The 55,058-nt window shown below is 69.9% G+C and carries 40 protein-coding genes, 1 tRNA gene and 1 pseudogene; 20 read left to right on the top strand and 22 right to left on the bottom strand.

What is annotated here, in order from left to right; genetic code table 11:
- Positions 1-503: SpvB/TcaC N-terminal domain-containing protein (locus tag ACXJLU_RS17210; RefSeq protein ID WP_457332989.1), on the bottom strand; the 503-nt coding region annotated here is incomplete at its 3' end.
- 178 nt (positions 504-681) lie between these two features.
- Complete coding sequence (locus tag ACXJLU_RS17205) at positions 682-2,946, bottom strand: Orn/Lys/Arg family decarboxylase (protein WP_457332988.1); 2,265 nt, start codon at positions 2,944-2,946, stop codon at positions 682-684.
- Positions 2,947-3,094: 148 nt separating this feature from the next.
- Between ACXJLU_RS17205 and ACXJLU_RS17200 the strand changes: the two genes are divergently transcribed.
- The 4 genes and pseudogenes from ACXJLU_RS17200 to ACXJLU_RS17185 form a co-directional block, all read left to right on the top strand.
- Positions 3,095-3,529 carry an NfeD family protein gene (locus ACXJLU_RS17200; RefSeq protein ID WP_457332986.1) on the top strand — a complete coding sequence of 145 codons (435 nt, stop codon included), beginning with the start codon at positions 3,095-3,097 and terminating at the stop codon, positions 3,527-3,529.
- A gap of 65 nt (positions 3,530-3,594) precedes the next feature.
- A complete protein-coding gene (locus ACXJLU_RS17195; RefSeq protein WP_457332984.1) occupies positions 3,595-4,512 on the top strand; it encodes an SPFH domain-containing protein in 918 nt (305 codons plus the stop codon).
- A gap of 61 nt (positions 4,513-4,573) precedes the next feature.
- Positions 4,574-4,664 (top strand) — tRNA-Ser (locus ACXJLU_RS17190).
- Between the two features lie 155 nt (positions 4,665-4,819).
- Positions 4,820-5,086 (top strand): annotated as a pseudogene (locus tag ACXJLU_RS17185) (Arm DNA-binding domain-containing protein); the annotation flags it as partial.
- Between the two features lie 215 nt (positions 5,087-5,301).
- Here the strand turns inward: ACXJLU_RS17185 and ACXJLU_RS17180 are convergent.
- Positions 5,302-5,919: a hypothetical protein gene (locus ACXJLU_RS17180; protein WP_457332982.1), complete on the bottom strand. Its 618-nt coding sequence runs from the start codon at positions 5,917-5,919 to the stop codon at positions 5,302-5,304.
- Between the two features lie 37 nt (positions 5,920-5,956).
- On the opposite strand from ACXJLU_RS17180, the gene ACXJLU_RS17175 reads away from it, so the two are divergent.
- The gene (locus ACXJLU_RS17175; protein ID WP_457332980.1) at positions 5,957-6,211 is read left to right on the top strand and encodes a hypothetical protein; all 255 of its coding nucleotides are present in this window, start codon (positions 5,957-5,959) and stop codon (positions 6,209-6,211) included.
- Between the two features lie 3 nt (positions 6,212-6,214).
- On the opposite strand, the gene ACXJLU_RS17170 is transcribed toward ACXJLU_RS17175, so the two are convergent.
- The 4 genes from ACXJLU_RS17170 to ACXJLU_RS17155 all read right to left on the bottom strand — a co-directional run bounded on the left by ACXJLU_RS17170 (position 6,215) and on the right by ACXJLU_RS17155 (position 10,343).
- Positions 6,215-7,141 carry a hypothetical protein gene (locus ACXJLU_RS17170; protein WP_457332978.1) on the bottom strand — a complete coding sequence of 309 codons (927 nt, stop codon included), beginning with the start codon at positions 7,139-7,141 and terminating at the stop codon, positions 6,215-6,217.
- A 177-nt stretch (positions 7,142-7,318) separates the two neighbouring features.
- A complete protein-coding gene (locus ACXJLU_RS17165) occupies positions 7,319-7,888 on the bottom strand; it encodes an NYN domain-containing protein (protein WP_457332976.1) in 570 nt (189 codons plus the stop codon).
- A gap of 404 nt (positions 7,889-8,292) precedes the next feature.
- Complete coding sequence (locus ACXJLU_RS17160) at positions 8,293-9,666, bottom strand: ATP-binding protein (protein ID WP_457332974.1); 1,374 nt, start codon at positions 9,664-9,666, stop codon at positions 8,293-8,295.
- Positions 9,663-10,343 (bottom strand): response regulator, encoded by a 681-nt coding sequence (locus ACXJLU_RS17155; RefSeq protein WP_457332972.1) that lies wholly within the window; start codon positions 10,341-10,343, stop codon positions 9,663-9,665. Before ACXJLU_RS17155 ends, ACXJLU_RS17160 begins: the two co-directional genes overlap by 4 nt.
- Before the next feature lie 197 nt (positions 10,344-10,540).
- Between ACXJLU_RS17155 and ACXJLU_RS17150 the strand changes: the two genes are divergently transcribed.
- Complete coding sequence (locus tag ACXJLU_RS17150; protein WP_457332970.1) at positions 10,541-11,362, top strand: MipA/OmpV family protein; 822 nt, start codon at positions 10,541-10,543, stop codon at positions 11,360-11,362.
- A 64-nt stretch (positions 11,363-11,426) separates the two neighbouring features.
- On the opposite strand, the gene ACXJLU_RS17145 is transcribed toward ACXJLU_RS17150, so the two are convergent.
- Positions 11,427-11,735 carry a hypothetical protein gene (locus ACXJLU_RS17145; RefSeq protein WP_457332968.1) on the bottom strand — a complete coding sequence of 103 codons (309 nt, stop codon included), beginning with the start codon at positions 11,733-11,735 and terminating at the stop codon, positions 11,427-11,429.
- Between the two features lie 644 nt (positions 11,736-12,379).
- Between ACXJLU_RS17145 and ACXJLU_RS17140 the strand changes: the two genes are divergently transcribed.
- From ACXJLU_RS17140 to ACXJLU_RS17130, 3 genes are all read left to right on the top strand, one after another.
- Positions 12,380-13,894, top strand: coding sequence for a methyl-accepting chemotaxis protein (locus ACXJLU_RS17140; RefSeq protein WP_457332966.1), 1,515 nt, complete (start codon positions 12,380-12,382; stop codon positions 13,892-13,894).
- Positions 13,895-13,993: 99 nt separating this feature from the next.
- Positions 13,994-15,040, top strand: coding sequence for a hypothetical protein (locus ACXJLU_RS17135; RefSeq protein WP_457332964.1), 1,047 nt, complete (start codon positions 13,994-13,996; stop codon positions 15,038-15,040).
- 85 nt (positions 15,041-15,125) lie between these two features.
- Positions 15,126-17,735 (top strand): serine/threonine-protein kinase, encoded by a 2,610-nt coding sequence (locus tag ACXJLU_RS17130; protein ID WP_457332962.1) that lies wholly within the window; start codon positions 15,126-15,128, stop codon positions 17,733-17,735.
- A gap of 12 nt (positions 17,736-17,747) precedes the next feature.
- Here the strand turns inward: ACXJLU_RS17130 and ACXJLU_RS17125 are convergent, their stop codons facing one another.
- Both ACXJLU_RS17125 and ACXJLU_RS17120 read right to left on the bottom strand, forming a co-directional pair.
- Positions 17,748-18,347 carry a M15 family metallopeptidase gene (locus tag ACXJLU_RS17125; protein WP_457332960.1) on the bottom strand — a complete coding sequence of 200 codons (600 nt, stop codon included), beginning with the start codon at positions 18,345-18,347 and terminating at the stop codon, positions 17,748-17,750.
- A gap of 5 nt (positions 18,348-18,352) precedes the next feature.
- A complete protein-coding gene (locus ACXJLU_RS17120) occupies positions 18,353-18,823 on the bottom strand; it encodes an MgtC/SapB family protein (protein WP_457332958.1) in 471 nt (156 codons plus the stop codon).
- A 198-nt stretch (positions 18,824-19,021) separates the two neighbouring features.
- Between ACXJLU_RS17120 and ACXJLU_RS17115 the strand changes: the two genes are divergently transcribed.
- Together ACXJLU_RS17115 and ACXJLU_RS17110 are read left to right on the top strand one after the other, a co-directional pair.
- The gene (locus tag ACXJLU_RS17115) at positions 19,022-20,212 is read left to right on the top strand and encodes a hypothetical protein (protein ID WP_457332956.1); all 1,191 of its coding nucleotides are present in this window, start codon (positions 19,022-19,024) and stop codon (positions 20,210-20,212) included.
- Positions 20,209-21,495 carry a PEP-CTERM sorting domain-containing protein gene (locus ACXJLU_RS17110; RefSeq protein WP_457332955.1) on the top strand — a complete coding sequence of 429 codons (1,287 nt, stop codon included), beginning with the start codon at positions 20,209-20,211 and terminating at the stop codon, positions 21,493-21,495. Before ACXJLU_RS17115 ends, ACXJLU_RS17110 begins: the two co-directional genes overlap by 4 nt.
- On the opposite strand, the gene ACXJLU_RS17105 is transcribed toward ACXJLU_RS17110, so the two are convergent.
- On the bottom strand, positions 21,416-22,054 hold the full coding sequence (locus ACXJLU_RS17105; RefSeq protein WP_457332953.1) for a LysE/ArgO family amino acid transporter: 639 nt from the start codon (positions 22,052-22,054) through the stop codon (positions 21,416-21,418). The genes ACXJLU_RS17110 and ACXJLU_RS17105 overlap by 80 nt on opposite strands.
- 37 nt (positions 22,055-22,091) lie before the next feature.
- Positions 22,092-24,092 (bottom strand): putative bifunctional diguanylate cyclase/phosphodiesterase, encoded by a 2,001-nt coding sequence (locus ACXJLU_RS17100; protein WP_457332951.1) that lies wholly within the window; start codon positions 24,090-24,092, stop codon positions 22,092-22,094.
- Between the two features lie 227 nt (positions 24,093-24,319).
- Between ACXJLU_RS17100 and ACXJLU_RS17095 the strand changes: the two genes are divergently transcribed.
- The 3 genes from ACXJLU_RS17095 to ACXJLU_RS17085 all read left to right on the top strand — a co-directional run bounded on the left by ACXJLU_RS17095 (position 24,320) and on the right by ACXJLU_RS17085 (position 26,994).
- The gene (locus tag ACXJLU_RS17095) at positions 24,320-25,468 is read left to right on the top strand and encodes a GGDEF domain-containing protein (protein WP_457332949.1); all 1,149 of its coding nucleotides are present in this window, start codon (positions 24,320-24,322) and stop codon (positions 25,466-25,468) included.
- 110 nt (positions 25,469-25,578) lie between these two features.
- Entirely contained in the window at positions 25,579-26,580 is a 1,002-nt protein-coding gene (locus ACXJLU_RS17090; protein ID WP_457332947.1) for a S1C family serine protease, read from the top strand.
- 66 nt (positions 26,581-26,646) lie between these two features.
- Positions 26,647-26,994, top strand: coding sequence for a CU044_2847 family protein (locus tag ACXJLU_RS17085; RefSeq protein WP_457332945.1), 348 nt, complete (start codon positions 26,647-26,649; stop codon positions 26,992-26,994).
- On the opposite strand, the gene ACXJLU_RS17080 is transcribed toward ACXJLU_RS17085, so the two are convergent.
- Together ACXJLU_RS17080 and ACXJLU_RS17075 are read right to left on the bottom strand one after the other, a co-directional pair.
- Complete coding sequence (locus tag ACXJLU_RS17080; protein WP_457332943.1) at positions 26,960-31,576, bottom strand: NACHT and WD repeat domain-containing protein; 4,617 nt, start codon at positions 31,574-31,576, stop codon at positions 26,960-26,962. The genes ACXJLU_RS17085 and ACXJLU_RS17080 overlap by 35 nt on opposite strands.
- Before the next feature lie 17 nt (positions 31,577-31,593).
- Positions 31,594-33,621: a CHAT domain-containing protein gene (locus tag ACXJLU_RS17075; protein ID WP_457332941.1), complete on the bottom strand. Its 2,028-nt coding sequence runs from the start codon at positions 33,619-33,621 to the stop codon at positions 31,594-31,596.
- Positions 33,622-33,837: 216 nt separating this feature from the next.
- Here ACXJLU_RS17075 and ACXJLU_RS17070 point away from each other — a divergent pair, with 216 nt between their 5' ends.
- The 5 genes from ACXJLU_RS17070 to ACXJLU_RS17050 are packed head-to-tail and all read left to right on the top strand — an operon-like array spanning position 33,838 to position 43,031.
- Entirely contained in the window at positions 33,838-36,267 is a 2,430-nt protein-coding gene (locus tag ACXJLU_RS17070; protein ID WP_457332939.1) for a hypothetical protein, read from the top strand.
- Complete coding sequence (locus tag ACXJLU_RS17065; protein ID WP_457332938.1) at positions 36,260-37,534, top strand: hypothetical protein; 1,275 nt, start codon at positions 36,260-36,262, stop codon at positions 37,532-37,534. Before ACXJLU_RS17070 ends, ACXJLU_RS17065 begins: the two co-directional genes overlap by 8 nt.
- A gap of 50 nt (positions 37,535-37,584) precedes the next feature.
- A complete protein-coding gene (locus ACXJLU_RS17060) occupies positions 37,585-37,896 on the top strand; it encodes a hypothetical protein (RefSeq protein WP_457332936.1) in 312 nt (103 codons plus the stop codon).
- Between the two features lie 32 nt (positions 37,897-37,928).
- The gene (locus ACXJLU_RS17055; RefSeq protein ID WP_457332934.1) at positions 37,929-39,044 is read left to right on the top strand and encodes a hypothetical protein; all 1,116 of its coding nucleotides are present in this window, start codon (positions 37,929-37,931) and stop codon (positions 39,042-39,044) included.
- A gap of 18 nt (positions 39,045-39,062) precedes the next feature.
- On the top strand, positions 39,063-43,031 hold the full coding sequence (locus tag ACXJLU_RS17050) for a D-alanyl-D-alanine carboxypeptidase family protein (protein ID WP_457332932.1): 3,969 nt from the start codon (positions 39,063-39,065) through the stop codon (positions 43,029-43,031).
- Positions 43,032-43,047: 16 nt separating this feature from the next.
- On the opposite strand, the gene ACXJLU_RS17045 is transcribed toward ACXJLU_RS17050, so the two are convergent.
- Both ACXJLU_RS17045 and ACXJLU_RS17040 read right to left on the bottom strand, forming a co-directional pair.
- A complete protein-coding gene (locus tag ACXJLU_RS17045) occupies positions 43,048-43,836 on the bottom strand; it encodes a peptidoglycan recognition protein family protein (protein ID WP_457332930.1) in 789 nt (262 codons plus the stop codon).
- Between the two features lie 14 nt (positions 43,837-43,850).
- Positions 43,851-44,714, bottom strand: coding sequence for a hypothetical protein (locus ACXJLU_RS17040; RefSeq protein ID WP_457332928.1), 864 nt, complete (start codon positions 44,712-44,714; stop codon positions 43,851-43,853).
- A gap of 52 nt (positions 44,715-44,766) precedes the next feature.
- On the opposite strand from ACXJLU_RS17040, the gene ACXJLU_RS17035 reads away from it, so the two are divergent.
- Complete coding sequence (locus ACXJLU_RS17035) at positions 44,767-45,354, top strand: hypothetical protein (protein ID WP_457332926.1); 588 nt, start codon at positions 44,767-44,769, stop codon at positions 45,352-45,354.
- Here the strand turns inward: ACXJLU_RS17035 and ACXJLU_RS17030 are convergent.
- The 6 genes from ACXJLU_RS17030 to ACXJLU_RS17005 all read right to left on the bottom strand — a co-directional run.
- The gene (locus ACXJLU_RS17030) at positions 45,338-48,331 is read right to left on the bottom strand and encodes a serine/threonine-protein kinase (protein ID WP_457332924.1); all 2,994 of its coding nucleotides are present in this window, start codon (positions 48,329-48,331) and stop codon (positions 45,338-45,340) included. The two genes, ACXJLU_RS17035 and ACXJLU_RS17030, sit on opposite strands and share 17 nt — an antisense overlap.
- The gene (locus ACXJLU_RS17025) at positions 48,328-48,873 is read right to left on the bottom strand and encodes an ECF-type sigma factor (protein ID WP_457332922.1); all 546 of its coding nucleotides are present in this window, start codon (positions 48,871-48,873) and stop codon (positions 48,328-48,330) included. Before ACXJLU_RS17025 ends, ACXJLU_RS17030 begins: the two co-directional genes overlap by 4 nt.
- 320 nt (positions 48,874-49,193) lie before the next feature.
- Complete coding sequence (locus ACXJLU_RS17020) at positions 49,194-49,736, bottom strand: eCIS core domain-containing protein (protein ID WP_457332920.1); 543 nt, start codon at positions 49,734-49,736, stop codon at positions 49,194-49,196.
- Positions 49,733-52,258: a hypothetical protein gene (locus ACXJLU_RS17015; protein WP_457332918.1), complete on the bottom strand. Its 2,526-nt coding sequence runs from the start codon at positions 52,256-52,258 to the stop codon at positions 49,733-49,735. The genes ACXJLU_RS17020 and ACXJLU_RS17015 overlap by 4 nt, the downstream gene beginning before the upstream one ends.
- Complete coding sequence (locus tag ACXJLU_RS17010; RefSeq protein ID WP_457332916.1) at positions 52,255-53,622, bottom strand: ATP-binding protein; 1,368 nt, start codon at positions 53,620-53,622, stop codon at positions 52,255-52,257. The genes ACXJLU_RS17015 and ACXJLU_RS17010 overlap by 4 nt, the downstream gene beginning before the upstream one ends.
- The coding region (locus tag ACXJLU_RS17005) for a contractile injection system tape measure protein (protein WP_457332914.1) at positions 53,606-55,058 on the bottom strand (1,453 nt) is incomplete at its 5' end. The genes ACXJLU_RS17005 and ACXJLU_RS17010, both read right to left, overlap by 17 nt.

Here is a 55,058-nt window from a genome sequence, read left to right as displayed (position 1 = left end):
GCGGCATCGGTGACGACGGGAACGATCTTGCTGAAGCCGTCGATGCGCGTGCGGTACTCGCTACCGTTCGAGTCGGTCACCGGCAGCAGCCGCTGGCCATCGAGGCAGAACACGTCGGCCGTGCTAACCGACACCGCGGTGCGCGCGCCATCGATCGCCAACGTCTTGCCGCAGCGCGTGATACTCGATTGACCACCCAGCGCCCAGCCCCGCCCAAGCGTGCCGGTGCCGGACTGGCTCGAATAGTTCAACGACACGCCAGGTGCCACACCCGCCGTGCCCGGCGGCACCGCGATCGACACCGAGTACGTCGCCGCACCTGCGCCCGCCGACGCCCGTCCGGCCAGGCTGCCCGCCACCGGCCCCGACAGGTTCGGCGGTTGAATGGTGACGGCGGTCTGCGCAAGCGCTGCGGGCAGCGTGGCCCCGCAGAAGAACGCGAAGCAAAGTGACGCGCGTACGCGGCGGCTCGCCCACAGGGCGCTGGAACGGGAATGCGACAAGAGATCCTCCTCAACGGGCCGTCGGACAGTCCGCGCTGCTAGGTCTGCAGTGCTGGCCCGGCCGGGCCCCGGTGCTGCTGCGCGCCCGCATCGGGGCGGCAGCAACGTGGCGCATGTTAGCCATGCGCCCGCCCATTTCAATGGGTCTTGTGAATATTCACCAAAGAGCCTCGACGCCTCAAGAAATCTCCCGGACGCAATCCACGTGGTACGTGCGCGAGCCTTCCCCGCTGTCGTGCTCCACCAGCCCATGCACGTCGGTGTCGAAGCCCGGGAACCTGGCGTTGAACTCGCGCGTGAACTTCAGGTAGTCGACGATCTTCTTGTTGAAGCGCTCGCCCGGGATCAGCAGCGGGATGCCCGGCGGGTACGGCGTCAGCAGCGAGGTGGTGACGCGGCCCTCGAGGTCGTCGATCGCCACCCGCTCGGTGTCGCGGTGCGCGATGCGCGCGAACGCATCGGTGGGCTTCATCGCCGGCTGCAGGTCCGACAGGTACATCTCGGTGGTCAGGCGCGCGATGTCGCCCTTGGCGTACATCTCGTGGATCGACTGGCTCAGGTCCTGCAGCCCCATGCGCTCGTAGCGCGGCTGCTTGGCCACGAATTCCGGCAGCACGCGCCACAGCGGCGCGTTGCGGTCGTAGTCGTCCTTGAACTGCTGCAGCGCCGTCAGCAGCGTGTTCCAGCGGCCCTTCGTGATGCCGATGGTGAACATGATGAAGAACGAGTACAGCCCGGTCTTCTCGACCACCACGCCGTGCTCGGCCAGGAACTTGGTGACGATGGACGCCGGGATGCCGGTCTTCGCGAACTTGCCCGACACGTCGAGCCCCGGCGTGATCAGCGTGCACTTGATCGGGTCGAGCAGGTTGAACCCGCTCGCCAGGTTGCCGAAGCCGTGCCACTTCTCGCCCGCCTTCAGCACCCAGTCGGTGCTCTTGCCGATGCCGTCGGCCGCAATCTTGTCCGGGCCCCAGACCTTGAACCACCAGTCCTTGCCGTACTCCTTGTCGACCTTGCGCATCGCGCGGCGGAAGTCCATCGATTCGGCGATGCTCTCTTCCACCAGCGCGCGCCCGCCCGGCGCCTCCATCATCGCGGCCGCCACGTCGCAGCTCGCGATGATCGCGTACTGCGGGCTGGTCGACGTGTGCATCAGGTAGGCCTCGTTGAAGAGGTGCGTATCGAGCTTGCGGTGCTGCGCGTCCTGCACCAGCACCTGCGAGGCCTGGCTGATGCCGGCCAGCAGCTTGTGCGTCGACTGCGTCGCGTAGACGATCTGGTCCTTCGGGCGCGGGCGGTTGCGGCCCATCGAGTGGAATTCGCCGTAGAACTCGTGGAAGGCGGCGTGCGGCAGCCAGGCCTCGTCGAAATGCAGCGTGTCGATGTAGCCGTCGAGCGATTTCTTGATGCTCTCGGTGTTGTAGAGCACGCCGTCATACGTGCTCTGCGTCAGCGTCAGGATGCGCGGCTTGACCTTCTTCGCGTCGATGCCGGCCAGCAGCGGGTTCTTCGCGATCTTGCGGCGGATGGCCTCGGGCGAGAACTCGGCCTCGGGGATCGGGCCGATGATGCCGTAGTGGTTGCGCGTGGGCGGCAGGAACACCGGCACCGCGCCGGTCATGATGATCGAGTGCAGGATCGACTTGTGGCAGTTGCGGTCGACCACCACCACGTCGCCCGGTGCCACGTTGTGGTGCCACACCATCTTGTTGCTGGTGCTGGTGCCGTTGGTCACGAAGAAGCAGTGGTCGGCGTTGAAGATGCGCGCCGCGTTGCGCTCGCTCTCGGCGATGGGGCCGGTGTGGTCGAGCAGCTGGCCGAGTTCGTCGACGCTGTTGCACACGTCGGCGCGCAGCATGTTCTCGCCGAAGAACTGGTGGAACATCCGGCCGACCGGGCTCTTCAGGAACGCGACGCCGCCCGAGTGGCCGGGGCAATGCCACGAGTAGGAGCCGTCCTGCGCGTAGTCGACCAGCGCGCGGAAGAACGGCGGCGCGAGGCCGTCCATGTACGACTTGGCTTCGCGGATGATGTGGCGGGCCACGAACTCCGGCGTGTCCTCGAACATGTGGATGAAGCCGTGCAGCTCGCGCAGCACGTCGTTGGGCAGGTGCTGCGAGGTGCGCGTCTCGCCGTACAGGTAGATCGGGATCTCGGCGTTCTTGAAGCGGATCTCTTGAATGAACTTGCGCAGGTTCAGCACCACCGGGTCCAGCTCGGGGCCCGTCGTGAACTCGTTGTCGTCGATCGACAGGATGAAGGCGCTGGCGCGGCTTTGCTGCTGCGCGAACTGCGACAGGTCGCCGTAACTGGTGGCGCCCAGCACCTCGAAGCCCTCTTTTTCGATGGCCGCGGCCAGCGCCCGGATTCCCAGGCCCGAGGTGTTCTCGGAGCGGAAGTCTTCGTCGATGATGACGATCGGAAAGTTGAATCGCAACATGGTCACCTCAAGGAAACGCCGGGGGGCAACGGAATGGAAGGCGCGAAGTGTAGGGCCGATCGATGACAGCTGCGGGCCGCGGCTTACACTGCCCGCCACGCGTGCAGGGTGGACGCAACAGACACTGAAACAAGGAGAGGCCGTGGACATGAGCCCGTCGACGTTCTGGTGGGTGGCGGCAGGGGTGGCGGTGGCCGCCGAGCTGGCCACCGGCACCTTCTACCTGCTGATGTTCGCGCTCGGCCTCGCCGCCGCGGCCCTGGCGGCCCTGCTGGGCTTCAAGCTGCCCGGCCAGTTGGTGATGGCCGCCGTGGTGGGCGGCGGCGCGGTGGCGCTGTGGCACTGGCGCCGCCTGCAGCAGCCGCCGGCCGGCCCGGTGCGCGAGAACCGCGACGTCAACATCGACATCGGCGAGCGGGTGCACGTGCTCGCCTGGGCCGACGACCGCACCGCCCGCGTGCCCTACCGCGGCTCCACCTGGACCGCGCGGCTCGCGCCGGATGCGCCAGCACTGCCCGGCGAGCACGTGGTGCAGGCGGTGGAAGGCAACTGGCTGGTGCTGGTGCCCTCGACGATCCGCTGATCTCTCCGGGGCCGGCTCGTTCCGGCCCTGCTCTCTTCTTCCCCTTACTCCCTGGAAAGCCTCACATGGAAATCGCGCTGATTCTGGTGGTGATCGTCGGCATCTTCATCGTGCGCACGCTGAAGATCGTGCCGCAGCAGAACGCCTGGGTGGTCGAGCGGCTGGGCAAGTACGACCGCACGCTGGTGCCGGGGTTGAGCTTCGTCATTCCGTTCATCGAGCGCGTGGCCTACAAGCATTCGCTGAAGGAGGTGCCGCTGGACGTACCGAGCCAGGTCTGCATCACCAAGGACAACACGCAGCTCCAGGTCGACGGGATCATCTACTTCCAGATCACCGACCCGATGCGCGCGAGCTACGGCTCGAGCAACTACGTGTTCGCGATCACGCAGCTGGCGCAGACGCTGCTGCGCTCGGTGATCGGCAAGATGGAGCTGGACAAGACCTTCGAGGAGCGCGACACGATCAACGGTGCGGTGGTGAGCGCGCTCGACGAGGCGGCCGGCAACTGGGGCGTGAAGGTGCTGCGCTACGAGATCAAGGACCTGACGCCGCCGGCCGAGATCCTGCGCTCGATGCAGGCGCAGATCACCGCCGAGCGCGAAAAGCGCGCGCTGATCGCCGCCTCCGAAGGCCGCAAGCAGGAGCAGATCAACATCGCGACAGGCGAGCGCGAGGCGTCGATCGCGCGTTCCGAGGGGGCGCGGCAGGCCGAGATCAACAACGCGCAGGGCGAGGCGGCGGCGATCACCGCGGTGGCCGATGCGACGGCCGGCGCCATCCGCAAGATCGCCGAGGCGATCCGCGAGCCGGGCGGCGAGCAGGCGGTGCAGCTGAAGGTGGCCGAAAAGGCGGTCGAGGCCTACGCGCACCTGGCGCAGAAGAACAACACGATGATCGTGCCGGGCAACATGAGCGAGGTGGCCGGGCTGATCGGCACCGCGATGGCGCTGATGAAGGCGAAGGCGCCGGGCCAGCCCTGAGCGAAATTCCCGCGGGGCCAGGCCGAAGCCCCCTCGGAGGTAGGCTAAACTCGCCGGCTCCGGAGAGGTGGATGAGCGGTTTAAGTCGCACGCCTGGAAAGCGTGTGGGGGCTAATAACCCCCCGCGGGTTCGAATCCCGCCCTCTCCGCCAGATGCATGTCGCAGGACCTCTCAGGTCCTCGCAAAAGTCGGCCACAGCAGCCGATTTCCCTCGGTAGATCGCCTCAGGTCCTCGCTTTTGGTCGCACCGAATCGAGGGGTAGATTCACGACGCCGTACCCCACTCGGCGCCTCAACTACCCCCCGATGCCACTGACCGACACAGCGATTCGCAACGCGAAGCCCACGCCCAAGGCCGTCAAGATGTTCGACGCCGGCGGGCTGTTCCTGCTGGTGCAGCCGACGGGCTCGAAACTCTGGCGATTGAAGTACCGGTTCGGCGGCAAGGAGAAGCTCCTCGCGCTCGGCTCGTACCCCGAAGTAGGCCTCCGTGACGCGCGCACGCGCCGAGACCCCGCACGCGAGCAACTGGCCAACGACGAAGACCCCGGCCAGCTCAATCCGGCGCATCGCATGACCCCACGACAACAGCACCAAAGTCGGCTCGGTCGGCTTCCAGCCCGCGGGAATCGGCCTGCTCATGCACCGGCACTGCTTGGCCGGCGCGCACCACGTAACGCAGACTGTTGGCGGCCGTTTCGCGCGGTGCGCCGCTGGTCATGCAAGCCTTGCGTTGACGGGATCGCGTTGCGGCGAGTAAGGGGGCACTCGTGAGCCGACAAACCCGTTCAGGCGGTAAGGCGACCACGTCTGAGGCTCTCGACGATGTTTTCATAGGTGAGAAACAGAGCATGGAGTCCGTCAAGAACTTCCGTCAAGCGCTTCAGCGCGGCTTGGCCGTACTCCAAGCTCTCGTCCGGAGCGAACGACGCGATCTTCAGTTGGTACAGGCTCTGCACTGCGTCGCGAGCTCGACCTGCGGTCTCTTGGGCAGCAATCCACTTTGCCTTCAGTCCAGCATCGGGCGCTTGGGTGCCTTGAATCTCTTCGACGACCTTGTATGCATAGGTCATCTTCTCGAACGCATCTTGGCTGAAGTCCCTCCCGGCCGCCACAGTGTCAAGGCAGTTCCCCGCTGCAGCGATGAAGTGTGCCAGCGCGCCCGACATTTCACCGATCGCCTTTGCGTCCTCGCCGAACTTGGTTTGCAACGTGCGGCGCTCTTCGTGTCGTTGCTGCCAGCGAACGATGCCAATGCTTGCAACGATGGCCACCACTGCACCAATGGTCTGAAACCAACCGGACCACTCGGCCTTGGTCATGCATGTGGACCAGTGCTGAATCCACAGCAGGCAGTACTCAGGGGCCGAGGGCTGTGGCGGCCAATTCGTGATCTGGATGTCCATGGTGCTCCTCCCAGTGCATGGTAAAGGGGACGCCGCAATGACGGTCCGCATCCTTCGAGGTGCCGAACGAGAGCGAGGCGACGGTGCTGCTCGGCGAGCGCTCGCGCCGGCCGAGGCGGCGACGCCGCTGCGCGAGCGTGGGCCGGCGACGGTGATCGTCACGCTGGGCGCCGATGGCGTGCAGTGCGCCAACGAACCGAAGATGTTCTCGAACGGCCGCTACGACCACGTCGACGGCGCATCGCGCGCGTTCAATGGGCTGCTGCAGCCGGCGGCGGGGATCTYCGCGTAACCACTACCAATTCCTGGTAGGCATTCGATAGGCCATGATCAATGCGAAGGTTGCCGAGTCGCGCGCTATGTATTTGACAAGCGATGCATTGGGTTTGATTTTCTCCGCCTCGTATAGGCAGCGAAGTAATGTCGCCCTGTGTTTTTTGTCGAAATCCTCTTTAGCTAGGGAGTCACTTGAGTCAAGTGAATCCCAAATTGAGAGGATCTGCGGAAGTAGTCTTGTGCATTCATCGGCTGAAAGCGGCTGACCGGTGGGGTCTGGCGCGTCTGCCGCATCGAAATGGTGTGGGGATAGCATATTGCAAAGTGCCGCGCAGTTCACGAGTATTCCCTTTGTGCAGATTTCGGATTTCGGGTGCAGCACAAAGCGATACTCCATTTGACTCTTGTAGGATGTCCGCTTGACGAATGGATCGCCCACACCCGGTTCGCCGGTTCCAATATTATATTCTTTGTCGGAGTATATTACTGGCCCGTGCTGAATCGATTTAATATATTCACCCAATGGCGTGCCGTCAATCGTCCCATGTCTTAGCAGTTGTTCCGCAAAAGAGTTTGCATCAGCTACTTTGACGCATGCGTCGTAGCCTGCGCCGACGCCTCCAAATGTCGCAATTTTGGAGGTGGATACGCAATAAACGAACGCATCAACAATGCTGCTTGATGTCGAATTTGATATTATTATGTTGCTATTGCCACTAATTGAAATACCCGCTCGCAGCAGGCGATCATAAATCGGGTCATCATCCTCGTGCCTTCGATTGTCAAAATCTAYAGYGGTTTCTGCCAAGCCTTCAAATTTGTCGCCGATGCTGCGGTCCGCAAGCGCCACTTCTAAATATCGAAAATGTTCGAGGCTTGAGAACCAGAGTTCTCCGCGAAGAACATTGGGCTGTCTGTCTTTTGTCAAAAACTTGTAGACGTCCATGTCAACCTTCCAGGTTTGTGCTCCAAGATTCGCAGGCGGCCACACCCGACCCCTTCCGGCTTTACTGACTCTCGATAGCATGCTCTGATGGTCGAGCCAGGTTGCAGTTGGTGACGAAAACGTTTTGGCGCACGCCTCGTTTAACGGGGCAGTTGCAGCCGGCATGGGGGTCATTGCCTAGCCTGGAAGAAGTAGGATGGAATCCAAGTTGACGAAGCGATCGCAAGTCTTGCGAATCACCGTCGACAGGCCGCTGCTCAACGCTGCAATATGAAGACGCTTGCCTGTAGCCATGATTTGACGGGCCAGCGGCGCATAGTCACCATCGCCTGAGATCAGGAAGAGATCGTCTACGCTACTCTGATAAGCATGCTGCATCATGTCAACGCAGATACTGATATCGACAGATTTTGTCCTAGTGCCGCGACTCTGCTTCTTGAATACCCGCGGCACTACACCGGTGACGTTGTTGGCGATGTGGCCGTTCTTGAGAATTAGATCTGCGTGGAGCTGAGATATTTCAGCTTCCAGCAACTCAATCGAGTCGGTATCGCCGGTCGCGGTTGTGTAGTAGCTAACACGCACGAGGGGGCCTTCGTTAAGTCCTTGGACTACTGCGGGATTCCACACGAACCGCTTCTCTGAATAGGCCGTTTTTGCACTACCGATAGCAGCCCGAGCCTTTCGACCGGCCACCAGCATCGCCTCGAATCGAGTCAGCAAATTTTCGCCATCAACAAAAACCATGCATCGGCCCATCTTGCAAGTCTAATCCGGTCGCTCCCAAGCATGGCCTGATGACCGGGCCCATCCTCGACCAGATCAACATCAGCGACTACGAGATCCGTGAAGCCCGCGAGGGCCTGTTCCGCGGCTTCGGCGCGTTCAACGTAAAACGGCCGATTTCTGCCGTCGGCCGTGGCCTCGCCGTGAGCGGACGCATTTGGCGAACGGCACACAGGAAGAAATATTTCTGGGGCGGCGGTTCAGCAGAATATGGGCCGAGTGGCGCACGTGCCCCGCTCCGCGAGAGGCCCTTCGACTCGGGGGTATGGACAGGGGTAGCGCAACCAGTCAACACCTCGAAAAGCAAGCATTCGCGGGACTTCCGAGCCTTCATGTGGACGCCGCTCTCCCGCCAGAGGCATGGGCTACCAGCGCACGGTCACGCGCAGGCCGCGGCCTCCGACGCCATCCGCCAGCTCAACCGTCGCGCCATGCCGGTCGGCCACCGACTTGACGATCGCCAAGCCCAGCCCACTGCCCGGCTGCGCCTGGTCGGGCACGCGGAAGAAGCGGTCGAACACGCGCTCGCGCCAGTCCGCCGCGATGCCCGGACCGGCATCCTCGACCACCAGCGACGCATCGGCCCCCACCCGCACCGACACCGTCGACCCGGCCGGCGAGTACTTGATCGCGTTCTCGACCAGGTTGTCGACCAGCGAGGTCAGCCCCTCGCGCTCGGCCTCGATCTCGCAGCGCTCGGCGCACGCCAGCTCCAGCTCGACGCCGCGCTGCGTCGCCAGCCCCGACAGCGCCGCCAGCCGGTCCTGCACCAGCTCGTCGAGCGACAGCCGCGCGACCTGGGTGCGCCCGCTGTCGCTGCGCATCAGCCCCAGCAGCTGCGCCACCAGCCGACTCGCCCGCTCGCCGCTGCGCACCAGCCCATCGAGCAGCTCGGCATCGCGCGCATCGCCGCGGTGCGCCTGCAGCGCCTCGACGTTGATGCGCATCGCGGCCAGCGGCGTGCGCAGCTCGTGCGCCGCGTCGGCGATGAAGCTGCGCTCTCGCGCCAGGCTCGCCGCCACGCGCGCGAGCAGCGTGTTCACCGCATCGGCCACCGGCCGCAGCTCGCGGTACGCACTGCCGAAGCGCAGCGGCGCCAGGTCGCCGGGGCTGCGCGTTTCGATCTCCTGCGAGAAGCGGCGCCAGGGCCGCAACGCCAGCCGCACCGACCACCAGGCCGGCAGCACCAGGAAAGGCAGGCTGATCAGCAGCGGCAGGATCAGGATGCCGCGTTCGCCCAGCGCGAACAGGATCGACACCGCGTGGCCCGAACGGATCAGCGTGACGCGCGCCGCGGACCGTGCCGATTGCTGCGTGTAGGTGCGCCACGGCATGCCGTCGATGACCAGCTTCTCGAGCCGGCGTTGCTGCGTCGCCGGCACCACGCCGGGCGAGCCGGGCGAGGCGTAAAGCAGCCGGTCGCCGAGCCAGACGTTCATCGACATGCGCAGCGCCAGGTCGTCTTCTTCATGGTTCTCGCGGCGCTGGAACACGTCGAGCTTGCGCAGCACTTCCTGCAGCTGCTCGGGCCGGTCGGCCAGGCTGTCGACCAGCGCGAGGATCATGTCGGCCCGCGGGCCCATGTGGTCGGGCTCGAAGATCTCGTCGTAGCGCGCGGTGTCCCAGACGAAGTAGGCCACCGCCGCCGACCACAGCAGCAGCACCGTCAGCATCTGGGCCAGCACCAGGCGGCTGACCAGCGAGCTGCGCAGCCGCCGCCACAACGCGGCGGGCGTCATGCCCCGCCCCTGGCCGGCGCGGCGCGGTCGATCACGTAGCCGACGCCACGCACCGTGCGGATGTAGCCCGGCCCGATCTTGCGGCGCAGGTTGGACATGTGCACGTCGAGCACGTTGCTCTCGTTGTCGAGCCCGCCGGGCAGCACCTGCTCTTCGAGCACGCGGCGCGTCAGCACGCGGTCGGCGCGCTTCATCAGCAGGCACAGCAGCTCGAACTCGCTGCGCGACAGCTCGACCGCCCGCTCGTCGACCGTCACGCGCATCGTCGCCTCGTGCAGCGCGAGCTGGCGGATCTCGATCGTGTCGTTGACCAGGCCGAAGCTGCGCCGCGCCAGCGCCCGCACGCGCGACAGCAGCTCGGCCAGCGCGAACGGTTTCACCAGGTAGTCGTCGGCGCCGCTGTCGAGGCCGGCCAGGCGGTCTTCGAGCGCATCGCGCGCCGTCAGGATCAGCACCGGCATCGGCAGGCGCTCGCGGCGCAGGCGCGCCAGCAGCGCCAGGCCGTCGCCGTCGGGCAGGCCCAGGTCGAGCAGCACCAGGTCGCAGGCCTGGGTGTCGATGGCGTGCAGCGCGTCGCCCAGCCGGCGCACCCAGGTGACCTGCAGGCCCTGGTCTTCGAGCGCGATGCGCACGCCGTTGCCCAGTTCGAGGTCGTCTTCGATCAGCAGGATCTTCATGGCATGGCTCATGGACACCGATTGGAGACGCCGAACCTGAAGGTTCGGTGAAGCCGCGCCGGGGTCGCGGCGGGCGCCTTCATCGAACCTTCATGAAGGGTTCAGGTTCGCTTCAGGCGGGGTTCCGACACTGCCGTCCATCCCAACCGAGCGAAACTCCCATGTTCACCGATTCCAACGCCTTCCGAAAGACCTGCATGACCCTGCGCCAACGCCTCTTCCATCCGATGATCCCGACCCTGCTGACCGGCGCGCTGGCGCTGCTGAGCGCCTCGCTCGCGCTGGCGGACGAACCGGCCGCGCCGGCCGACGACAGCTGGCAGTTCACCGCCGGCCTCGGCGTCGGCAGCATCCCCAAGTACCCCGGCAGCGCCGAGCACAAGGTGCGCGCCTTCCCGGTGCTGGCCGCCAACCAGGGCCGCTACTTCATCGGCGGCGTGCCCGGCGCCGGCGTGCCGGCCGGCATCGGCGCGTTCATCATCACCGACCCGCACTGGCGCGTCGGCCTGGGCATCGGCGGCGACCTCGAGAAGCCGCGCAAGGAATCCGATGCCGACCGCCTGCGCGGCCTGGGCGACATCGACGGCACCGTGCTCGGCGCGGTGTTCGCGAGCTACTCCGACGGCTGGTTCACCGCCCGTGGCAACGTGGTCGGCGACATCGGCGGCAAGCACCAGGGCGGGCGGCTGTCGTTCGACGTCGAGGGCAAGTACAGCCCGGCGCCGGGCGTGATGCTGTCGGCCGGCCCGGGGGTGACCTGGGCCAGCCGCAGCGCGATGCAGACCTACTTCGGCATCGACGAGCAGCAGGCGGCACGGTCGGGCCGTGCGGTGTACACGCCGCGCTCGGGCATCGAGTCGGTGGGCTTCACCGTCGGGGCCGACTACCAGATCGACAAGCAGTGGGGTATCGGCACCCGCGTGGCTACGCGCAGCCTGCAGCGCGACGCGGCCGACAGCCCGATCACCGAGAAGAAGGCGCAGAACAGCGTCGTGGTGTTCACGGCCTACCGGTTCTGACCGCAGAACAGTTCGTAAAAAAGCCCGCACAAAGGCGGGCTTGGCAAGGTGATCAGCGCGGGCGCTACAGGCCGAACTTCTTCAGCACGATCGGCAGCACCTGAGACAGGATGAAGGTCGCGACAACCCAGACGACGATCTGGTACTTGGCGTCGGACACGTCGGCCTTCGTCGCGAAGGATTCAGATCGCGTCTCCAGCTTGGTCAGGCGGAGATCGATTGCAGTCAACTTCTCGCCGGTCTTTTCGGCGATGGCTTCAAGCTTGGCGACACGTGCTTCCATCTCGCCATCATCGCCCGATCCGCCGCCGGCGTCAAAACTCGAGGGCGTTCCGGAGTCGGTACCGGGTGGCCTTAGTTGATGGATGCTCATTTTTGAGCTCCGTCTTCGTCGATCATTTCCACGTACCGACATACAGGACACCGCCACAGGTGCACAGTGAATCCGTTGCCGTTGGCATCTGGCCACGTCCCGACCACCTCGTCGCCGCTCCGGATAGGCTTCCACTCAACCCCCTGAAAACTCCAGGTGCCCTCGATGGACTCGAGTTGTCCGTGGCCGTATCTACACGTCCGCTCAGTTTTGGGTTGCGTGTTCACCATGTCAGTTCGCTCCTTTGGAGGCCTTGTCGACTGCGGCAAGAGGATTTCGCTCTGCAGCACATCGTCGCGGTATCTCCGATGGCGCAGTAGCAGTTGTAGGCGAGGCCGCTCATGAGCGGTGCGCTGCAGGTCGATGATGCCGCTGGGGCCACGTGCGGGTGCCCTTCAAGTCGCTGGTGAGCAACTCGTCTCTCGGCTCGACTGCGCCTTGCGCGCGGGGGGTGCCGCGACGCGTCGGTCGAGACTAGCATAAGGGACGATCTGCTCGATCGTCTCGCTCTGACTCGGGGTCTTGCGTGACGCAATCGCCGGCAACCCCTGCCGGCCCCATGCCGCAGCATTCAAGTAGCAGCCCCTTCGGCCGACAACCCGAACAGCCCCTCACCCTCGGCCCGACCCATGCGTTCACTGCGATTGACCCTGGTCCTCCTCATCGGCTCGGGCATTGCTGCGGCCAGCGTGCTGATGGCAGTGTCGCTGTGGGGCGCCGGCACCGCGGCCGATGCGGCGCAGCGCACCTTCGTCGCGAAGGACGTCACCGCCGACATCCTGCCGCCGCCGATGTACCTGATCGAGCTGCGGCTGGTGCTCTCGCAGGCGGTGGAAGGCAGCATCGCCCCCGAGAAGGCGCAGGCCGAAGCGGCGCGCCTCGAAAAGGAATACCAGGAGCGCGTCACCTACTGGCGCGCCCACCCGCCCTATGGCCTGGAGGCGCAGCTGCTGGGCCCGCAGCACGAGGCCGCGGTGCGCTTCATCGAGGCCTCGCGCGCCGTGCTGAAGGCCACTGCCACCGGCGACGCCCCCGCCGCGCAGGCGGCCCTGAAGTCGGCCGACGCGCTGTACCTGCAACACCGCACCGGTGTCGACGCGACGGTCAAGGCCTCGACCAGCTTTGCCGACGCGGCCTCGGCCACCTTCGACGCGACGCTCACGCGCGTGGCCTGGTCGCAATGGAGCGTCTTCCTGGTAGCCGCCGTGCTGCTGCTCGGCTTCGGCCGCTTCGCGTGGAAGTCGGTCTGGGGCCAGGTCGGCGGCGAACCGGCCGACGTGGCGGCGGTGGCCAATGCCGTCGCCGCCGGCGACCTGCGCCAGCGCGTGCCGTTGGTGCCCGGCGACGACACCAGCATCATGGCCGCGATGGCGGCGATGTGCGAACGGCTGACGCAGGTGGTGGCCACCGTGCGGGCCAGCAGCGATTCGATCGCGACCGGCTCGCAGCAGATCGCACGCGGCAACGCCGACCTCAGCCAGCGCACCGAGCTGCAGGCCGGCAACCTGCAGCAGACCGCCGCGTCGATGGAGCAGCTGACCGGCGCGCTGAAAGCCAGCGCCGATGCGGCCCGCAGCGCGGCCCTGCTCGCCGCCGAGGCGGGCGAGGCCGCGAGCCAGGGCGGCGCGGCCGTGCAGCAGGTGGTGCACACGATGGACAGCATCGCCGAGGGCTCGCAGAAGATCGGGCAGATCGTCTCGGTGATCGATGGCATCGCTTTCCAGACCAACATCCTCGCGCTCAACGCGGCGGTGGAAGCGGCGCGTGCCGGCGAACAGGGCCGCGGCTTCGCGGTGGTGGCCAGTGAGGTGCGTGCGCTGGCGCAGCGCAGTGCCGCGGCCGCCCGGGAGATCAAGGCGCTGATCGGATCGAGCGTCGAACGCGTGCAAGCCGGTGCCGAGCTCGTGAACAGCGCCGGCCGCCACATGGGCGGCATGGTCGAGCAGGTGCAGCGCGTGGCCGGCCTGATCGCCGAGATGGGCCAGGCCAGCCAGCAGCAGACGGCGGGCGTCGACCAATTGAATGCGACGGTGGCCGGGCTGGACGAAGCCACCCAGCGCAACGCCGCGCTGGTCGAGCAATCGGCCGCCGCCGCCGACAGCCTGCATGTGCAGGCGCATCAGCTGGTGGCGGCGGTCGGCATCTTCCGCCTGGCCTAGGAGATTGCCCCCCCTCAGTTCAGCATCCGGCTGATTGCGTCGGGCGTCCGATGGTTGCTAGCGTGCGGGATGCCCATCAGCTCTCACCAGGGACGCGCCATGAAACGCCACGATGTCCTCGCCGACCCGGTTCAGCATCAGCCTGCCGCGGCCAGGACGCACCAGACCGACGTGACGCCGATCAGCACCCCGCTCGACGCGGGTCCTCGCAACGCAGCTCGTCAACGCGTCGCACTGCAGGCGCACATCAACCAGTCGCCGCGCATCCTCGCGCAGCGCCGCGCCATGCAGGCATCGTTTGGTCCGCTCCTGCCGGGCGGAACGGTCCAGCGCGTCGAGCGAGTGACCGTTGGAGTTGACGGCCCCTGCACTCCCCGGCAGGCGGCGAGAAAGCTCATCGAGGCCAATGAACATGGAAGCCTGGGCGAGGAGGACATCGTCGACGTCTTGAGCAGGCTCACGGAATCCGAACTGACTTTCCGCTCGTTCTTTGCCCTGGGCTGGTTCGTGGAGAGACAACAGCGGCGGGCCAGGCTCGATGGCTTGCCGCCGTGGGAGGGAGGAGACCTGTACGACCTCGAGCAGGCCTTGGACACCCTTTGCGGCACCCGCTGGTGGTACGTCGGTGGCTACGCCGCGCTGATGTGGATGCGTGACCAAGGACTCGAAGAGGTGCCCACCGACGACCTGGACATCGTCATCGGCGGGACGGACCTGGACGAGAAGGTCAGGGAACACTTCCCGAAAGCCCTGTGGCTCGACCACACCATGCGCGTCAACGGCTATTCCGTGCAGTTCATCGGACGATCCGACGGGGAGCCTGCCAACGTCCATCGCTTTGGATCAAGCAATGTGCTGGTGCCGGAAGCCATCATCAGGAACTACTCGCCGTCCGACGCGCCTTCGACGACATCCGCCAGGCCCGGCGTCAGGTTCGGCGGGGGCATGGCCATGGGGATCGGGTCCCTCGGGGCCATGGTGATGGCAAGGGCAGGCAAGAAGCCCTCGGACACCGATGAAAAGAAGAAGGGCGACGAGGTCGACACCGAGGACCTGGAAAAAAACAAGAAGAAGGCGAAGCGAAGCAAGCGTGTCGAGATATTGAAGAGCGTCGACTTCTCCAAGGGCTTGTTCACCTCGAAATGAGCCTCCCACAGCCGGTTCACGTGGCCGCCGCTCTCGCCAAGGTAAGCTCCCCTTCCCCGCTCACCCGGGCGGACAGGGAGCTTCGATGGAACCAACTGCACGCAGCGGCGACGACCGCGCGGCTGGGGTCGACGACAACATTGCGTGCGACCCCGCGCCCGACACCCCCAGGACCCTCGATCGCGAGCGCTGGCAGCGCCTGAAGGAGCTGCTGGCCGACACGCTCGAGCGCCCGCCGCGCGAGCGCAAGCACTGGATCGCCCACGCCTGCGCCGACGACCCCGCGCTGCGCGCCGAGCTCGAGTCGCTGGTCGCGGCCGCCGAAGGCACCGGCCCGCTCGACCAGTCGCCCGCGGCCGGCCTGCTCGAGGCACTGTCGGCCGAGGCCGCCGCAGCGCCGCACGATGCCAGCGGCCAGCGGCTGGGCGACTACCGGCTGCTGTCGCTGATCGCCCGCGGCGGCATGGGCGAGGTCTACCGCGCCGAGCGCGCCGACGGCCACTACGAGCAGCAGGTCGCGGTCAAGATCGTGCGCGAAGGCGCCGACCCGCGCTTCCTGCTCGACCGTTTCCATGCCGAGCGGCGCATCCTCGCCACGCTCGACCACCCGAACCTCGCCAAGCTGCTCGACGCCGGCGTGTCGCCCGAAGGCGCGCACTACGTCGTGATGGACCTGGTCGACGGCGGCCTGCCCATTGACGTCTACTGCGCCGAGCATGCGCTGCCGCTGGCCGAGCGCTTGCGCCTGTTCCGCAGCCTGTGCCAGGTGGTCGACTACGCGCACCGCAAGGGCGTGGTGCACCGCGACCTGAAGCCCGGCAACATCCTGGTCGGCCGCGACGGCGTCGTGAAGCTGGTCGATTTCGGCATCGCGAAGCGCCTGGACGCACCCGCCGTCGACCGCACCGCCACCGCAATGCGCGCGCTGACGCCGGAGTACGCCAGCCCCGAGCAGGTGCGCGGCGAACCGGTCACCGCGGCCAGCGACATCTACTCGCTCGGCGTGGTGCTGTACCGCCTGCTGACGCAGGCCAGCCCCTACGGCCGGGCGACCGACGACCCCTACGCGCTGACGCGTGCCATCTGCGACACCGAGCCGGTGCGCCCGAGCCGTGCGCCGGGCGATGCACCACGCGCCCGGCGTCGCGAGCTCGAAGGCGACCTCGACGCGGTGGTGCTGATGGCGCTGCGCAAGGACCCGCTGCACCGCTACGCGTCGGCCGAAGCCTTGGCCGACGACCTGTTCCGCCACCTCGAAGGCCTGCCGGTGCAGGCGCGCCGCGGCGCGTGGAGCTACCGCGCCGGCCGCTTCGTGCTGCGCCACCGCGTTGCGGTGGGCGCGGTGGCGCTGGCCAACCTGGCGCTGGTCGCCGGCATCGCCTTCGCCGGCTACCAGGCCTGGGAGGCGCACCGCCAGCGCGAGCGCGCGGAGCGGCATTTCGCGAGCGTGCGCAAGCTGGCCAGCACGATGATGATCCCGATGCACGACGCGATCCGCGTGCTGCCGGGCTCCACGCCGGCGCGCAAGCTGCTGGTCGAGAACGGGCTGGCCTACCTCGAGGGCATCGCGCCCGAGGCGCAGCACGAACCGGCGCTGCAGATCGAGCTGGCGAACGGCTACCGCAACATCGGCGACATCCAGGGGCGGCCGGGTCTCGCGAGCCTCGGCGATCCGCAAGGCGCGCTCAAGAGCTACGGCCGCGCCCTCGCGCTGCTGGCGCCGGTGCTGGCCGCGCGGCCACCGCACGACGCGGTGTACCGCGACGCGCAGCAGGAAGCCGCGGTCGTGCACCAGCGCGAAGGCGCGGTGCTCGGCTTCACCAGCAAGTTCCCCGAGGCCGAACGCTCGCTGCGCGCCGGCATCGCGGTGGCCGACGACCTGGCGGCCGCCGACCCGTCGAACCGCACCTGGCGGCTGCTGCGCGCCACGCTGTACGGGCAGCTGAGCCAGGTGCAGATGTTCTCGGGCGACATCGACGCCTACCTGAAAACCGCGGACGATGCCGCCGCGCAGCTGACGGCCCTGGTCGCGCAGGACCCGGACGACCTCGATGCCGGCTTCAACCTGGCATCGAACTACTCGACGCGCGGCGAGCAGTTGATCCAGCGCGACGCCACCGCCGCCAGCGCGCAGCTCGCGCTCGACGCCTTCCGCAAGAGCCAGGCCGTGCTGGAGCGTCTGGCGGCGACGAGCCCGCAGAACACCTCGATCACCCGGCACATCGCGACCAACCTGGAGAACATCGCCTGGTGCCTGCGCCGCGTCGGCCAGCCGCGCGAGGCGGTGGCGCAGGCACGGCGCGCGCTCGACATCATGCGGGGGCTCAGCAGCGGGGACCCGGGCAGCATGCAGTTCCAGTCCGATCTCGCGAGCATGCAGACCTCGCTCGGCGAAGCACTGCTGGCCAACGGCGATGCGCGCGCCGGCGTCGACCTGCTGACCGCCGCGGTGGCCTCGTACGCCGCGTTGCCGGCCGGCATGCGCGAGGACAACTACGTGCACCACCACGAGGGCCTCGCACACCACCTGCTGGGCCTCGCGCTGCAGGCCCGGCAGCAGGCCGGCGACGCCGCCGCGGCGTGCAGCCAGCAGCGGCTTGCGCTGCCGATCCTCGAGGAGATGGACAAGCAGGGCACGCCGCCCGGCGTCACCGGCCCGGGGCCTGTGCGCGAGGCCCTGAAGGCATGCGGATGACAGGCGCGGCCGTCAGTCCACCCGCGTGAATTGCCCGCGCACCAGTTGCCGGTCCAGCATCTCGAAGTGCCACCACTCGTTGTCGATGCCGCGGAACCCCGCCGCGCTCAGCACGCCGCGCAGCAGCCGGCGGTTCGCGTGCTGGGCCGGCGTCAGCGCGCCGCTCGCGAGGTGCTGCGCTTCCAGCACCGGATGCGACAGCGCCGTCATCTCGTCGAAGCCGCTGCCCATGTCGAGTTCCTGGCCGGCTTCATCGACCAGCGTGGCATCCAGCGCCATGCCGAACGAATGGATCGAACCGCGCGCCGGGTCGGCCACGTACTGGCGCAGGTCGGTGCCGTCCAGGTGATCCCACAGCTGGATCTGCACGCGGTGCGGGCGCAACGCATCCAGCACCAGCAGCCGATGCCCCGGTGCCGCCTCAGCCAGGCGGGTCACCGCCTGCGCCAGCCCGTCGGCGGCCAGGCGATGCAGCCAGGCGCAGTCGAGCGTGCCGTACAGATCCCGCCCGACGAAGTTGCGCACGCTCGCGTAGCGCAGGTCCACCACCACGCCGTCGATCGCCGACAGCCGGCGGAAATCGGGATGGGTGTCGATGGCTTCGCAACGCATGACGGCTACTTCGATCCACGGGCCACGAGCTTCGGCACCAGCGCCAGCACCACCAGCGCGAGCAAGGTGCTCAGCAAGGCCGTCGATTCGCGGCCCAGACCGCAGGCCACGCCGATCGCCGCGGTCATGAACACGCCCGCGGCCGTCGTCAGGCCCACCACCTGTTCTTCGTCGCGCAGCTTCAGGATCGCGCCCGCCCCGAGGAAGCCGACGCCGGCCACCACGCCCTGAATCACGCGGCTGAGATCGGCCACCTGCATGCCGCCCTGCTGCGGCACCAGCACGAACAGCGCCGCCCCCATCGCCACCAGCATGTGCGTGCGGATGCCGGCGGCCTTGCCCTGGCTCTGCCGCTCGTAGCCGAGCACACCGCCCAGCAGCGCCGCCAGCGTCAGGCGCAACAACACGCGCGTGATCTGCTCGACATCGGCGAGGTCGGAAAACTCTTCCAGCAAGGTCTGCACGACTCGGTCCATCGCGGCGGTGTCCATCAACGGTGACGCCGGATGCTATCGCGCCAGCCTCGGCGCGCCCGCACGTAACGATCCGCAAACGGCGTAGGAGCAAACCTACGCCGGCTCGCGACATTGCGCCTTGCGCCACCCTCCCCCGCCCTCCTAGATTTCGATTCACGTGCGCATCCGCCCGGGTGCCCGCCGCCGAGGGAGATCTCCATGACGAAGACGCCGCGCCTTCTGGCTGCGATCGCGGTGCTGGTTGCGCTGGTCGCGCCCCCGCTCGCGCAGGCCACCGAGTACTCGCTGTTCGACCTCGGCTCGCTCACGCCCGGCCAGCAGATGTGGGCCACCGGCATCAACGACCTCGGCCAGGTCGTCGGCTATTCGTATGGCGATGGCCGCAGCGGCGACTCGGCTTCGGACCTCTACAACGCCTTCGTGACCGGCCCGAACGGCACCGGCCTCACCGGCCTCGGCACGCTCGGCGGCAGCTGGAGCCGCGCCTTCGCGATCAACAACGCCGGCCAGGTGGTCGGCGATTCGCAGACGGCGTCGGGCGGCTTCCGCGCCTTCATCGGCACCGCCGGCGGCCCGCTCACCGACGTCGGCACGCTCGCCGGCAGCACCAACAGCACCGCGACCGGAATCAACGCCAGCGGCCAGGTGGTCGGTGTCGCGAGCGGCTCCAACCCGAACGGCAGCGACCCGCGCGGCTTCGTGTCCGGCCCGAACGGCAGCAACCTGCAAGCCCTCGGCAGCCTGGACGGCCAACCGCTGTTCGGCCACGCCATCAACGACCGCGGACAGGTGGCCGGTGGAATGAGCCCTACCAACTACGGCAGCAGCTTCGTGACCGGACCGAATGCCACCTCGCCCCGCGCCGTTTTCGACGACACCATCGGTGTCAACGCGATCAACAACCACGGCCAGGTGGCCGGCCTGTATGGGGTTGCGTACCTGTACGCCGACGCCTTCATCGGCACGCCCGGCGGCGTGGAGACCCACATCGATTTCGGCAACGTGCAAGGCTATGAATACGGCAACCTCGGCGGCTTCGGCCAGTACGGCCCGATCTCCGGCAGCAAGGCGATGGCACTGAACGACAGCGGCCAGGTGGCCGGCATGTTCAGCAACGGCCACGCCGCGGATTACTTCGCCTTCATCACCGGTGCCAACGGCGAGGGCGCCGTCTCCCTCGACAGCCTGTTCACGCTCGGCGACGGTGACCACTTCGTCTACGCGACCGGCGTCAACAACCTCGGCCAGTTCATCGCGAACACCGCGAGGGGCCATGCCTATCTCATCTCGCCCATCCCCGAACCGGTCACGCTCGCGCTGTGGACCGGCGGGCTGCTGCTCATCGGCTGGCGCGGCCGCACATCCTCGAACCTCAGGGAGACCTCATGAAGACACCCGCACTCGTCGCTTCGCTGGCGCTGGCCGCCGGCCTCGCCTGCAGCGCGCCGACCCAGGCGCAGACCACGCAGTACCAGCTGTTCGACATCGGCCAGCTGGGCACCGGCGACCTGATGTACGCGACCGGCCTCAACAACAGTGGCCAGGTCAGCGGGTACGCCTACACGAACGGCTTCAACGGCTGGTCGTCGGTCGGTGACTACCGAGGCTTCGTCAGCGGCGCCAACGGCACCGGCCTGACGGGCGTCGGCAGCTTCGGCGGCAGCTGGAGCAAGGCGTATGGCATCAACGACGCCGGCCAGGTGGTCGGCGCCGCGCAAACGGCCACCGGCGGCTTCCACGCGTTCCTGCGCGGCAGCAACAGCACGACGCTGCAGGACCTGGGCACGCTCGGCGCCGTCAACAGCATGGCCACCGCGATCAATGCCAGCGGCCAGGTGATCGGCATGACGGGGGGCGCGAGGAACGACTTGCCTACGTACCCGGACGTGCTGGATCCTCAGCAAGGTTTCATCACCGATGCCAATGGCCAGTCGATGCGCGCGCTCGGCAGCCTGAACGGGCAACCGCTGTTCGGCAACGGCCTCAACGACGCCGGCCGCGTGGTCGGCCACATCGGCTACAGCGAGCTGAACCAGGCCGGCACCTTCGTGACCGGCGCGAACGGCAGCAACCCCGTCGCGCTGCCCGCGGCGGTGCACTACCAGGAGAGCTCGATCAACAACAACGGCCAGATCGCCGGCACCTACATCGGGCCGCAGGAGTACGTCGGCCGCAACGCCTACATCGGCAACGATTCCGGCACCGTGAAGCCGCTCGATTTCTCGGGCATCGACAACTACACGCCGGGCAACCTGGGTGGGTCGGGCCAGTACGGGCCGGCCTCGTTCAGCGACACCTCCGCCATCAACGAGTTCGGGCAGATCGCGGGCACGATCCACAACAACCGCTTCGGGCGCGACTTCGCGTTCATCACCGGCGCCAACGGCCAGGGCGTCATCGACGTCAACAGCCTGTTCACGCTGGCCGACGGCGACTGGTTCCGCAACGTCACCGGCATCAACGACCAGGGCCAGTTCGTCGTCAACAGCGGCTACGGCCACGCCTACCTGATCTCGCCGATCCCCGAGCCGGCCACGCTCGCGCTGTGGGGCGTGGGCCTGCTGTTGATCGGCGGCGCGGCGCGGCGGCGCCTCAATGCAGCATCGGGGTCAGCAGGCCGCCCCACTGCCACAGCGCGAAACCCGCGAGCAGCAATGCCGATGCCCTGTTGATCGCGCGCCGCCACGCGGGCCGGAAGCTGTGACGCAGCCGGCCCACGCCGACGGACAGCACCAGCCACCAGAGCGCCGAGCCGACCAGCACGCCGGCCACCATCACCCAGGGCGAGCCGCCGGCCACCTGCGCGCTCATCGCACCGAAGATCGCGATGAAGGACACGATGGTCATCGGGTTCGACAGCGTCAGCGCGAAGGTGGTCGCGAAGCAGGTCCACAGCGAAGGCACCGGTGCCGGCGCGGCGCTCGCTTCGCCACCGGCCGACTGGTGCCAGCCCGACCACGCGAGCCGCAGCAGCACCAGCCCGCCGAACACCGCGAGCCAGAGCTTCGCGCCGACCAGCCACGCGATCAGCGCAGTGGCACCGAACGCCCCGACGGCGCCGTAGACGGTGTCGGCCGCCGCGGCGCCCAGGCCGGTCGCGAGGCCCGCGCGCCAGCCGGCGTCGAGCGTGCGCTGGATCGTCAGCAGCCCGATCGGGCCGACGGGGGCCGCGATCGACAGGCCGATCAGCAGCGACTGGAAGAACAGCAATCCTGAACTCGCGGAAGTCATGGCGGGCATTGTCGCGCCCTGGACCCCCGTGGTCGCTTCAGATCACTGGATCCAGCGTGCTCAGCCGCGGCTCGCGGCGCGGCGACCGCCAGCCTTGCGGATCGTCGTGCCGCAGCTGGTGCGCCGGCACCGGCCGGCCGAGCAGGAAGCCCTGGATCTCGTCGCAGCCGTGCGCCCGCAGCCGCGCCAGCTGCGACGCCGTCTCGGCGCCCTCGGCGTTGACCTTCATGCCGAGCGCATGCGAGAGCGAGACGATCGAGCCGACGATCAGGTCGACCTTCGGGTCGCGCTCCATGTTCTGCGTGAACGCCCGGTCGATCTTGACCTTGTTGAACGGGAAGCGCCACAGGTAGGCGAGGCTCGAGTAGCCGGTGCCGAAGTCGTCCATCACGATGCGCGTGCCCAGGGCCTGCAGCGTCTGCAAGGTCTGCAGCACCTGCTCGGTGTTGCGCATCAGCAGCGATTCGGTGATCTCCAGCTGCAGCCGCTGCGGCGCCAGCCCCGAGCGCGTCAGGCACTCCGACACCACGCCGATCAGGTCGCCCTGGAACTGCGCGGCCGACAGGTTCACCGACACCTCGAGCTGCGACGGCCAGCGCGCCGCCTCCTCGCAGGCCCGCAGCAACACCCAGCGGCCCAGCGGCTCGATCAGCCCGGCCTGCTCGGCCAGCGGAATGAACTCGGCCGGCGAGATCGCGCCGCGCTCGGGGTGCGACCAGCGCGCAAGCGCCTCGTAGCCGCTCAGCCGCAGCGCCTCGGCCTCGAACAGCGGCTGGAAGTGCAGCGTCAGCTGCTCGTCCGCGATCGCGTGGCGCAGGTCGTGCACCAGCGCGCGGCGCAGCTGCAGGTCGGCATCCATCGCGGCGTCATAGAAGCTGAACTGCCCGCGGCCGTCGGCCTTCGCGCGGTACAGCGCCAGGTCGGCCTTGTGCAGCAGCTCGTCGCGCGTGAGCCCGTCGGTGCCGTAGATCGCCGCGCCGACGCTCGCGCCGCCCTCGATGCGCCGGTCGCCCAGCTCGTGCGGCACGGCCAGCACGTCGACCACGCGCTGCGCGAACGACGACACGTCGTCCGAGCCACGCACGCCGCTCTGCAGGATCGCGAACTCGTCGCCGCCCAACCGCGCGACCAGGTCGAACTGCCGCACCACGTCGCGCAGCCGCGCCGCGACCGCGCACAGCGTGGCGTCGCCGGCCGCCTGGCCGTGCGTGTCGTTGATCAGCTTGAAGTGGTCGAGGTCAAGGCACAGCACCGCGAACTTCGGGCCGCCGGCACGCGAGCGCGCTTCGGCCTCGCTGAGCGCGGCGTTGAAGCTCGCGCGGTTCATCAGCCCGGTCAGCGGGTCGTGCTCGGCCAGAAAGCGCACCTTGTCTTCGACCTGGCGCTCGCGGCGCGTGCGCACCATCCACTGCCACAGGCTCAGTCCGAGCAGCAGCCCCAGCGCCGCCACCACCGCGATCGCCACCCGCAAGAAGGCCGACGCGATGCGCGCGGCGCGATCGGCCTGGTCGACATACACCTCGACCACGCCGCCGACGTTGCCGTTGGCGCCCTGCACCGGGATGTAGGCCTCGCTGTACACGCTCGGCCGGTCGACACGCTGCGAATGCCGCAGGTAGACGATGCTGCGCCCGCCGAGCACCAGGTCGCGCACCTCGGGGCTGCGGGCCAACGTGTCCAGCGGCGCGACGGCGCGGGCACGCGCCAGCTCGTCGGCACCGAGCCCGAGCTGCTCGGACACCAGCAGCTCGCGCCCGTGCGGGTCGTAGAGCTTGAAGCGGAACACCTCGCCCAGGTGGCGCAGGCGGCTGAGCTGCTCGATGGCGGCCGGCGTCAACGGCTCGCCGGCAAAGATGGTGTCGAGTTCGGGCACCGTGTCGCGCACGTAGTTCGCCCACTGCAGCGCGCTGTGCTCGGCATCGGCACGCAGTTGCGCACGCGACGCCGTCTTCATCGCCCAGGCCACCATGGCGCACGCGAGCGCGCCGGCCAGCAGCCAGCCGAGCAGCGCGCGCCACGTGGGATTGAGCGAGGTCATTCGAATTCGGAACTCCGGCAGCCGTTCGGGCCTGGTCCAACTGCCAAGGCGACGGCTTTCCAACGCGGGATATCGGCAGCGCCGGAGCCGACCTGAGGCGCCGCAGGTCAACGCCCTCCCCTTGTTGCGTGAGATATGCACGCCCGAAGGCGCTCCGGCGGTGCGGGCGTGGACGATGGCACGGCCCGTGCACTCAAGAAGCAACGGCGCGGGCCGAGATTGAGGGCGTGCCCACCCTGCCCTCCAGCCTGCCACCCGTTCCGTTTCCCGCCGCCGGCAGCCACCTGCCGCCGGCCATGCCGGAAGACCTCCCCGCCCGCGCGCTGCGGCGCCGGGGCGAGCGCATGCGCATGCTGCGCATGGTGGTCGCAAGCTACGCGATCGATGCGGTGTTGCTGTTCCTGCTGCATGTCGCCGGCGCGGTCGGGTTGCTGGCCCCGTTCGTCTACCTGGTCGGCGGTGCGCTCGCCGGCGGGGCCTTCTTCCTGATGCTGCACCGCGGCTGGAGCGAGCGCTTCGCCGACCCGTACCTGACCGGCCCGCAGATGCTGGCGGCCTCCGGGCTGCAGCTGGTGATGGTGGTGCTGGCGCCCGAGGTCGGCGTGCTGTCGATCACCATCGTCTTCATCGTGTTCGCGTTCAGCGCGCTGCGGCTCACGCCGCGCCAGCTGCTGCCCTTGTGGGTGACGATCTCGCTCGGGCTGGCAGCAGCCATCGGGCTGGCGGACCGCGCGCCGGCACTGCCGTGCGCCACGCCGTGGCAGGCCGCGCTGTCGGCGATGTGGCTGTCGCTGGCGATCGGGCGCTGCGCGGTGGTGGGGCTGTATGGCGCCTCGGTGCGGCAGCTGCTGGGCACGCGCAACCGCGAGCTCGCGCAGGCGCAGAACCAGTTGCATGCGCTGGCCACGCGCGACGAGCTGACCGGCGCGCTGAACCGCCGCGCGATCCTCGGCGCGCTGGACGACGCGCTGCAGGCCGGCGCGCGGCCGTCGGTCGCGCTGATGGACCTCGATCACTTCAAGCTGGTCAACGATGGCCACGGGCACCTGGTCGGCGACACCGCGCTGCGGCGATTCGTGCTGGGCGCGGTGCGCTCGCTGCGGGCAGACGACCGCATCGGCCGCTACGGCGGCGAGGAGTTCCTGCTGCTGCTCGCGACCAGCGAGCCGCCGACGGCGCTGGCGATCGCCGAGCGGGTCAGGCGCGCGGTGGCGGGCGAGGCCTGGGGCGATGTGTCCGCCGGGCTGAGCATCACGGTCAGCATCGGGCTGGCGACCGCCCGCGAGGGAGAGAACGCCGAGCAGGTGCTGCAGCGCGCGGATGACGCGCTGTACCGCGCGAAGGCGGAAGGCCGGGACAGGGTGGTGTCGGGATAGGCGACCAGGGCTTCGACAAGCTCAGCCCACCCTTCGACAGGCTCAGGGCGAACGGGGTACTTGAAAGCGCGCCGCCCCGGTCCCAGATGCGCTGTCTGGAGGATCCCCCCATGGGTGCCAACGACGCCTTTCTGCTCGATGCCTATTCACAGACCGTGTCCGACGTGGTCGAGCGCGCCGGGCCGAGCGTGGCGTCGGTCAAGCTCGTGGGCAGCAGCAGCGACCGCGACGCGGCGCTCGGCGGCGGCTCCGGTTTCCTGTTCACGCCCGACGGCTACCTGCTGACCAACTCGCACGTGACGCGCGCCGGCGCGGCCACGCTGCCGTCGCCGCAGGTCACGCGCCAGCGCGTGTCGCTGAGCGACGGCCGCGAGTTCGATGCGCGCTGGGTCGGCGACGACCCCGACACCGACCTCGCGCTGCTGCACATCGACGGCATGTCGCGCGGTGGGCTCACGCCCTTGCCGATCGGCCGCTCGGCGCTGCTCAAGCGCGGCGAGATCGCGATCGCGATCGGCAACCCGCTCGGCTTCGAGCACACCGTGACCGCCGGCATCGTCAGCGCGCTCGGCCGCAGCATGCGGGCCGGCACCGGGCGCCTGATTCCGGACGTGATCCAGACCGATGCGGCGCTGAACCCCGGCAACTCCGGCGGCCCGCTGCTGAACTCGCGCGGCGAGGTGATCGGCGTCAACACCGCGATCATCCGCGGCGCGCAGTCGATCAGCTTCGCGGTGGCGATCGACATCGCCGAATGGGTGATCCCGCAGCTGCTGCAGCACGGCCGCGTGCAGCGCGGCTACCTGGGCGTCGGCGGCAGCACGACGGCGCTCGACCGGCGCATCGTCGTCGGCCTCGGGCTCGCGCAGTCGCACGGCGTGCGCGTCTCGGCGGTCGAGCCGGGCAGCCCGGGCGCGCGCGCCGGGCTGCGCGAAGGCGACCTGCTGATCGGCATCGACGGGCTGGCAATCGAGTCGGTCGACCGGCTGCACCAGGCGCTCGACGCGAGCCGCGTCAACCGCGACTGCGTGCTGAAGCTGCTGCGCGGCAACGCGACCGGCCAGCCGATGTACCTGACGGTGCGGCCGACGGTCGCGCATCCCCAACCCTGACGAGGACCGCGCCGGCCGAGGCGCCTATGCTCGACGGACGCGATCGAACGCGTCTGGAGAACCCCCATGGCCACACGAGAGATCCTGATCGACGGCGTGCTGCTCAGCGTCGAGGTCGATGCCGCCGATGCCCTCCTGGTGCCGGCCTCCGCCGGACTGGTCGAGCGCGGCGGCCTGGCCGAACGCGGTGCGGTGGCCGACAAGGTGCGCGACGTCGGCCAGGAGATGCGCAGCCTGCTGGCCGCCGTGACGCGGCCGGTGCGCGAAGCGCTGGAGGCCACGCAGCCCGACAGCTGGAGCGTCGAGCTGAACCTCGGCTTCAAGGGCGAGGCCGGCATCCCCTGCATCACGAAGGGCGAGGCCAACGGCTCGATCAAGGTCAGCGCGAGCTGGAAGAAGGCCGCCGCGGGCTGAGCTTTGCATCCAGACAGTCCGATGGCGCGTTGAGCTGCCGGCAGCGCTCGCCGGGCTCGAGGTCGCGGCTGGCCTGTGCCTGCGCCTCCTCCATCACCCGCTTGCCGTCGCTCGGGATGATGCGGCCGTTGCGATCAATCACGTAGCCGCCCCCGGGCGTCAGCTGCGTCGAAGGGAAGACCTGCAGGTCCGCTTCGAGGATCGGTTCGGCCGACGGCAGCCGGTAGATGCGCAGACGCTGCTGGTCCGGCAGGCGCACCGCCATCACCTCGCCGCTGCGGCTGAAGCCTGGTTGGGCAGGCCAGCCTTTCAACACGACCGGTGGCGCAGCCGGATCGTCGAGCAGACGCACCTCCAGGCCGTCGCCGAACTCGCTCTTCCCGAAGGCATGGCGCCCTGTCGGATCGATGTCCATCTGGGCGCGCAGGTTCAGGTGCTCGGGCAACTTGCCGGTGCGCAGGTCGTACAGCTCCCATCCGGAAGGCTGGCGCACCCCCACGAGCCCTGTCGCCTCGTTGACGAAGAGACCGCCACGCGAGGACGGGCCCAGCGTCAGCGACGGCGTCGACGACTCGGAGCGCAGGTCCCACAGCTCGGTGTGCCGGGCATCCCACAGTTGCAGCACCCGGCCGCCGCCGCGCAGCGCCATGTTCATGCCGTCCGGCGCCTCGCGCTCGATGCGTCGCACCACGCGCGGCACGCCCCGCTCGATCACCTGCACCTCCACCCGCACCCGGCCGGGCAACACGGTCTTCGTCGCGAACAGCCGGGCATGGCCGAGCACCAGCGAAGCGGCCCGCGGGTTGAACCTCGCACCACGTCCGCCGTCGCCGGGATCAGCCATGCGGAACACCGGCTGTTCGGCGGTCGTGTAGAGGATCCATTCACTGCCGTCGCGCACCAAGTACAGATCTTCGTCGTGCGTTACGACACCGTCATGCCGGTGCCGCGACAGCTGGCGGCCGCTCACGAGATCGAAGCCGGTCAGACACTGACGCTCGGCCGTCTCGCACCGGCCCGCGAGCATCAGTTCCGATTCGTCCGGCGACACGCCGACCTCGATCGCCGAGTCATGCAGATCAGGCGTGTCCAGGTGCTGCAGCAATTGACCATCACGCAACTTGCGCAATTCCAGGCCATCGCCCGCAGGACCGCGCATCGCGGTCAGCACCCGCGTCTCGTCGCGGCTCACCCACAAGGGGGCAACACGGTCACCGAGCGGGCGCAGCCGCGGCCGCAGGTCGTACACGCGCACCGCGCCATCGGCCGCCTTGATGGCCAGCCGGTTGCCCTGGTCGCTCAAGCTCACCAGCGACTCGTAGGAATCGCGCACCGGCAGGTCGAACGCACTCTGCAGCCGCCACTGCCCGCCCGAGACAAGGTCGGACACCCGCACCTCGCCGGTTCCCCGCAACAGCTTGACGACGCGTCGCCCGTCGCGGTTGATGACGATGTCGTCCACGCCACCCGATTCGCTGCGGTCGATGCGCTGGTACGGCAGCCGGCGTTCGCCCTGCAGGCGCTGCAGGTCCAGCAGGCACAGTTGCGGAAGGACGGCCACACCCAGCGTGCCGCCGCCCTGCGCGAACGTATAGCCGAGGCCCCTGCACGGCTGCGCGTCGACGCTCGAGATCAGCGTGCCCTTGTCGTCATAGGTGAACAGCCGCACCGCGAAGCCGGGCCAGCCGGGCCGCTGCATGGCGACGAGTTCCTTCCCTCCGGCACGGAATGCCGTTCCCATCAGCCCTCCGACCACGCCCGTGTCGGCATTCTTCGGACGCCGGATGAACAGCAACCTGCCATCGTCGACCGACCACACCCGCACTTCGCTCTCATCGACGGCGATGCCCGCGAGCAGCCGACCGTCGGGACTGAAGCCCAGATGACCGACATCGCCGCCACCTTCGAGCACACGCGGCTGAACCGAGGCCTGCTCCGTCGCAGGGGCAGGCCATAGCACCACGCCCACATCGGTGGCCGCCACCACCTGCCGGCCATCGGGTCCGTAGGCAAGGTTGCGCACGATACCCGGCACGACCGGCCAGGCCAGCCGACGTTGCGGACGCAGCGCCGGCATGCCCAGCTCCCACTCGTCGACACCGTCGGCAACGGCCACCAGCAGGTGCTGCCCATCGGGTGCCAGCACCAGCGCATCCACCGACCCCAGCAATTCCTTCGTCAGCTGCTGTGATGCCCTGCGGTACTCAGTGGCTTCGATCACGCCAGGCACCACGGCGCTCTGCCGCCGCGGGTCGTGCTCGAAGACGTCGTTGGCCAATGCCAGACTCTTTTCCGCATTGACTGCGGCTTCGCTGCGCGCATTCGAGGCCAGCATCGTCAGCCAGGCGTCATCGCGCTGCCGTTCCGCCTGCGCCAGGGCAACGCGCCCTGCCTCAGCCCGACGCTGCGCCACGGCAGCCTGCTGTTGCGCCTGTCCGCTGAGCAGCGACGCCTCTGCGCGGGCCGCTACCGCGGCCTCGCTGATCTTCATGGCGTCCTGCTTGGCAAGGTCAGCATTGCGGTAGGCGACCTGCGCATCCGCTTTCGCCTTGTCGAGCAGCGCGACGRCCTCCTTGTTCGCCCTGTCCTTCTCGCGCTCGGCCTGCCGCTGCGCCGCCGACGTGGCGATCCAGCCGAAGATGGCCAGCACGAACAGCCCGAGCGCCGCAAAGCCGGCGATCGTGGCCCAGCGCAGCCGCTTCGCGATGCGCCGGTTGGCATGCACCTGGTGGGCGGTGGCCTGCTTCTCGATGAGCATGCGCGCCTCCGCCAGGTCGGCGCGTTCGCTCTCGACGGCGATCCGCTTCGCCTCCTCGTCCGCCCGCGCGTACTGCAGCGCCAGCTCCGCCGCATCGCTCGCATCGAGGAACTCGCGCTCGAGCGGCGTGATCGCGCCGCGGTCGAACTCCGCATTGGCCTGCTCGAGCGCCAGCCCGCTGAGCAGGAAGGCCTTGTCGAACTCGCCCTCGCGCCACTTCTCGGCCTGCTTGCGCAGGAAGGCGCGGCGCTCGCGCTCGACACGCTGCTCGGCGAACAGGTGGTCGAGCAGGTCCCAGTTGCGCAGCAGCGATTCGTGCGCGACCTCGGCCACGTCGTCCATCGGATCGCCCGACGGCGCCGGTGTGAGCCGCACCAGCCGCGCCCGCACGAACTTGTCGAGCACCGCCTCGACGTTGGGCGGGTGGGCCACGCCGTGCAGCACGCGCCGCGTCGCGCGGCTGCGGAACACGCTGGCCGCTTCGCCGGGGCGCGACAGCGCGAGGAACACCTTCTGCGCCGCCAGCTGCTGCTCGCGCGGCAGCTCGTCGTACACCCGCTTGGCCGCTTCGGCCATCGCCTGGCGCGGGCTGCCGACCTCGCGATACGCGTCGCGCGTGATCAGGTTGCCCTTGCGCCGCGCCCACAGCGAGGTCAGGCTGAACTGCAGCAGTGGCAGGCTGGCGTCCTCGCCGACCACGCTCTTGATCAGCTCGTCGACCAGCCCGTCCTGGAACTTCAGCCCGACTTGCTGGGCCGGCCGCTCGATCGCCTCGCGCAGCCGCGTCGCCTCCATCGAGTACACCGAGAACTCGGCCTCGCCGTAGCGGCGGTTCAGGTCGGGGTACTCGCGGGCCAGCTGCGGCTCGACATCCTTGCGCATCGTCGCGACGACGCGGTGCGCCGGGCCGGGCGCATCGACCACCGCGCACAGCGCCGCGACGAACGCGAGGTGCGCCGCCGAGGTCTGCTCGGTGCGCAGCGTCAAGGCCTCCTCGAACTGGTCGACGACCAGCAGCACCGGCTGCTCCACCGGCGACAGCATCGCGACGGCATGGCCGGGGTCGCGCAGCAACTGCGCCGCGTGGTCGGCGATAGTGGCATCGTCGGGCTCCGGTGCGCCACCGGCGGCCGCAAGCGCCAGCGCGTGGGCCAGCTGGCGCAGCGGCGTCACGCCTGGCGTGAGCGGCGGCGGGTAGACCCAGGCGGCGCTTCCATCCACCGCACCACCATCCACCACGCCGCGGCGCAGCGCCGGTACCAGCCCGGCCAGCACCAGCGACGATTTGCCGCTGCCCGACGCGCCGGTGACGATCAGCAGCCGCTGCCGCCGCAGCCGCTCCACCAGCGCCGCGATCTGGTCGTCGCGGCCGAAGAAGTGCTTCGCATCGGATTCGCCGAACGCCGCCAGCCCGAGGTACGGGCAGGCCTCGTCCGACAACTGCGGCAGCAGCGCCGGATCGTGCGGCACGAGCAGCGGGCGCGTGACGTCCAGGCCGTGGCTGTAGCAGCGGCCGGCCCAGTAGTCGAGCATCGCCTGGCAGGCCCGGCGCTCCTTCGTCTCGTCGAGGTAGGCGCCACCGGCCGAGCCGCGCTGCAGGAAGGCGGCGACATCGGGGAACATGCCGATCAGGTGCTGCCGCTCACGCTCGGCGTGGTGGTCGCCGGGGGCGTCCGGGGCATCGCCCGCAGCGCCGCCCGCGTCGGCCGTCGCTTCGGCTTCCACCACCTCCAGCTCCACCTGGTCGAGCCGCAGCATCAAGGCCTCGTGCACCTCCTGGAAGTCGGCGATCGTCTGGAACGGCAGTCGGTCCGGCAGGTTCATCGCGATTCCTCGGCGGCTCAGGCGCGGCGCCCGCCGGACACCTTGTCCTTCATGTCACCGCACAGCTGCTTCAGATCGGAATCGATGGTGTAGAAGCCATAGTCGAAGTCGTCGCAGAACTCGCCGAACGCGGTGCAGGTCGACAGCGCATCGTTGGCCGCGACGCCGCTGCCCAGCAGCGCAGCATGGCGGCCCAGGTCGGCGCAGCCGGCCGAGGTCCAGTCGGGCAGCATGCGCGTGATCGAATCCGACAGCACCCGCCACTGCCGGCGGATCTCGTGGAAGCGCTGCGCCTCGGCGGCCTTGCGGATCACCGCGAGCCGGTTGTCGAGGCCCTGGCACAGCGTGTGCACCGTCGCGCCCTTGCGCAGCCGCAACCCGAGCGCGCGGATCTCCTCGACCGCGCTCGCGTCGAAATCGGCGCCCACGCCGCCCAGGAAGGCCAGCAGCAGCTCCAGGTCGAGGTGCTTCGCCAACGAGGCCATCGTCGTGTCGATCAGCGCCGGTTGCACGGTCAGCAGCGTGTCGAACGCGGCGAGTGCATCGTCCAGCCGGTCGACCGAGCGCTGGGCCAGCGCCTCCTCCAGCGTGCCCACCGCGGCCGCGAACTCCTCGATCAGCGGCAGCATCAGCTGCGCGTCGCAGCGCTCCTGCTGCGCGACGCGTCGCACGTCGAGCAGGCGCTTCTTCATGTCGCGGCAGTGCGCCGAGAACTGCGCGAGCGAGCTGCCGGCCGGGAATTCGTCGCGCCGCAGCTGGATCATCGTGAGGTCGCCGCGCGTGGAATGCAGCGCGTCGTGCACCACCTTGTGGTCGTGCAGCTCGGCGATCTCCGACAGCACGATCGCCACCTCGCTGCTGGAGCCGGCGCGCACGGCGGCCGGCGCGGCGGCAGGCCCCGCGAGCGCAGCGCGCAGCCCCAGCTCATGCCCTTCGGCGATGCGCATGTAGAGCACCGGCGTCGCGAAATCACGGCCGGTCTGCAGGTTCAGGTTCATGATCGCGCCGCGCGCCTCGGCCATCGCCTCGTCGATCGTGTCGACGCGCGACAGCGCCAGGTACAGCATCTTCGAGAACGCGACCGCGCTCGCGTCGTACACCGAGTACTGCATGCCGATCACCACCGGGATGCCGGCCCGCACCAGCGACGGCGCGACGCCGGCCCACTTGTTGCGGCCGTCGGTGCGCGCCGACTGGCAGGCCGCGAGCACCGCGAGCCGGATGCCCTTGGAGGCCAGCGAGCGCGCCAGCGCATCGACCTCCCACGGGTCGCTCGCACCGTCGTCGCGCTGCAGGATCAGGTGGGCCGACGGCGCGCCGCCGTGGGCCGGCGTCATGACCTCGCCATGGCCGCTGAAGTGGAAGATCTCGGTGCCGTCGAGCAGCACGCGCTGCAGCGCCTCGCGCGTGGCCGGCTGGCACACCAGCATCTCCAGCCCGCCGACGCCGGCGATGGCCTCGCGCAGGTTCTTCAGCTCCTGGTCGACCTGCAGCGGCTGGCCCGGCGTTCGGCGGTCTTCGGGCTCGCACGGCACGGCCAGCAGCCGCCAGCCGGCGCGCCGGCCCTGCACCGGCGCCGCGAGCTGCGAGCAGACCTCGTAGCGCACCACCGAGACGCGGCTGTCGCCCACCAGGAAGCCGCGCAGGCCGAGCGCTTCGCCGCCGCCGTCGAGGTCGCGCTCGACGTAGGCGAATTCCCAGGGCACCACGTCGAGCGCGATCGCGCTGCACTTGATGCGCAGGCGCAGGCCCTCGTTCGGCGCCAGCTTCGCCAGCGAGCTGGTGAAGAAGCTGCGCGCCACCGGCGGCAGCAGCAAGGCCCCGATGCGCTGGCCGAGCGCGATCAGCTCGCTGCGCTGGCCGCCCAGCCGGCGCGCGTCGAGCGCCGCGAGCTGCTGCGCCAGGTCCTCGGGGACGCACACCTCTTCCGCAACCCCCTGCCCGCCTGCCAGCGACGACTCCACCTGCACGCAGAAGCGCTCCCCGTCTGCGGCGTGGACATGGTTGAACAGTCGGATGTCGAGATTCCGGTAGGCGTCGATCATCGGTGGCCTCGGGAGAAACAGGTCGAGTGGACGCCGCTGGCCGGCTCGGCGCATCCCCATTCGGACGGACGCCGCGCCCATTCCCCCGCACTCCGGGGGGCCGGCGCCCACCCCCCTAGTTCGCGCTGTCGGAGTCGCGCCGGCCTTTGCGTTTTCACAGTCAAGAGATGCCGTTCCGCGGCGTCCCGTCCGTGAATCCAACGAGGAGTGCCTGCCGTGAGTGTTGCCACCATCCCCGCGCCGTTCCTGGCTTTCGACAGCTTCAGGCCGCCCGCCGAATCGGAAACCTCCGTCGGCTACGGCATCTCCGAGCGCGCCGCCACGCGCTCGCCCTTCGTCTCGGTGTACGAGGCCGGCGACGACGAAACCGCCTACGACGACCCGATGCGCGAAGCCTATGCCGGGCTGATCGACGAACTGCACGACGAGGAGTTCGACGAGGCACTGTTCGAGCTCGAATGCCATGCCCGCGCGCTGCACGACCGGCAACTCTCCGCCGGCATGCAGCGCGGCCAGGCCGACCGCGCGGTGATGCAGCACTTCTCGCCGCTGGTGCGCGAATGCGAAGCGATGGTCGACGCGATGGCGCAGCAATTCGCCCCGCGCCAGGGCGCCGGGCTGGTCGAGGGCGAGGTCGATGCCTTCCTGGAGGGCTGTGCGCCGACCGTCAGCTACGAGATGCAGCAGGAACCGCAGTTCGAGCAGTTCTTCGGCAAGCTGCTCAAGAAGGTCGGCAGTGTCGTGAAGAAGGTCGCCGGCACCGCGATCCAGGGCATCACGAAGCTCACGCTCGGGCCGCTGCTGTCGCGCATCAAGGCGCTGGTCAAGCCGCTGCTTCAACGCGTGCTGCAGAAGGCCATCGGCCACCTGCCGGCGCCGGTGCAGCCGATCGCGTTGCAACTCGCACGCAAGCTCGGCTTCGCGCCGCCGGAGCCGGCACCGGCGCCCGCCCCCACGGATGCCACCGCTGCCGACACCGACCTCGCCGCCGCCGGCGTGCAGGCCGTGGCCGGCGCCGACGCGCCGCTGCCGCAGCAGGAGTTCGACCAGCAGGTCGCCAACGCGGTGCTCGCGCAGGACGAGACGCAACTCGACATGGAGGTCGCGCAATCCGTCGCGCTCGGCCAGGCCGAGGCGCCACCGGTGTTCGCCGAACTCGACGACGCCCGCGAGCGCTTCATCCAGGAGCTGCAGGACCTGCGGCCCGGCGAGAGCCCGCAGCCGATGATGGAGAACTTCATCCCGGCCGTGCTGCCGGTGCTGAAGCTCGGCATCCGCCTGATCGGCCGGCCGCGCGTGATCAACTTCCTGTCGCCGCTGCTGGCCAAGCTGATCGCCAACCTGATCGGCCCGCAGCAGGCCGCGGTGCTGTCGCGCGCGATCGTCGACTCCGGCCTGAAGCTGCTGAACCTGGAGATGACGGAAGAGCAGGAAGCCGGCCTCGCCGCCTCGGCCGTCGCCGCCACCGTCGAGGAGACGGTGGGCCGCATCGCCGCGCTGCCCGACCATGTGCTCGACCAGCCCGAGCTGCTCGAGGGCTATGCGATGGAGGCCTTCGAGCAGGCAGCCGCCGCCAACCTGCCGGCGGTGCTGCCGCCCGGCACCTACCGCCAGCGGCCGGAGCTGCTCGAGGCCGGCATCGACGCCGGCTGGGTGATGCTGCCGCTGCGCGGGCGCAAGCGCTACAAGCGCTGCACGCGGGTGTTCGACGTGCGCATCACGCCGCACATGGCGGCCGAGGTCGCGAGCTTCGAGGGCGCGCCGCTGGCCGACTTCCTGCACGATCAGCTCGGCCTGCCCGAAGGCGAGGCGGCCGATGCGCAGCTGCACCTGTACGAGGCGTTGCCCGGCACCAGCCTGGCCGACATCGCGCGCAACGAGTTCGAGCAGGGCGACCCCTCGGGCGCGCTCGGCAGCCAGGAGCTGCACCCGCTGACACCGCAGGCCGCGGCGACGCTGCTCGGCGCGCCGGGGCTCGGCCGTGCGTTCGACGGCAACGGGCAGCGGCCGGCGATGGGCCAGCGCTTCTACCGCATCGACGCCGGCGGGCGGCGTCCGCATGCAATGCATCGGCATGGTCATGGGCATCGACACGGCCATGGCCACGCTCACGCCCGCCGCGCGATGCACCTCGGCCTGCGCTTCGACTGCACGCAGGACCAGATCCGCGCCTGCATCTACCTGAGCGAAGCCAAGGCGCAGAAGCTCGCGATGCGGCTGCGCCAGTCGACGAATGCCGGCATGCTGAGTTCGGTCTTCGCGCGCGCACTGCAGGGCCGGCTGAAGCACATCCTGTCCGGCCCGCCGGGACGCGGTCTGCGGGTCGTGAACGCCGGCGCATCGCCGACCGCGACTGCAACGCTGCAGAACCTGCCGCAGGCCCAGGCCGCGCGCTACGGCGCGGCGCTGCAGAACTGGCTGGTGCAGGGCTTCGCGAGCTTCATCCAGGCGCAGTCGGCGGCCTTCATCGCGGCCACCGAGAACGCGGCCGACGGCGTCACGCTGCGCTTCGCGATCGCCCACCCGCCGTCGCTGAAGGCGGTGTGCGATGCGATGGGCGGCCGCGGCGCGGCACCGGCCCAGCTCGCGCTCGACCCGCCGCCCGCGGTGACGGTCACGGTGGCACCGGGGCACCGCTGTGGCTGACCTGCAAGCCGCTGCCGCGCTGCAGACGCAACGCCAGATCGCCCACTGGGTGCTGGCCGCGTCGCGCCTGGCGCTGGACGACCTGGCCGGCGACGTGGCCTGGGGCCGGCTCGAGCAGTACCTCGGGCTCGCGCTGCGCCGCCACCTGCAGGCCAAGGTCGATGCGCTGGCCGCCGATGCGCAGGTGCTGCTGGCACACGCCCAGGCCGCGCGCAGCCCGGCCGCGCAGGCGCAGGTGCGGCGCCTGCTGCTGGCCTTTCGGCGCCAGTACCTGCGCACCGAGACCACGCTGGATTTCTTTGCCGACGCGATCAACACCCGCACCAACCCGCAGGTGGCCGCGATGCTGCGCGCCTGCGACAGCCTGGCCTACCGCAGCATGTCGCAGGTGCTCGACGAGCTCGGCCACCCGACGCCGGTGGTGCTGACCTACCTCGACAGCGGCGCCGGCGCCGCGATCATGAAAGCCGGCCTGCGGCTGTGGGACGGCGGCGCGGTGTGCCCGGTCGCGACCATCAAGATCACCCGCCACAACCTGCTGCGGCCGACCGCGCTGATCCACGAGGCCGGCCACCAGGCGGCGCACATCACCGGCTGGAACGACGAGCTGCGCACGCTGCTGCAGCATGGGCTGGTGCAAGCCGGCTCGCGGGGTGAGCTGGCCGACGTGTGGGCCAGTTGGGCCAGCGAGATCGCGGCCGATGCGTTCGCCTTCGGCCACACCGGCTTCGCGAGCGTGGCCGCACTGCACGACGTGCTGTCCGGCGAGCCGAGCCTGGTGTTCCGCTTCTCGCCGGGCGACCCGCACCCGGTCAGCTACCTGCGCGTGCAGCTCGGCGCGGCGCTGTGCCGCCACTGCTACGGCGCCGGCCCGTGGGATGACCTGGAACTCGCGTGGACCGGGCTGCACCCGCTGGAGCGGGTCGACAGCGGCACGCGCGCGCTGATCACCGATTCGCAGCCGCTGCTGCCCGAACTGGCGCGGCTGCTGGTCGAGACGCCGATGCGCTGCTTCCGCGGCCGCTCGCTGCGCGAGCTGCTGCGCCCGGAGCGCGTCAGCCCGGCCGCGCTCGACGAACTGCAGTCGACGCTCGGCCCGGCGCTGTTCAGCTCGGCCCACTGGCTGTGGACCGAGCCGCTGCGCACGCTCGGGCTGACCGGCCTGCAACTCGCGCGCTGCGGCGGCCAGCCGCAGGAGGCGAAACGCATCCTCGAACAACAGCAGCAATCGATGCTGCGAATGGGCGGCGCGTTGCAGGCCGCCTGATCCCGACCACCTCCCCCCTTCCCACCACCACGACCCACAGGAGCATTCCCATGGCCAAGGCCCTGCCCTCTCCCGCCCGCGGCACGCGCCGCACCGCCCCCGTCGCCGAAACCGCCCCCGAGGCGCAGGCTGACACGCCCGCCGAACAGGCGACACAACAGACGCAGCAGTGGGGCGGGCACAACCCGTCCACCGACCAGCTCACCCAATTGCTGCTGACCGTGCTCACCCGCGCCAACCAGCAGATCCCGACCCCCACCGGACTGATCGGTCCGGCGCTCGACGTGGCGCTGCGCTTCCAGACGCTGTCGGCCCAGCTGTCCACGCTCGCCGACCCGGCCGGCTTGCGCAACCTGCCCTGAGCCGCTCCCCCTTGACCCACGGAGACCTTGTCATGTTCAGACACTTCGCCACCCTCGTCTCGCCCGACACCCTGTTCAAGGCGCACCCGACCGAACTCGCCTGGCTGCTGGAAGAAACCTGGCGCCAGCGCTTCGACCTCCAGACCAAGGCGCTCGGCGACCCCGATCGCCGCAGCAGCCTCGATGCATCGCCGCCGCCAAGCAGCGACGGCGCACCGCTGTCGCAGCCGCTGCACCGGCTGCTGCGGACGTTCGACGAGGATTCCGAGCGCGTCTTCCGCTGGGACCACCTGATCTACGCCTACATGATCGAGAACACCCGCGCCTACGAGGTGTTCAAGCGCGTGGTCCACGAGTTCGTGCACGGCGAGAAGCTCGGCGTGCCCGATGCCGACTCGCAGGCCTGGCTGCGCAACACCGAGGAGCTGTTCTTCAAGGACGGCGCACCGTTCTTCGTCACCTCGCTGGTCAGCCACATCCGCAGCGACCTGCGCGCGAACCGCCGCAACCCGTACCAGCGCATGTTCGGCATGGAGCTGAACCACGGCATGGACGACGGCAAGCCGCAGCCCTATGTGCGCGCCGAGGCGGCGAACGCCGAGTTCGTGCCGACCTTCGAGGAGTTCCTGCGCGAGGTCTGGGTCGGCATGACCTACGTCACCGCGAGCGCCAGCAGCAACCCGACCGACCCGGCCAAGATCGTCACGCTGGCCAGCAAGCTGAAGAACATGCTGCTGTCGCGCCGCCAGGACGGCAACCTGTCGCGCGAGGAGTTCTCGGCGGTCACCGCGATGGCGTGGTTCCACCTGACGCTCGAGTACAAGAACGACGGCGCGAGCTCGCCGATCATTGCGTCGCTGCGGGCGCAGGCCAATGGCACCGAGCAGCGGCTGTTCAAGGTGGCCGAGCGAGTGGGCCTGCCGGCACACGGGCTGTCGAAGCACTTCTTCGACATCGCCGATGCGATCTCGCGGATCCTGACGCAGATCGAGAGCAACGACTACGACACCACCGACAAGGTGCGCGCGCTGTTCACGCCGGACACCACGCTGCAGGCCACCCCCGAGTCGGCGATGCGGACCATCATCACGCACTGGACAGCGATCACCGGCCGTGACGTCAAGGCCCGCAAGGTCGCGCCCAACTGAACGCCGGAGGTTGATGCCATGAAGCCGGATTCCCCCTTCCTGTCGGCCTACCCGGCGCAGGACCATGAAGTTGCTTCCGACGCGCCGCCGGCCCGCGGCGCCGGGCTGGGCGCGCTGCTGTTCGAGAGCCCGTACGTGCGGCTCGCCCTCGTCGACCACGAGGACGACGCGCAGTCCGAGTGCGAAGCCTGCGGCTGCCACGAACTCAAGCACGGGTTCGACGACGAAGGCGCGGAGCCCGAGGTCGACGACACGCCGGTGGTCGATGCGCCGCTGTCGGCCGGCGACCGCGCCTGGGTGCTCGACCTGCAGCGCTCGGCGCTGGAACGCCTGCCGGACGCGGCACTGCAGCGCAAGTACCTGAAGGAGGTCGACTGGAAGGACGTGGAGTTCCCGGACAACGTGCCGCCCGGCGGCTCGGCCACGGCCGCCGTGAAGGCGCACTGGGCCTTGTCGGAGCGCTTGTTCGTCGACATGGCGCGCGTGACGCCGGAGCGGCGCGTGAACCTCGGTGACACGAAGATCGCGTTCCGCGCGCACCGGCCGGTGGCGGTGCCGGGCCAGCAAGGCGCACAGCTCTACCCCGAGGCCAGCGAGGCCTTCGTGCGCATGCGCGAGGCGGCACTGCAGGAAGGCGTGGCGCTGGACATCGTGTCGTCATGGCGCTCGGCCGGCCACCAGGCGTCGCTGAGCGCGTCGCAGCCGAACGCGAAGGCGGTGGCCAAGGGCCATTCCGCGCACATGTACGGCCTGGCCGTCGACCTGCAGATGTCGGTGCGCGGCCTCGACGTCTCGGGCAAGAGCCAGACCCGCACCGCCGAGAAGATGGCCAAGCTGATTCGCATGTACCGCTCGCCGGTCTACAAGTGGATGATGCTGCGCGGCAAGGGCTTCGGCTGGTACCCGTACCGGCGCGAGCCGTGGCACTGGGAATACAACCCGCCCGGGCTGAAGGCGCGCTTCGAAGGCGCGTCGTCGGCCGCGCCGGCGGCGCCCTCCCGCATCCCCACCGCCACCACGACGCTGTCGGCCGGCGGCCAGACCAAGGCCTGGGTCCGCTTCGCACAGCGCGTGCTGAACGCGGCCGAGGGCGAACGCCTGTCCGACGACGGCGATGCCGGCCCGATGACGCGCGCCGCGCTCGCACGCTTTCGCGACAAGCACCGGCTCGGCGGCAGTTCGGAGCCGGGCAGCTCGACCGACATCGCGCTGGTGCAGCGCGCGCTCGAACAACTGGCGCAGGCGTCGATGTTCGCCGCGTACGGCACGCGCGACGCGAAGCTGGACCAGGCGCTGGCGGCGTTCCGCGCCGAGCGGCACCTGGGCTTCGGCGCGGTGCTCGATGCCGCGACGCGCACGGCGCTGGCGGATGCGATGCCGGCGGCCGCGGCTGCGAAGGCTTCCTCCGCATCTGTGGCAGCGCCCGCCGTCGGCGCCGCGCCGGTACCGCACCTCGGTGGCCAGGTCTGGCTGTTCAAGTCCGCCGCGTACCCCGAACCGGTCGCGGTCTTCTTGCCGAAGGCGGCCCTCGGGCAGTCGAACGTCGACCTGCTGTTCCATGTGCACGGCCTGCTCGTCGGCGCCTCGCTGCCGCCGAAGCCGCCCGGTGGCTTCATCACCGCGACGCCGTTCCGCCTCGGTGCACTGGTCGATGACTCGGCGCTGCCGATGGTGCTCGTGGTGCCGGCGATGAACTGGAACGCGCCGGGCGGCGTGACTGCGGCCGGCCAGAAGCATCCGCGCTGGAGCGCCCTCGCGCAGCCGGCACGGCTGAACGCATTGATCGCCGAGGTGCTGGCCGACGTGGCGCGCGTGCAAGGCCTCGGCCAGGCGCCATCGCTGCAGCGCCTGGTGGTCTCGGGGCATTCGCGCGCCTATGACTTCCTGGAGCCGCTGCGCGCGCTGCACGCCGATGCGCAGATGAACCAGGGCGCGCTCGCGCACCTGGCGCAGGTGTGGGCCTTCGACTCGACCTATGCCGGCGATCCGGCAGAGTGGAAACGCTGGCTCGCCGACCGGCCCGGACTGCAGGCGCACTTCGCCTACCTCGCGGGCTCGCGGACCCAAGGCCGTGGCGACGCCTTCTTCCGCGCACGCGGCGGCAACCTGCATGTGACGCAGATGGCGAAGGGCCAGCACCACCAGGTGCCGGGCCTGCAATTGCCGGCGCTGCTGAAGGGGTTGTCGAACGGCGGCGAGCAGGAGCTGGACGACTGGTTGCCGATGGACGGCGAGGACCCCGATGCGCTGGAAGAGATCGACCACCAGGAAGAGCACGGCGACGACGAGATGGAGGAGCTCGCGGCAGAACTCGAAGCGGCTGGGGACGACGAGACTGCCGACGGCGAGGAGCCCGACCACGAGGAGCCGGCTTACGAGGACGCCGACAACGAGGGGCCCGACGACGAAAGCCCTGACGACGAAGCCGAGTCCTTCGAAGACAACGAGGAGGAAGCCGCCGAGGCCGAGTTCGAGGACAGCTACGAAGCCGAGCCCGAGCTGGAAACGCCCGACGCGCTCGACCAGGCCCTCGGCGACAAGGCGCCGCTGCCGGTGCCCGACGGACGGCCGGTGCCGTTCGCGCCGCTGCCGCCGGAGGGCAGCCACTGGCCGCTGCGCACCGCGCACCCGCAAGCCCGCGTGATCTCGTACAAGTTCCGCGAGCCGAACGGCATCGAGGGCCGTGCCGGCCGCATGTTCCTCGCCGAGCGCAAGGGCAAGCGCAACGGCGTGGTCACGCGGCGCCGCCATGTCGGCGTCGACCTGTTCGCGAAGGTGGGCGATGCCGTGCTGGCCTGCGAGAGCGGCACCATCGTGTCGTTCGCGTTCTTCTACAAGGCCGCCTCGGGCCAGTCGACCTACCGGCTGCTGGTCGAGCACGAGGGCTCGGGCATCGTCGTCAACTACGGCGAGCTGACGAAGGACTCGCTGAAGCGCAACGGCCTGGCGGTCGGCGACCGCGTGGCGGCCGGCCAGCCGATCGGGGTCGTCAGCGACACCGCGATGCTGCACTTCGAGACCTACGTGAAGGGCAGCACGAACACGGCCCGCTGGTGGCGCGACGAGAAGAACGCACCGGCCTCGCTGCTGAACCCGACGCGCTACCTGCTGTCGCTGCGCGAGCACGCGGCGGTGAAGGTCGGTGGCGTGGCGGGTGCCGCAGCACCCGCCACCGCCACCTCACCGGCAACGGCATCCGGCACCAAGCCGCAACCGCCAGCGGATCCATCGGCCTTTCGCAGCTTCAGGCTGACCACGTACCACGTCGTCGACCAGGCCGACGAGCCGACGCAGGACACCCGCATCCCGATCCTCGGTGCCGACGGCAGCGTGATCGCCGAAGGCAGCCCGGCCTTCTTCGCGAAGCTGTCGCTGGAAGGCACGGCGCGGCTTGCCGACGGCCGGCTGGTCAACGTGACCGGCCAGTCGGCGCCGGTGTCGCACGAGCGCTATGCCGCCGTGCTGGCGTACCACGAGCGGGCCTACGCGCGGCGCAACGCGGGGTTGAAGGCGCAGGGCCGGCCGCCGGTGCCGACGCGCTACTCGGGCATCTCGGTCGAGGGCGGCCGCGTGGTGCGCGCGATGACCTTCCACGAGGTGCCCGCGGCCAAGCGCGGCGTGGGCTACGGCACGCAGCGCAAGGTGGCGTACACGCCGTTCCGCACGCTGGCCGCCGACCTGGGGCTGAAGGCCAACTCGGACCCGCGCTGGAAAGGCCGCGGCGGCCTGGTGCCGGCGCACACACAGGTCTACATCAAGGAGTTCGATGGGCTGAAGCTGCCCGACGGCCACGGCGGCAGCTTCGTGCACGACGGCTGGTTCACCGTCAACGACACCGGCGGCGCGATCTTCGGCGCGCACTTCGACGTGTTTACCGGCAGCGCCGCGCTGGGCCGGCAGGTGAAGCTGCCGGCGGTCGGGCAGGTGTGGTTCCCGGGGATCGACGGGCGGATTCCGAGCGGCTATGCGCTCGGCTTGCGTGCCTGAGCCGGGACCTCGGTGTTCACTTCGCGTCGATCGCCACCCAGGTCTTCGGCCCGACGATGCCGTCCGGCACCAGCCGGGCGGCCCGTTGCAGCTCGCGCACGGCCGCCTCGGTGGCCGCGCCGAACCAGCCGTCTTCCTTCAGCCTGCACTTCTGCTGGATCACCTTGACCCACTCATCGACCATGCCGCGGCGCAAGGTGGGCCGCGGCTGCGGCTGGCCCGCTGCCGGCTGCGGCTCCTGCAGCGGGATCGGCGCCAGCGCCGGCGTGGCACCCGACATCACGGCCCGGACCTGCGCGCGGAAGTCATTCATGTCGAAGGTCGGATCGGGCTTGCGGCCGGGCGCCCATTCCTTGTGGCCGATGCAGAAATCCGCCGACGCGCCCAGGTGTTCCAACAGCGCGGCCACGCCGTGCTGGTAGGCGCGCAGCTGGATGTCCGGCCAGGGATCGCCCTTCAGCCCGGTGTGCTCGGCCTCGATGCCGATCAGGTGCGCGTTGCCGTCGGCGATGCCGCGGAAGCCGCCCTTGCCCGCGTGGTTGGCCTGGCCGGCCGCGACGACGTAGAACGTGCCGTCGCGTCCCAGCCCGAGCTGTGCGAGCGGACCGGCGAGGTCGGAGCGGCCCTCTCGCAACAGCCGCAGCGTCGGCATGTTGCCGGCCGCCGGCCCGGCCGTGTGGTGGCACAGCACGCCCTGCACCGAGCCCATCTCGCGGCGCCCGCGGTTCTCCCAGCCGGGATCGGGCGCCACTTTCAGGCCCGCCTGCAGCAGCACGTCGGGCAACCAGGTGAGTGAAAAGCTCATGTCGCGCTCCTCGGTCAGCCGATGGCCGGTGCGGGCGGCGCATCTTTCTCGACGCCACCTTGCGCCGGCGGCAGGTCCTGGTCGTCGGTCGGCGAGGTCACGCCACCGTGTTCATGGTCGTCGTCATCCGCCTGCGCGGTCGCCGGCGTGTTGGTCGGGCCCGCCGCGCCCCCCGCCGCCTGCGTCTTCATCGCATCGATCGCCTTGGTCGTGGCCGTCTCGGTGCTCTTGGCCGCGAAGTAGAAGCTGACGACCGAGGTCATCAGCGTGCCGATCAGCGTCAGCAGTTGCTTGGCGAAATCGACCGCCGCGGTCGAGACGACGTGGCCGAGCTGCACGTCGTACTTGAACAGCGCCCCGCCCGCGCAGGGGTCGGCCGCGGCCGACGATGCGGCAGCGGCGGCCCCGCCCGATGCCGCGTTGGCCGCCGGACAGGCCACCGGCGTCACCAGCACCGAACCGTTTGCCGCGTCTGCCACCAGGCGCTGTTTCGCGGCCTCGTTCAAGCCGCGCAGCGTGATCGCCTCGGCGCCGCTGAGCGACTGGTAGAGCATCACCGCCAGCAGCGCGAACAGCACGATCAATGACAGCGCGATGGTCGCGCGGATCGAGCCCGGCGGCAGCCCCAGCGCCTCGTTGGCCGCCGACAGCTCCAACCGATTGAACAGCGTGGACACCAGCGCCAGCGCCCCCAGCAGGATCATGATCCCGAAGATCGCGAGGATCGGGTAGCCGAAGGCCGGATGGTCGCTGAACGGCTTCAGGTACAACACCAGCGCCATGCTCGGCAGGAACACGAGCACGAAGCCTGCGCCTACCGCGCCGCTCAAGTGCCCGGACGCGGGCTTGCCGCCGGGGGCGTCATCTGGAGTGGCCATGGCTTGGATCCTTCATCGAACGGGTAGCGCAGTGATAGCGCCTCGCGCCGCCGTGCGCATCCGTCTGCTTGAGGACGCAGCCCGCTGGGTGCGCCGCTATGCTTCGCGCATGCGAAAGAATCCGATTCCCCTGTGCCTCGCGCTGCTCGTCCCGAGCGCGCCGTGGACCGCATCCGCCGCCGATGCCGGTGCCGCCCCTGCACCACAGCGCTATGCGATCAAGCAGACCGCGCCTGACACCGGCACGCACATCGTGCGCGAGGTGGTCAGTTCGACGCTCCCTCTGGACAAGCCGTATGGCGACCTCACGCCGGAGCAGCAGCGCATCGTGAAGTCGCAGTACGAGCAGATGGGGCCCGACGACGAACCGCCCTACCCGCTCAACGGCCCGCGCGGCATCTACAGGAAGGTCGCGAACGGCCAAGGCAAGCGACAGGCGAAGGGCCTCCTGTCGCTCGTCGCCGATGTGGACATCCGTGGCGAGGCGACGTCGGTATCGGTCCTGGCGTCACCCGATCCCGAGCTCACCCAGTACGTCGCGGGCGTGCTGATGGATGCAAAGTACAAGCCGGCGCGATGCAACGGCGCGCCGTGCGCCATGCAGTACCCGGTCCGCTTCAACCTCATCCCTGCCGACTGACCGTGCCTGCGGCCGTGCCGCGCTCGTTGAGGGCCCGCAGGCAGCGCGCGAGCATCACCTGCGCCTCGGCCCGCCACGCGCCGCCGGCAGGCGCCAGCCGCTCGCGCAGCGCCAGCGCACGCTGCAGCGGCGCCCGCGCGGCCTTCGGGTCGCCCTCGGCGAGCCAGGCTGCGCCGAGCAGCAGCAGCGCGTCGGCCTCCTTGTCCTCGAAGCGCGCCGCTTCGCGCTCCGGCTCCAGCAGCTCCAGCGCGCGCCGGGCCTGCATGCGCGCATCGGCCGGCCGACCGAGCTGCAACGCCGCCTGCGCGCTGAACAGCAGCCACTGCACCCGGTCGAGCTGCGGGCCGCTCGCCTCCACCAGCACGATCTCTCTCAGACGCTCGACGGCCTGCGCGCCCTGCCCTTGCGCCAGCAGCAGCCGCACCGCCTCGAAGACGAACGGGTTGTGCGTGGCCGGCGCCGCCACGTCGCGGCCCACCTGGCGCCAGATGCGGTGCGCCTCGTCGATCTGCCGGCCGCTGTCGGCATGGCGGCCCATCGCGGTCCAGTTGCGCGCCTGCAGCAGCATCTCGCGCGCGAGCGGCACCGAGCCGGGGTAGTGCCTGCGCAGGTCATCGAGCTCGGGCGCGTAGTCGCGATCGGCCTCGGCGAAGTGGCCGTCGGCATGGTGCGCCTCGCCGCGGAACCGGTTCACCGCACCGACCGCCGGCGGCGTGGCGTTGGCATCCGGCCGGCCGATCGCGGCCTGCGCCTCGTCGAGCAGGCGCCAGCCTTCGTCGCGCCGCCCGAGGCTGTGCAGCAAGCCGCCGAGCTTGGCCTGCGTCTGCAGCGTCGCGCCGTTCAGCGGGCCGCTGAGCTTCAGCGAGAGGTCCAGCGCGCGCCGCAGGTTGCCCTCGGCCGCCGCGAAATCGCCCGCCGCCGCCTGCGCCTCGGCCAGTTGCACCAGCGGCGTCACCGACCAGGCCGACGGTGCCGCCTCGTGCCGGTCGATCTCGGCCAGCGCCTCCTTCAGCATCGCCTGCGCGGTCGACGCGTCGCCGGCCAGGTGGTGCGAACGCGCCAGGTTGCGCAGCGCCTCGTAGCCGCTCGACCACTGCGCCGGGTGGTTCCGGAAATGCGCCACCGCGTGGCGCGCCGCATCGCGCATGCCGGCGAGCGACACGTACTGCTCGATCTCGGCCCGGTTGATCCACATCCAGCCGCGCGTCTCCGACGCGTCGTCGCCGATCGCGTCGAGCACCTGCCGGGCTTCGTCCATCGCGGCCAGCGCGCGCACGCGGTCGTCGGTGTGGTTCACGTCGCGGGCGTAGGCGAGCAGCGCGTTCGCGAGCCGTGCATCGCGCGTGCCGAACGAGCGCCGCGCCGCCTCGACGCGCTGCAGCCGCAGCTGCCCGGCCTCGTCGAACAGGCCGAGCTGGAAGTGCATGTCGGCCAGCGTGTCGAGCACCTCGTCGAGCGCTTCCGGCGAATCCTTCAGGGCCTGCGACGCCTGCCTCGCGCCGACCTCCAGCAGCTCGCGCGCGGTGGTCTGGCGGGCGCGCAGCGGATCGGCCTGCTGCAGTGAATTGGCCGTGAAGAGGCTGGTCAGGAAGCCCTGCACCGCCTGCGCCCGCTGGCTCTCGCGCAGCGCGAGCGCGGCCTGCTCGCGCGAGCGTTGCGCCTGCTGCAGCGACACGCCCGCTGAGCCGGCGAGCAGCAGCCCGGCGAACGTGACCGCCGCCACCTGCCGCCGGTGCCGGCCGACGAACTTGCGCAGCCGGTAGGCGGCGCTGTCGGGGCGGGCCAGCACCGGCTGGCCGCCGAGGTGGCGCACCAGGTCCTCGCGCAGCGATTCGGCGGTGGGGTAGCGCTGCGCCGGGTCCTTCTTCAGCGCCTTCAGCACGATGGTGTCGAGGTCGCCGGCCAGCATCTGGCGCAGCCGGCGCACGCTGGTGCCGCGGGCCTGCGCGGCGTCGTCGCTCAGCTCGCGCAGGCTGGGCCGCTGCGGCTCGACGCCCAGCACCGCCTCTTCGAGCGCCGCGCACGACGCGCGCACCGGTTCGTACGGCCGCAGCCCGCTCAGCAGGCCGTACAGCACGACGCCGAGCGAATAGACGTCGCTGGCCGTCGTGACCGCGCGCCCAGCCACCTGCTCCGGCGACGCGTACTCCAGCGTCAGCGCGCGGCCGGCGATGCGCGTCAGCTCGGTCTCGTCGGCCTGGCCGTCGGTGGTCAGCTTGGCGATCCCGAAATCGAGCAGCCGCACCTGGCCGTCTTCGGTGACGAGGATGTTGGCCGGCTTCAGGTCGCGGTGGATCACCAGGTTCTGATGCGCGAACTGCACCGCCGTCAGCACCTGCAGCATCAGCACCAGGCGCTGCATCAGGCCGAGCTGGCGCCGGTCGCAGAAGGCGCCCAGCGGCTCGCCCTGCACGTACTCCAGCGCGAGGTAGGGCTGGCCGTCGTCGGTGATGCCGGCGTCGAGCAGGCGCGCGATGTTGGGGTGCTCCAGCGCGCCGAGGATGCGGCGCTCGCGCGCGAAGCGCTCGTGCACATGCGGGCCGAACAGGTTGGCCCGCACCAGTTTCAGCGCGACCTGGCGCTCGTACAGCCCGTCGTCGCGCTGCGCGAGCCACACCGAGCCCATGCCGCCCTGCCCGATCGGCTGCAGCACGCGGTAGGCGCCGATGCGGCGGCCGACCAGCGACGGCGCATCGGCCGCGCGTGCCGAACGGGCCGCGCGGTCGATGCCGCGCGCGATCAGGTCGTCGGTCTCGACGCGCGGCAACACGGTGGCACCGGTGGGGTGCAGGTCGGTGGCCTGCAGGCGGTCGCGCATGCGGTCCCGAAGTTGCGCAACCATCTCGGCCATCGCCGGCTCGCGGCGCGCCAGCTCGGCCTGCCAATCGGCACGCTGGTGGCGCGGCAACTCGCCCACCTCGTCGAGCAGCAGCGAGATGCGGTCGAACTCGGCCGGCGTCAGGTCCTGGGCATTCATGCCTCTTCCATCAGGTGCAGCAGGAAGGCGCGTGCCTTCTCCCATTCGCGCTCGACGGTGCGGGTGGACGTGCCGCGGGCTTCGGCCACCTCGCGGATCGACAGGCCCGCGAAGTAGCGCAGCTCGACCAGCTCGTGGAACTGCGGCGACAGGCGCTGCAGCACGTCGAGCGCGGCGCCCATCGCCATCAGCCGCCGGTCGTCTATTGCCTCGGCCTCGATGCCGGTGGTCAGCGTGACCAGCAGGTCGCCGCTGCCGCGCTTCTGGGCCTGGCGTTCGCGCACGTGGTCGATCACGACACTGCGCATCACGCGGGCCACGTAGCCGAAGAAGGCCGGGCGGTCGGAGGCCTTGAGGCGCCCTTCGCCCGACAGCTTCAGGAAGCTCTCGTGCACCAGCGAGGTGGTGTCCAGGTCGTCCAGCCCGCCGCTCTTGTAGAGCCGACTGTGCGCCATGCGCTTCATGTCTGCGTAGACCAGCTCGAACAACCGGCTCGAAGCCTGCGGATCACCGGATTGCGCCGACCGAAGCAGATCGGTCATTTCCGTCATTGACGTGTCTCTCTCGGGTTGCTTCCGGCTCGCTGGCATGGCGGGGCGGAGCAGTCGAGTATCGAGACGGAGCGCGGGGAGCGTCAAAGTACAGATTGAGGATGGAGGTTCACCCTTTAGGGGGACGCGTCGGATATGCGAAGCAGGCGCCTGACCATTCCGTTCGGGCTGAGCCCTTCGACGGCCCTCAAGAAACAGCCCACCCCCGTTCGCCCTGAGCCTGTCGAAGGGTCAGGGCGAACGGTTTCCTTGCAACGGCCGGGTCCCTTCAAGGACCTGATGTGCTCAGGGAGAACGGGGGTTGTTTGCAGCTACCGCGTTCCCTTCTCCAGACCCGCCGCCTGCAGCGCGCGGGCCCCCATCACGTCGGCCTCCTCCTCGAGCGCGGCATCGTCGTTGACGCCGACGCCCGCCATCTGCATCGTCGGCTCGACGCGCCCCTGGCGCTGCTGCACCACGTGCCAGGCCTCGTGCGGCAGGTGCTGCTCCTGGCCGGGCGCGAGGTGGATGTCGTTGCCCTGCGCATAGGCCAGCGCGTTCAGCTGCGCCGGCTTGTCGGAGTTGCGGTGCACCTGCACGTCGGACACGTCCATGCCCGACAGCGACGCGATGCCGGCCTGCAGGTCGCCGGGGAGCCCGCCCAGCGCGGGATCGGCCTTGGCCTGCATCGGTTCTTCTTCCTCGAGCGCATCCAGGTCGGGCGCGCGCTGCGCCGCGTCGCCGAACGCCGCCTCGATCTGCGCGCGCTGCGCCACCATGCGCGGGCTGTCGTGGAACGGATCGGCCGCGCGTTGATGCACGTGGGTCTCGGGACCGCCGTTGACACGGTCGTTGGCATGCAGTTGCACTTTCATGGGGCCTCCACTCTCGGCTTGAACGTCACATAAACGCCTGCCGCGAACAGCAGCAGGATCAGTCCGTACAGCAGGTAATTCTGCTCCCGCCAATGCAGCAGCGCGGGGTCGCAGCTGAACACGACGAAGGCCAGTGCGAGCGTCGCGAGCGCGCCGGCCCACAGCATCAGCAGGTAGCGCCGCCCGATCCGGCGCACGCGGCAGTTCCACGCATACAGCGCGATGCCGATGCCTTCGGCCAGCAGCAGCGCCTCGAACAGCAGGCGCAGCGGCAGCCGGTTCGGGCACGCGAACTCGCACAGCCCGGCCAGCGCGCCGCGCGGCACCGCGTAGTTGTGCGTCAGCAGCGCATGCACCGTCTCGCCGCTGCCGATGCCCGGCGTCGGCAGCGGCCACAGCCCGATGCCGCCATAGGTCCACTTGATGTAGGCCAGGTCGCGGTCGAGCTGGTCGCGCTCCTGCGGCGGCAGCGCGGCCGGCTTCTCGCCGCGCTGGTGGAACTCGATCGGCACCACGCTCTCCAGGAAGGCGATGCGGCGGTGTCCGCTCAGGTTGGGCGTCGCGTCGATGCGCGCGCGCAGCGTCATCGTGCTCGCGCCGGTCGGCTCGCTCAGCAGCACCAGGAAGTCGATCGTCAGGTCCGTCGTGCCGCGGTAGCGCACCTTCGCGCCCTCTTCCACGCCCTTGCTGCTGCGCCGCGGCTCGGCGGTCTCGAGCACGTCCATCAGGTCCGAGAAGTTGTAGGCGCCGGTGTCGCCGAGCAGCTTGTCGGGCACCACGATGTTGGCCTGGTAGCTGCGGCCGGTCGCCTGCATCTCGGCCACCAGCCGCTGCAGGAACAGCTTCAGGAAGCGCGCGAAGGCCTTCTGCTGCGGGCCGTCGGTGGGCGAATCCTCGAAGAACACCGTGATGCCGTCGTAGACATACGCCGATTCGCGCCACTGCGGCAGCAGCAGGCCGTCGAGGTGGGCCTGCAGGTCGTCGTTGCGGGTGTCGGCCAGCACCACCGCGTTGCGCGCCGCATTGCGGGCGACGGTGTCGAGCTGCGTCTCGGGCAAGGCAAGCACCGAGGCCCAGTCGCGCCGGTACAGCACCAGGTCGACGCGCGTGCCGTGCCGTCGCGTCTCGCGCGCGAATCCGCCGGCCTGGCCGTCCCAGCCGGGCGGCAGCACCCAGTTGCCGCTGTCGGCCAGCACCACGCCCATGTAGCTCAGGCGCGTGAACAGGCTGAAGTCGACCGCCAGCGGCGCCTCGGTGGCGAGCCAGTACGGCACGAAGCCGATCACCTCGTTGTCGGTGCGCTGCGGCGTGCAGCCGCAGCCGGCACCGCTCAGCCGCAGCGGCTTCGCATCGCCGAACGGGTGGCGCTTCTCGGCGGCGCGGACGATCGCGTCGCGCAGCGGCGCGGGCAGCAGGTTGTCGTAGAACTCGCGCAGGCTGAGGCTGCCTTGCACGGTGACGGCGGGCTTGCGTGAAGCGGGTGCGGAGGCCGCAGAGGCCTGCGCCGGTGGCGGGCACTGCGGGTCGACCGTGAGCTGCTGCTTCAACGCCATCTCGGTCACGTGCACCCGGTAATAGGCGCAGCGGCTCTGTTCGAGCGCGTTGACGAACAGCGCGCGCGTCGGGTACTCCACATCGGTCAGAGGCAGCAACACTGCCGCCAGTTGGTCTGGACTGGGCACGACCGGTGGCACCGGTTCGGTCACCGCGGCGGGAGGCAGGCCGTCTGCCGGCACGAGTTCGGGCGACGCCGTCGACACCTGCACCGGCGCCGCGGTAGGTGGTGCGGCCTCGGGCGCCAGCGTGGCCTGGTCGGCCGGCGTCAGCTTGTAGCTGGCCGGCAGGCCGACGTGCGTGTTCGCGGTGGCCTCGGCATCGGCCACGCCCAGCGTCGTCAGCGCTGGCGGTGCGGCAGGCGCCGACGCCGAGGCCGCCGAGGCCGCGCCGGCCGGAGGGCGGACCGGTGGCGTGTAGACGTTCAGCACATAGGCCTGCTGCGCGATGCGCGGCGGCGACTCGGCGTCCTGCACGCCGAGCACGAAGCGAAAGCTGCCGTTCTCGGCCGGCAGGCCGCCGAGCCGGCCGTCTTCGGTCAGCACCAGCCCGGGCGGCAGCTTGCCGTCGATCGTGTAGCGGTACGGCGGCGTGCCGCCCTTCACGACCTCGCGGGGGCCGTACGGCGCGCCGCGGCGCGCCGACGGCAGCGTGACGGTCTTGTAGACCAGCCGCATGTCGATCGCCGACGCGGACGATGCCGCCGGCCACGCGGCCAGCGGCACCATCGCGGTGTCGGGCGCGGATGCCGGTGTCGATGCAGGCGCGGATACCGGCGCGGCCGCAGCCGACGACGCAGCTGAAGCAGCCGCCTTTGGCACCGTCGCCGCACGCAGCCCCAGGCTGGCGACCAGCACCAATACCGCGCCGGCAACGGCGATGCGCAGCCGCCGGCAACGCGCGCACGGCGCGGGCCGCGGGAAAGGTGGATGCCGACGCGTGTCCGTCGCCGTGTCCCAGGCCGTCATGCCGTGCGCCCTTCCTTGCGGAGTTCTTTCGCGACGCCGCGCCGCAGGTCGGCCATCTCGATGTGCTCGCGCCCGGCCTGCAGCGCGCCGAGCGCGCCGAAGCGCACGACGTTCGCGATCGCGCCGCCCGACAGCTCGTGCCGCTCGGCCAGCCCCTGCAGGTCGACGTCGTCGCCGAGCCGCCCGGTGTGCCGCACCATGCCCTCCCACAGCAGGCGCCGCTGCTCGGCGTCCGGCATCGGAAAGTGCACCAGCGACTGGAAGCGCCGCGCGAAGGCATCGTCGATGTTGGCCTTCAGGTTGGTCGCGAGGATCACCGTGCCCGGAAAGTCCTCGACCCGCTGCAGCAGGTACGAGACCTCCTGGTTGGCATAGCGGTCGTTCGAGCTGGAGGTCGCGGTCCGCTTGCCGAACAGCGCGTCGGCCTCGTCGAAGAACAGGATCCACTGCCGGCTCTGCGCCTGGTCGAACACCTGCGCCAGGTTCTTCTCGGTCTCGCCGATGAACTTCGAGACCACCATCGACAGGTCGATGCGGTAGACGTCGCTGCCGACCTCCTGCCCGATCAGCGTCGCGGTCAGCGTCTTGCCGGTGCCGGGCGGGCCGTAGAACAGGCTGCGGTAGCCGGGCTTCAGCGCCTTGTCGAGCCGCCAGTCGCGCAGCAGCCGCTGGCCGTGGCGGAACCAGGTGACGATGGCCTGCACCTCGTCCATCACCTCGCCGTCGAGCACCAGGTCGCTCCAGCCGAGGCGCGTCGTGATGAGTCGCGCCGGGAAGCCGATGCCGTAGTCGGGCTTGCGCGACTCGCCGGTGGCCAGCCGCTCCAGCGTGTCGCCGCTGACGTGCAGGGCTGCGCTGAGCCACGGCTCGCCGGGGCCGTCGTGCTGCAGGCGCAACAGGCCGTGGCGGCGCAAGGGGCGGTCTTCGTCGAGCAGGCGTTGCAATGCAAAGCGGCGCGCCAAGTCTTCGCCGGCGAGCAGGAACGCGGCCGTCTCGCAGGTCGGCAGGAAGCCGCCGTGCGACCGCCCCTTCCACCCGCCGAACTCGCTGAAGCCGCGGTCGAGGTTGCGGTTGCGCACGAACAGCATGTCGAGCAGCTGCGGCTTCAGGTGCGGCGCCAGCGCCAGCGCGAGCACCAGCCGCTCGTCGGCATCGAGCCCGGCCGCGTGCACCAGTTCCGCGTAGTCGCCGTCATCGCGCCCCAACGCCGGCGCGGCCATCGCCGGCGCCGCCGGGGCCTCGCCCTGGCCGAAGTGCAGGCTGATGCGCGCCTGCAGCACGCGCTCCAGCCACGCGAGCTCGCGCCCGACCACCCGGGCGTTCAGCTCGACACGCAGCAGCCGCAGGTCAGCGCCACTCGACATGCAGCACCTCCTTCATCCACGGGTGGCGGATCGTCGCGTAGCCCCACGGCAGCTGGTCGATCAGCATGTCGAACCCGCGCGGCTCGACGTTCAGCTGCCAGTGCTCGTCGGCATGCTGCAGGCGGCCCTCGCGCTGCAGGAAGGTCTCGCGCAGGCCGGCGACCGAGGTGCTGCCGAGGATCTTCCAGTGCTGGATCACCGCCGCCAGCAGCCCGTCGACCGCGTTGCGCTCGGCCTCGGTCGGCTCGATGCCGCGCGGCACCGGTGCCGCCAGGTCGATCCCGCACAGCAGCTTGTTCAACACCAGCGCCGGCTCGGGTGCGGCGGCCTCGCCGGTCACCATCAGCTGCAGCAGCAGCGCCGCGCGCTCGGCCGCTGGTGCATCGATGAACGCGCGTTCGTCCGACAGGCCCAGCATCATGAACAAGCGCGGCATGTACGGCGCGACCAGCACCAGCCCGGCGTTGCCGACCGGCAGCAGTTCCACCGGGAGCGGCAGCGCGTCGACCAGCGGCTCGACGGGCTCGGGCAGCGCAGGTTCGGCGCCCTTGCCTCGCCCTCGTCCGAAACCGAGCGCCGCCGCGGCCGAGGCCAGCACCGCGGTCGCCGCACGCACGACGCGCTCGAACCAGCTCGGCGGCGCGGCCGGCACGTTCGCGGCGGCCACCTGCACGCGCATGTGGTCGGCATAGCGCCATGCATCGAACGGCGCCGCGCCGCGCTGCATCGCATGCTGCAACGAGGCCTGCCACAGCAGCTGCCGGCGGCCGGCGCGCTCGTCGGCCGAGGCCGGCTCGCCTTCGGCCACCCGCGCGATCCAGTCGTCGACAGCCGCGGTGAGCCCGCTGCCGAGCCACAGCCCGAGCACCTGCTGCAGCACGGCCTGCGGCAACGCACGCACGATGCGCTGGCGCAGCGCGGTGTTGTCGCCCAGCCGCTGCAGCGTCGTCTTCAGCCAGTCGCGGTCGTCCTTCAGCAGCGCGGCCCAGGTGGGCGCCACCGACTGCAGCGGATCGCTGCTGGCCGAGAACGACGAGCCGGCCTGCAGCGCCGCCAGCAGTTGCGCGCGCAGCAGCGGCAGCGCCGTCGCATGCGGCGCGCCGGCATGGGCCATCGCCTGGCCGAGCACGGCCTCCCACAGCGGCGCGGTGCCGAGCGCGGCGGCCTTCAGCAGCCGRTCCGCGGCCGCCGGCTCGCCGGGCATCAGCGCATGCACCAGCAGGCGCAGGCAGGCCGCATCGAACTGCGTCGCGAGCCTTTTCAGCAGGCGCGGCCGGTCGTCCATCGCACGGAGCGCCAGCGCAAACGCAGCGGCGTCGTGGCGCAGCACCTCGGCGGCCAGCGCGGCCGGGTCCTCGCCACGGCCCTGCCACGGCAGGTGGCCATGGCGCAGGAAGTGCAGCAAGGCTTCGAGTCGCGCCTGCGGCAGGCTGCGC

The sequence above is a fragment of the Rhizobacter sp. P5_C2 genome, assembly GCF_054049715.1.
The sequence above is the reverse complement of the archived record's forward strand: the minus strand, read 5'-3'. Positions and strand labels throughout refer to the sequence as shown.

What these genes read in the sequence shown, in the direction of transcription:
- ACXJLU_RS17150 (WP_457332970.1), top strand. Translation starts at nt 10,541, where the DNA reads ATGACCCTGCGCCAACGCCTCTTCCATCCGATGATCCCGACCCTGCTG.
- ACXJLU_RS17165 (WP_457332976.1), bottom strand. Translation starts at nt 7,888, where the DNA reads ATGGTTTTTGTTGATGGCGAAAATTTGCTGACTCGATTCGAGGCGATG.
- ACXJLU_RS17115 (WP_457332956.1), top strand. Translation starts at nt 19,022, where the DNA reads ATGACGAAGACGCCGCGCCTTCTGGCTGCGATCGCGGTGCTGGTTGCG.
- ACXJLU_RS17105 (WP_457332953.1), bottom strand. Translation starts at nt 22,054, where the DNA reads ATGACTTCCGCGAGTTCAGGATTGCTGTTCTTCCAGTCGCTGCTGATC.
- ACXJLU_RS17030 (WP_457332924.1), bottom strand. Translation starts at nt 48,331, where the DNA reads ATGAATGCCCAGGACCTGACGCCGGCCGAGTTCGACCGCATCTCGCTG.
- ACXJLU_RS17160 (WP_457332974.1), bottom strand. Translation starts at nt 9,666, where the DNA reads ATGACGCCCGCCGCGTTGTGGCGGCGGCTGCGCAGCTCGCTGGTCAGC.
- ACXJLU_RS17205 (WP_457332988.1), bottom strand. Translation starts at nt 2,946, where the DNA reads ATGTTGCGATTCAACTTTCCGATCGTCATCATCGACGAAGACTTCCGC.
- ACXJLU_RS17090 (WP_457332947.1), top strand. Translation starts at nt 25,579, where the DNA reads ATGGGTGCCAACGACGCCTTTCTGCTCGATGCCTATTCACAGACCGTG.
- ACXJLU_RS17145 (WP_457332968.1), bottom strand. Translation starts at nt 11,735, where the DNA reads ATGAGCATCCATCAACTAAGGCCACCCGGTACCGACTCCGGAACGCCC.
- ACXJLU_RS17155 (WP_457332972.1), bottom strand. Translation starts at nt 10,343, where the DNA reads ATGAAGATCCTGCTGATCGAAGACGACCTCGAACTGGGCAACGGCGTG.
- ACXJLU_RS17020 (WP_457332920.1), bottom strand. Translation starts at nt 49,736, where the DNA reads ATGAAAGTGCAACTGCATGCCAACGACCGTGTCAACGGCGGTCCCGAG.
- ACXJLU_RS17055 (WP_457332934.1), top strand. Translation starts at nt 37,929, where the DNA reads ATGTTCAGACACTTCGCCACCCTCGTCTCGCCCGACACCCTGTTCAAG.
- ACXJLU_RS17010 (WP_457332916.1), bottom strand. Translation starts at nt 53,622, where the DNA reads ATGTCGAGTGGCGCTGACCTGCGGCTGCTGCGTGTCGAGCTGAACGCC.
- ACXJLU_RS17040 (WP_457332928.1), bottom strand. Translation starts at nt 44,714, where the DNA reads ATGGCCACTCCAGATGACGCCCCCGGCGGCAAGCCCGCGTCCGGGCAC.
- ACXJLU_RS17135 (WP_457332964.1), top strand. Translation starts at nt 13,994, where the DNA reads ATGAAACGCCACGATGTCCTCGCCGACCCGGTTCAGCATCAGCCTGCC.
- ACXJLU_RS17200 (WP_457332986.1), top strand. Translation starts at nt 3,095, where the DNA reads ATGAGCCCGTCGACGTTCTGGTGGGTGGCGGCAGGGGTGGCGGTGGCC.
- ACXJLU_RS17100 (WP_457332951.1), bottom strand. Translation starts at nt 24,092, where the DNA reads ATGACCTCGCTCAATCCCACGTGGCGCGCGCTGCTCGGCTGGCTGCTG.
- ACXJLU_RS17125 (WP_457332960.1), bottom strand. Translation starts at nt 18,347, where the DNA reads ATGCGTTGCGAAGCCATCGACACCCATCCCGATTTCCGCCGGCTGTCG.
- ACXJLU_RS17015 (WP_457332918.1), bottom strand. Translation starts at nt 52,258, where the DNA reads ATGACGGCCTGGGACACGGCGACGGACACGCGTCGGCATCCACCTTTC.
- ACXJLU_RS17085 (WP_457332945.1), top strand. Translation starts at nt 26,647, where the DNA reads ATGGCCACACGAGAGATCCTGATCGACGGCGTGCTGCTCAGCGTCGAG.
- ACXJLU_RS17045 (WP_457332930.1), bottom strand. Translation starts at nt 43,836, where the DNA reads ATGAGCTTTTCACTCACCTGGTTGCCCGACGTGCTGCTGCAGGCGGGC.
- ACXJLU_RS17050 (WP_457332932.1), top strand. Translation starts at nt 39,063, where the DNA reads ATGAAGCCGGATTCCCCCTTCCTGTCGGCCTACCCGGCGCAGGACCAT.
- ACXJLU_RS17110 (WP_457332955.1), top strand. Translation starts at nt 20,209, where the DNA reads ATGAAGACACCCGCACTCGTCGCTTCGCTGGCGCTGGCCGCCGGCCTC.
- ACXJLU_RS17025 (WP_457332922.1), bottom strand. Translation starts at nt 48,873, where the DNA reads ATGACCGATCTGCTTCGGTCGGCGCAATCCGGTGATCCGCAGGCTTCG.
- ACXJLU_RS17130 (WP_457332962.1), top strand. Translation starts at nt 15,126, where the DNA reads ATGGAACCAACTGCACGCAGCGGCGACGACCGCGCGGCTGGGGTCGAC.
- ACXJLU_RS17180 (WP_457332982.1), bottom strand. Translation starts at nt 5,919, where the DNA reads ATGGACATCCAGATCACGAATTGGCCGCCACAGCCCTCGGCCCCTGAG.
- ACXJLU_RS17060 (WP_457332936.1), top strand. Translation starts at nt 37,585, where the DNA reads ATGGCCAAGGCCCTGCCCTCTCCCGCCCGCGGCACGCGCCGCACCGCC.
- ACXJLU_RS17120 (WP_457332958.1), bottom strand. Translation starts at nt 18,823, where the DNA reads ATGGACCGAGTCGTGCAGACCTTGCTGGAAGAGTTTTCCGACCTCGCC.
- ACXJLU_RS17195 (WP_457332984.1), top strand. Translation starts at nt 3,595, where the DNA reads ATGGAAATCGCGCTGATTCTGGTGGTGATCGTCGGCATCTTCATCGTG.
- ACXJLU_RS17075 (WP_457332941.1), bottom strand. Translation starts at nt 33,621, where the DNA reads ATGATCGACGCCTACCGGAATCTCGACATCCGACTGTTCAACCATGTC.